The organism is Aquibacillus koreensis, from assembly GCF_025154055.1.
Lineage (GTDB): Bacteria > Bacillota > Bacilli > Bacillales > Amphibacillaceae > Aquibacillus_C > Aquibacillus_C koreensis.
Genome location: NZ_JAOALK010000026.1, coordinates 1 through 57,671, shown reverse-complemented (window position 1 = coordinate 57,671; position 57,671 = coordinate 1). Strand labels below are relative to the sequence as shown.

At 39.9% G+C, this 57,671-nt stretch carries 57 protein-coding genes and 1 riboswitch (1 of these 58 running past the window's edge); of the genes, 17 read left to right on the top strand and 40 right to left on the bottom strand.

Annotated features, from left to right (window positions below; all coding sequences use genetic code 11):
- From NYQ66_RS06335 to NYQ66_RS06275, 13 genes are all read right to left on the bottom strand, one after another.
- Positions 1-1,544: the 5' portion of a diguanylate cyclase gene (locus tag NYQ66_RS06335; protein WP_259868047.1), read on the bottom strand. Its footprint begins 259 nt before the window's first position; the window shows 1,544 of its 1,803 coding nt (coding positions 1-1,544); its start codon is at positions 1,542-1,544; its stop codon lies off the left edge, out of view.
- Positions 1,545-1,723: 179 nt separating this feature from the next.
- Positions 1,724-2,305, bottom strand: coding sequence for a DUF5317 domain-containing protein (locus tag NYQ66_RS06330; RefSeq protein WP_259868045.1), 582 nt, complete (start codon positions 2,303-2,305; stop codon positions 1,724-1,726).
- A 298-nt stretch (positions 2,306-2,603) separates the two neighbouring features.
- Complete coding sequence (locus NYQ66_RS06325; protein ID WP_259868043.1) at positions 2,604-3,245, bottom strand: pyridoxamine 5'-phosphate oxidase family protein; 642 nt, start codon at positions 3,243-3,245, stop codon at positions 2,604-2,606.
- A 116-nt stretch (positions 3,246-3,361) separates the two neighbouring features.
- On the bottom strand, positions 3,362-5,464 hold the full coding sequence (locus NYQ66_RS06320) for a tetratricopeptide repeat protein (RefSeq protein WP_259868041.1): 2,103 nt from the start codon (positions 5,462-5,464) through the stop codon (positions 3,362-3,364).
- Between the two features lie 299 nt (positions 5,465-5,763).
- On the bottom strand, positions 5,764-7,482 hold the full coding sequence (gene cydC, locus NYQ66_RS06315) for a thiol reductant ABC exporter subunit CydC (RefSeq protein WP_259868039.1): 1,719 nt from the start codon (positions 7,480-7,482) through the stop codon (positions 5,764-5,766).
- 2 nt (positions 7,483-7,484) lie between these two features.
- Entirely contained in the window at positions 7,485-9,212 is a 1,728-nt protein-coding gene (gene cydD / locus NYQ66_RS06310) for a thiol reductant ABC exporter subunit CydD (RefSeq protein ID WP_259868038.1), read from the bottom strand.
- Positions 9,213-9,239: 27 nt separating this feature from the next.
- Positions 9,240-10,253, bottom strand: a complete 1,014-nt coding sequence (locus NYQ66_RS06305) for a cytochrome d ubiquinol oxidase subunit II (protein ID WP_259868037.1) — start codon at positions 10,251-10,253, stop codon at positions 9,240-9,242.
- Positions 10,250-11,605: a cytochrome ubiquinol oxidase subunit I gene (locus tag NYQ66_RS06300; protein ID WP_259868036.1), complete on the bottom strand. Its 1,356-nt coding sequence runs from the start codon at positions 11,603-11,605 to the stop codon at positions 10,250-10,252. The genes NYQ66_RS06305 and NYQ66_RS06300 overlap by 4 nt, the downstream gene beginning before the upstream one ends.
- A 234-nt stretch (positions 11,606-11,839) precedes the next feature.
- Complete coding sequence (locus NYQ66_RS06295; RefSeq protein ID WP_259868035.1) at positions 11,840-12,865, bottom strand: ABC transporter substrate-binding protein; 1,026 nt, start codon at positions 12,863-12,865, stop codon at positions 11,840-11,842.
- 86 nt (positions 12,866-12,951) lie between these two features.
- On the bottom strand, positions 12,952-13,827 hold the full coding sequence (locus tag NYQ66_RS06290) for an ABC transporter permease (protein WP_259868034.1): 876 nt from the start codon (positions 13,825-13,827) through the stop codon (positions 12,952-12,954).
- A complete protein-coding gene (locus NYQ66_RS06285; RefSeq protein ID WP_259868033.1) occupies positions 13,827-14,627 on the bottom strand; it encodes an ABC transporter permease in 801 nt (266 codons plus the stop codon). Before NYQ66_RS06285 ends, NYQ66_RS06290 begins: the two co-directional genes overlap by 1 nt.
- Before the next feature lie 3 nt (positions 14,628-14,630).
- Positions 14,631-15,407, bottom strand: a complete 777-nt coding sequence (locus NYQ66_RS06280) for an ABC transporter ATP-binding protein (protein ID WP_259868031.1) — start codon at positions 15,405-15,407, stop codon at positions 14,631-14,633.
- A gap of 373 nt (positions 15,408-15,780) precedes the next feature.
- A complete protein-coding gene (locus NYQ66_RS06275) occupies positions 15,781-16,542 on the bottom strand; it encodes a CPBP family intramembrane glutamic endopeptidase (RefSeq protein ID WP_259868030.1) in 762 nt (253 codons plus the stop codon).
- 183 nt (positions 16,543-16,725) lie between these two features.
- Between NYQ66_RS06275 and NYQ66_RS06270 the strand changes: the two genes are divergently transcribed.
- From NYQ66_RS06270 to NYQ66_RS06255, 5 genes are all read left to right on the top strand, one after another.
- The gene (locus NYQ66_RS06270; RefSeq protein ID WP_259868053.1) at positions 16,726-17,670 is read left to right on the top strand and encodes a phosphotransferase enzyme family protein; all 945 of its coding nucleotides are present in this window, start codon (positions 16,726-16,728) and stop codon (positions 17,668-17,670) included.
- 33 nt (positions 17,671-17,703) lie between these two features.
- A complete protein-coding gene (locus NYQ66_RS06265) occupies positions 17,704-17,952 on the top strand; it encodes a hypothetical protein (protein WP_259868028.1) in 249 nt (82 codons plus the stop codon).
- A gap of 69 nt (positions 17,953-18,021) precedes the next feature.
- Positions 18,022-18,522, top strand: a complete 501-nt coding sequence (locus NYQ66_RS06260) for an AAA family ATPase (protein WP_259868027.1) — start codon at positions 18,022-18,024, stop codon at positions 18,520-18,522.
- Between the two features lie 37 nt (positions 18,523-18,559).
- Positions 18,560-18,862, top strand: a complete 303-nt coding sequence (locus NYQ66_RS21490; protein WP_407652054.1) for a TIGR04104 family putative zinc finger protein — start codon at positions 18,560-18,562, stop codon at positions 18,860-18,862.
- A 41-nt stretch (positions 18,863-18,903) separates the two neighbouring features.
- Complete coding sequence (locus tag NYQ66_RS06255; protein ID WP_259868025.1) at positions 18,904-19,257, top strand: ASCH domain-containing protein; 354 nt, start codon at positions 18,904-18,906, stop codon at positions 19,255-19,257.
- Between the two features lie 88 nt (positions 19,258-19,345).
- Here the strand turns inward: NYQ66_RS06255 and ald are convergent, their stop codons facing one another.
- The 4 genes from ald to NYQ66_RS06235 all read right to left on the bottom strand — a co-directional run bounded on the left by ald (position 19,346) and on the right by NYQ66_RS06235 (position 25,201).
- Positions 19,346-20,470: an alanine dehydrogenase gene (gene ald / locus NYQ66_RS06250; RefSeq protein ID WP_259868052.1), complete on the bottom strand. Its 1,125-nt coding sequence runs from the start codon at positions 20,468-20,470 to the stop codon at positions 19,346-19,348.
- Positions 20,471-20,494: 24 nt separating this feature from the next.
- Positions 20,495-21,844, bottom strand: a complete 1,350-nt coding sequence (locus NYQ66_RS06245; RefSeq protein WP_259868023.1) for an aspartate aminotransferase family protein — start codon at positions 21,842-21,844, stop codon at positions 20,495-20,497.
- Positions 21,845-21,862: 18 nt separating this feature from the next.
- Positions 21,863-23,335, bottom strand: a complete 1,473-nt coding sequence (locus NYQ66_RS06240) for a CoA-acylating methylmalonate-semialdehyde dehydrogenase (protein WP_259868021.1) — start codon at positions 23,333-23,335, stop codon at positions 21,863-21,865.
- Positions 23,336-23,548: 213 nt separating this feature from the next.
- Positions 23,549-25,201, bottom strand: coding sequence for a PucR family transcriptional regulator (locus NYQ66_RS06235; RefSeq protein ID WP_259868019.1), 1,653 nt, complete (start codon positions 25,199-25,201; stop codon positions 23,549-23,551).
- 446 nt (positions 25,202-25,647) lie between these two features.
- Here NYQ66_RS06235 and NYQ66_RS06230 point away from each other — a divergent pair, with 446 nt between their 5' ends.
- On the top strand, positions 25,648-26,196 hold the full coding sequence (locus tag NYQ66_RS06230; RefSeq protein ID WP_259868018.1) for a hypothetical protein: 549 nt from the start codon (positions 25,648-25,650) through the stop codon (positions 26,194-26,196).
- A 164-nt stretch (positions 26,197-26,360) separates the two neighbouring features.
- Here the strand turns inward: NYQ66_RS06230 and NYQ66_RS06225 are convergent, their stop codons facing one another.
- The 3 genes from NYQ66_RS06225 to NYQ66_RS06215 form a co-directional block, all read right to left on the bottom strand.
- Positions 26,361-26,714 carry a hypothetical protein gene (locus NYQ66_RS06225; protein WP_259868017.1) on the bottom strand — a complete coding sequence of 118 codons (354 nt, stop codon included), beginning with the start codon at positions 26,712-26,714 and terminating at the stop codon, positions 26,361-26,363.
- An 11-nt stretch (positions 26,715-26,725) separates the two neighbouring features.
- Complete coding sequence (locus tag NYQ66_RS06220; RefSeq protein ID WP_259868013.1) at positions 26,726-27,502, bottom strand: hypothetical protein; 777 nt, start codon at positions 27,500-27,502, stop codon at positions 26,726-26,728.
- Between the two features lie 165 nt (positions 27,503-27,667).
- On the bottom strand, positions 27,668-27,949 hold the full coding sequence (locus NYQ66_RS06215) for a hypothetical protein (RefSeq protein WP_259868011.1): 282 nt from the start codon (positions 27,947-27,949) through the stop codon (positions 27,668-27,670).
- Between the two features lie 212 nt (positions 27,950-28,161).
- Here NYQ66_RS06215 and NYQ66_RS06210 point away from each other — a divergent pair, with 212 nt between their 5' ends.
- The 3 genes from NYQ66_RS06210 to NYQ66_RS06200 are packed head-to-tail and all read left to right on the top strand — an operon-like array spanning position 28,162 to position 29,076.
- Entirely contained in the window at positions 28,162-28,545 is a 384-nt protein-coding gene (locus NYQ66_RS06210) for a hypothetical protein (protein ID WP_259868009.1), read from the top strand.
- Between the two features lie 42 nt (positions 28,546-28,587).
- A complete protein-coding gene (locus tag NYQ66_RS06205; protein ID WP_259868008.1) occupies positions 28,588-28,878 on the top strand; it encodes a YesK family protein in 291 nt (96 codons plus the stop codon).
- A gap of 3 nt (positions 28,879-28,881) precedes the next feature.
- The gene (locus NYQ66_RS06200; RefSeq protein ID WP_259868006.1) at positions 28,882-29,076 is read left to right on the top strand and encodes a hypothetical protein; all 195 of its coding nucleotides are present in this window, start codon (positions 28,882-28,884) and stop codon (positions 29,074-29,076) included.
- A gap of 120 nt (positions 29,077-29,196) precedes the next feature.
- Here NYQ66_RS06200 and NYQ66_RS06195 read toward each other — a convergent pair whose 3' ends face one another.
- The 5 genes from NYQ66_RS06195 to NYQ66_RS06175 form a co-directional block, all read right to left on the bottom strand.
- On the bottom strand, positions 29,197-29,409 hold the full coding sequence (locus NYQ66_RS06195) for a hypothetical protein (RefSeq protein ID WP_259868004.1): 213 nt from the start codon (positions 29,407-29,409) through the stop codon (positions 29,197-29,199).
- A gap of 22 nt (positions 29,410-29,431) precedes the next feature.
- Positions 29,432-30,850, bottom strand: coding sequence for a dihydropyrimidinase (gene hydA / locus NYQ66_RS06190; protein WP_259868002.1), 1,419 nt, complete (start codon positions 30,848-30,850; stop codon positions 29,432-29,434).
- Positions 30,851-30,871: 21 nt separating this feature from the next.
- Positions 30,872-32,152 carry an NAD-dependent dihydropyrimidine dehydrogenase subunit PreA gene (gene preA, locus NYQ66_RS06185; protein ID WP_259868000.1) on the bottom strand — a complete coding sequence of 427 codons (1,281 nt, stop codon included), beginning with the start codon at positions 32,150-32,152 and terminating at the stop codon, positions 30,872-30,874.
- A 27-nt stretch (positions 32,153-32,179) separates the two neighbouring features.
- Entirely contained in the window at positions 32,180-33,550 is a 1,371-nt protein-coding gene (locus NYQ66_RS06180) for an NAD(P)-dependent oxidoreductase (protein WP_259867997.1), read from the bottom strand.
- A gap of 78 nt (positions 33,551-33,628) precedes the next feature.
- Positions 33,629-34,519: a nitrilase-related carbon-nitrogen hydrolase gene (locus NYQ66_RS06175; protein ID WP_259867996.1), complete on the bottom strand. Its 891-nt coding sequence runs from the start codon at positions 34,517-34,519 to the stop codon at positions 33,629-33,631.
- Positions 34,520-35,066: 547 nt separating this feature from the next.
- Here NYQ66_RS06175 and NYQ66_RS06165 point away from each other — a divergent pair.
- Both NYQ66_RS06165 and NYQ66_RS06160 read left to right on the top strand, forming a co-directional pair.
- The gene (locus tag NYQ66_RS06165; protein ID WP_259867995.1) at positions 35,067-35,555 is read left to right on the top strand and encodes a CBO0543 family protein; all 489 of its coding nucleotides are present in this window, start codon (positions 35,067-35,069) and stop codon (positions 35,553-35,555) included.
- Complete coding sequence (locus NYQ66_RS06160; RefSeq protein ID WP_259867994.1) at positions 35,545-36,012, top strand: CBO0543 family protein; 468 nt, start codon at positions 35,545-35,547, stop codon at positions 36,010-36,012. Before NYQ66_RS06165 ends, NYQ66_RS06160 begins: the two co-directional genes overlap by 11 nt.
- A 119-nt stretch (positions 36,013-36,131) precedes the next feature.
- Here the strand turns inward: NYQ66_RS06160 and NYQ66_RS06155 are convergent, their stop codons facing one another.
- The 5 genes from NYQ66_RS06155 to NYQ66_RS06135 all read right to left on the bottom strand — a co-directional run bounded on the left by NYQ66_RS06155 (position 36,132) and on the right by NYQ66_RS06135 (position 42,612).
- Positions 36,132-36,608, bottom strand: a complete 477-nt coding sequence (locus NYQ66_RS06155) for a Zn-ribbon domain-containing OB-fold protein (RefSeq protein WP_259867992.1) — start codon at positions 36,606-36,608, stop codon at positions 36,132-36,134.
- The gene (locus NYQ66_RS06150; protein ID WP_259867991.1) at positions 36,608-37,777 is read right to left on the bottom strand and encodes a thiolase family protein; all 1,170 of its coding nucleotides are present in this window, start codon (positions 37,775-37,777) and stop codon (positions 36,608-36,610) included. Before NYQ66_RS06150 ends, NYQ66_RS06155 begins: the two co-directional genes overlap by 1 nt.
- Positions 37,777-39,738: an acetoacetate--CoA ligase gene (locus NYQ66_RS06145; RefSeq protein WP_259867989.1), complete on the bottom strand. Its 1,962-nt coding sequence runs from the start codon at positions 39,736-39,738 to the stop codon at positions 37,777-37,779. Before NYQ66_RS06145 ends, NYQ66_RS06150 begins: the two co-directional genes overlap by 1 nt.
- A gap of 63 nt (positions 39,739-39,801) precedes the next feature.
- Positions 39,802-41,304, bottom strand: coding sequence for a sodium:solute symporter family transporter (locus tag NYQ66_RS06140; protein WP_259867988.1), 1,503 nt, complete (start codon positions 41,302-41,304; stop codon positions 39,802-39,804).
- Between the two features lie 141 nt (positions 41,305-41,445).
- A complete protein-coding gene (locus NYQ66_RS06135; protein WP_259867986.1) occupies positions 41,446-42,612 on the bottom strand; it encodes a thiolase family protein in 1,167 nt (388 codons plus the stop codon).
- 104 nt (positions 42,613-42,716) lie between these two features.
- A riboswitch (SAM riboswitch) is annotated at positions 42,717-42,821 on the bottom strand.
- A gap of 346 nt (positions 42,822-43,167) precedes the next feature.
- Here NYQ66_RS06135 and NYQ66_RS06130 point away from each other — a divergent pair.
- From NYQ66_RS06130 to NYQ66_RS06115, 4 genes are all read left to right on the top strand, one after another.
- Positions 43,168-43,854 (top strand): aspartate/glutamate racemase family protein, encoded by a 687-nt coding sequence (locus NYQ66_RS06130; RefSeq protein WP_259867985.1) that lies wholly within the window; start codon positions 43,168-43,170, stop codon positions 43,852-43,854.
- 115 nt (positions 43,855-43,969) lie between these two features.
- Positions 43,970-44,248: an ArsR/SmtB family transcription factor gene (locus tag NYQ66_RS06125; RefSeq protein WP_259867983.1), complete on the top strand. Its 279-nt coding sequence runs from the start codon at positions 43,970-43,972 to the stop codon at positions 44,246-44,248.
- Positions 44,249-44,282: 34 nt separating this feature from the next.
- Positions 44,283-44,666, top strand: coding sequence for a VOC family protein (locus NYQ66_RS06120; RefSeq protein WP_259867981.1), 384 nt, complete (start codon positions 44,283-44,285; stop codon positions 44,664-44,666).
- Positions 44,667-44,748: 82 nt separating this feature from the next.
- Positions 44,749-45,294, top strand: coding sequence for a hypothetical protein (locus tag NYQ66_RS06115; RefSeq protein WP_259867979.1), 546 nt, complete (start codon positions 44,749-44,751; stop codon positions 45,292-45,294).
- 77 nt (positions 45,295-45,371) lie between these two features.
- Here the strand turns inward: NYQ66_RS06115 and NYQ66_RS06110 are convergent, their stop codons facing one another.
- The 4 genes from NYQ66_RS06110 to NYQ66_RS06095 all read right to left on the bottom strand — a co-directional run bounded on the left by NYQ66_RS06110 (position 45,372) and on the right by NYQ66_RS06095 (position 47,311).
- Positions 45,372-45,677 carry a hypothetical protein gene (locus NYQ66_RS06110; RefSeq protein WP_259867978.1) on the bottom strand — a complete coding sequence of 102 codons (306 nt, stop codon included), beginning with the start codon at positions 45,675-45,677 and terminating at the stop codon, positions 45,372-45,374.
- A gap of 70 nt (positions 45,678-45,747) precedes the next feature.
- On the bottom strand, positions 45,748-46,512 hold the full coding sequence (locus NYQ66_RS06105; RefSeq protein ID WP_259867976.1) for an isoprenyl transferase: 765 nt from the start codon (positions 46,510-46,512) through the stop codon (positions 45,748-45,750).
- Positions 46,513-46,592: 80 nt separating this feature from the next.
- On the bottom strand, positions 46,593-46,784 hold the full coding sequence (locus tag NYQ66_RS06100) for a helix-turn-helix domain-containing protein (protein WP_259868051.1): 192 nt from the start codon (positions 46,782-46,784) through the stop codon (positions 46,593-46,595).
- Positions 46,785-46,819: 35 nt separating this feature from the next.
- Positions 46,820-47,311, bottom strand: a complete 492-nt coding sequence (locus tag NYQ66_RS06095) for a DUF2975 domain-containing protein (protein WP_259867974.1) — start codon at positions 47,309-47,311, stop codon at positions 46,820-46,822.
- Between the two features lie 257 nt (positions 47,312-47,568).
- On the opposite strand from NYQ66_RS06095, the gene NYQ66_RS06090 reads away from it, so the two are divergent.
- Both NYQ66_RS06090 and NYQ66_RS06085 read left to right on the top strand, forming a co-directional pair.
- Complete coding sequence (locus NYQ66_RS06090) at positions 47,569-48,975, top strand: PQQ-dependent sugar dehydrogenase (RefSeq protein WP_259867971.1); 1,407 nt, start codon at positions 47,569-47,571, stop codon at positions 48,973-48,975.
- A gap of 282 nt (positions 48,976-49,257) precedes the next feature.
- Positions 49,258-50,262 (top strand): DUF3231 family protein, encoded by a 1,005-nt coding sequence (locus tag NYQ66_RS06085; protein ID WP_259867969.1) that lies wholly within the window; start codon positions 49,258-49,260, stop codon positions 50,260-50,262.
- Between the two features lie 66 nt (positions 50,263-50,328).
- On the opposite strand, the gene NYQ66_RS06080 is transcribed toward NYQ66_RS06085, so the two are convergent.
- The 6 genes from NYQ66_RS06080 to NYQ66_RS06055 all read right to left on the bottom strand — a co-directional run bounded on the left by NYQ66_RS06080 (position 50,329) and on the right by NYQ66_RS06055 (position 57,580).
- Complete coding sequence (locus NYQ66_RS06080; RefSeq protein WP_259867967.1) at positions 50,329-50,634, bottom strand: DUF5316 domain-containing protein; 306 nt, start codon at positions 50,632-50,634, stop codon at positions 50,329-50,331.
- Between the two features lie 134 nt (positions 50,635-50,768).
- Positions 50,769-53,033 (bottom strand): ATP-dependent DNA helicase, encoded by a 2,265-nt coding sequence (locus NYQ66_RS06075; protein ID WP_259867966.1) that lies wholly within the window; start codon positions 53,031-53,033, stop codon positions 50,769-50,771.
- Between the two features lie 120 nt (positions 53,034-53,153).
- Positions 53,154-55,055 carry an ABC transporter permease gene (locus NYQ66_RS06070; protein ID WP_259867965.1) on the bottom strand — a complete coding sequence of 634 codons (1,902 nt, stop codon included), beginning with the start codon at positions 55,053-55,055 and terminating at the stop codon, positions 53,154-53,156.
- A complete protein-coding gene (locus NYQ66_RS06065) occupies positions 55,030-55,794 on the bottom strand; it encodes an ABC transporter ATP-binding protein (RefSeq protein WP_272480048.1) in 765 nt (254 codons plus the stop codon). Before NYQ66_RS06065 ends, NYQ66_RS06070 begins: the two co-directional genes overlap by 26 nt.
- Positions 55,795-55,877: 83 nt before the next feature.
- On the bottom strand, positions 55,878-56,879 hold the full coding sequence (locus NYQ66_RS06060; protein WP_259867962.1) for a sensor histidine kinase: 1,002 nt from the start codon (positions 56,877-56,879) through the stop codon (positions 55,878-55,880).
- On the bottom strand, positions 56,876-57,580 hold the full coding sequence (locus NYQ66_RS06055) for a response regulator transcription factor (RefSeq protein ID WP_259867960.1): 705 nt from the start codon (positions 57,578-57,580) through the stop codon (positions 56,876-56,878). Before NYQ66_RS06055 ends, NYQ66_RS06060 begins: the two co-directional genes overlap by 4 nt.
- Positions 57,581-57,671: the final 91 nt, after the last annotated feature.

Genomic DNA, 57,671 nt, shown 5'->3' with positions numbered 1-57,671 from the left:
TCAATTAAAGGAATTAATTCTTCCAGATCTTTATGCACAGAAATTATTTCCTTTCCCCATGTCACATGCTTTTTCATCATTTCCCATTCATAGGGATCTAACCTACCTGTTTTGTTGATAATATCCCTTGGTATCTCAAGTTTGCCAATATCATGGATCAAAGCCCCCATAATAAGTAGCTTTTTCTCACGTTCACTCAAAGTCAATTTCGCAGCAAAGTGGATAGCATATTTATACACACGCTTACTATGTTTATACGTATCTATATCTTTGAATAAAAAGATACTGAGCTTCTGTTCTAATAGCTCTGTTTCTTTTCGCACGTCTAAAACGTGTTGCATGCTTTCTTCTGAGTTATAAATGTGAACCATGTTTTTCCCTTGGGCTTTTGCGTAATATAACGCTTGATCTGCTTTTGTTAGGAATTCAGAAGTGCTGTAGACAGTTTTTCCTAATTCCATTAAACCACCTGAAAAAGAAATACAGCCCTGAGGCAGAACCTCTACACCAGGGATGTACGTGTCATTCAAGGTTTTCCGCAATTTATCTATAAATAGAAATGCTTCCTCTTTACTAGTATTAGGCATTAAAATAACGAATTCTTCTCCACCATATCTAGCAGCTGTGAATTTATTTTTTTCACAACTATCTTTTAAAATAGTGCCAATCCTTCTTAGCAGGTGGTCGCCTTTCAAATGACCATGATAGTCATTAAATTTTTTAAAATCATCAATGTCTAAAATGCACAAGCTTAGCGGATGCATCGCTTTATCATCAAACTGTTTACCTAGTAACTCCTTAAAATAGCCATGATTAATCAAGCCAGTAAGATCATCCCTATTTGCTTTTTCTTCCAGAATTTCATATAAATGAAAATATTGCTTGAAGACTAATGATATTAAAATGGTAATGATCGAAAAGATAAGCAATCCAAATAACGGATATGCTTCAAATAGAATGCCTAATATTAGAGCTAACACTAATGTAATAAAATAACTAGATAAGGCATCTTTTATCATACCTTGCAACAGTTTTTCATCGGAGCTTAAGATAAAGAACAATCCAATTAATATAACGTTTATGGCGAAATACATAAACATCGTGAAAGCGTAAGAGAACAATTGATCCAAATTAAATGCCCCGACTTCTCCACCAGAAAAAGTGTACACATAAAAGGAGCCTGTTATCATGATGGAATAGATGGAAAAGTTAAATAGATGTTTCCACCAAGCTATTTTTCTATGATAAAGAGCAAAGATGATACTGCTTGCTACTAATACATAAAAAGCTATTTCTAAACCGAACACGAATATAGTAGCTACATAGATTGCCGAATCCATCGATAACGAGTTGCCTTTTGGAGGAAGCCAAATCATATATTCATTCAATAGAATAATGGAGCAAACTAACATACCGAACATGAGCCATTCATTCATGTTAAATGCTTGGAATGAAATACCTTGTAGAACGAACAAAATACATCCAGTCAAAGAGATAATGAGTAAATAGATGTTTGTTGGATTTTTCCATTGTTGTAAAGTCACTTTTACCACCACACTCTTCTATAAAAAAATGAAGAGAAGCGGAAGATGAATTCCACTTCTCTGCTATTGCTTAATGCAGCTTAAAACCTGAAGTTAATGAAATGATGATTGATCCTAAGATCACAATGTTAATGATAACATTTGATAATTTACTACTGAATAGTTTTTTTCTCACCTTACTATTTCCCTCCCCTAACTGCTGTTCCTTCTGTAAGTAATCGATTATGCTTTAACATGAGGTGTTGGATGAAAATAAAAATACCTATATTCATGATTATATCACCAATGCTTATGACCTGATCTCTTGGATAAGGGTTACTAATTGGAATAACATCACCTAGAAAACCAAGTCTAGTAGACTCTGTTATTGCTTGATGCTTTCCGTACAATCCATTGATCAACGCATCTGCATACATAGGATCTAATACTGCAGCAGCATCCAAAGATACTGGCATCCTCCCACCATTTATGACCATTACGATAAAGTTTAATAGAACGCCTATGAAAATAAGAACAAATCCGGGATGGTCTCGATATGCATATAGAAAGTATAAACCAATGATGTAAATTAGAATAAATAAGTAACTACTAATGCTACCTAACCATTCAAATCGTTCCTGATAGCTATATATGAATAACTGGATTACTAACAAAAGCGGAAAAATCCAACCAAACTTGATCTTTAATTCCCCAATGCCTTTGAGTGATCCACGTCTTAAAAAACCAATAATAAATGAGAAAATAATTCCGTCAAATACCATACTCCACCCTCTTACATGATCTCAATCGCAGCGAAGCTTTGATCTTACACGTTCGAATTTCTCTGTACTTACAAGTAGTCAAACGACATAAAACGACATTTATTGCATTATTTATTATATCGCAATTTCACGAAAAATCTATCACCAATTCCAATAATCTAGTAATTCTCAAAAATGGAAACAACACCCGACCTTCGTGAACAGAGGGACAGATCTCGGAAGCAAAGGGACGGTTCTTTCGTTCACGTTTGCTAGCAAAAACGTGAACGAAAGAACCGTCCCCATGTTTCCAATTGCATTAGTAAAGTCTTTTTGTATAACTTTCGTGTAAATCTTTGGCGACTTGGACTGGCGTTTCATTTGGTAATTTAGAGTGAGCTACCAACATTTTAGGAACGGATGGGAGCTCTTCTTTTGATAACCATGAATCCGGATCCCATAACTTGGATCGTAAAAATGCTTTCGCACAGTGCGCATAGCATTCTTTAACTTCGACTAAAATTCCGAATAAAGGCGTCTTTCCATTTACACTGCTCTTTTCAAGAAGTTCAGGGTCACGACAAATGTAGGCTTTGCCATTTATTCTTAAGGTCTCTCCTAATCCAGGCATGAAAAAAAGGAGGCCTATATTAGGATTAGTAATGATGTTATGCATAGAATCCATTCTTTTATTCCCTGGTCGTTCTGGTATAAATAAATGATGTTCGTCAAGCACCGTTACAAAACCAGGAGCATCTCCCCTTGGTGAAACATCACATTCTCCGTCTACATTAGATGTTGCTAAAGATAAAAATGGGGACTTTGCGATAAATTCAACGCAATGTTCGTCGATAAAGGAGATTACTTTATTCGCAGCTCTTGGACTAGGGGTTCCAATTGTGGAACGAAACGCTTCAAATTCTTCTTTTGACGAAATGATATCTTTATACTTGTTTGTCATTTTATCACCCTTCTGTTTAGGTCGGGAAACGGGGGGACGGTTCTCCTGTTCACGTTTTGCCTTTTATACCAGATGTGAACAAGAGAACCGTCCCCATGTTTCCAAGGTCTGTCCCTCTATGATTCTATTGTTAGTTCATCGAGTGCGTGGATTAGTTCGTACTGGACGAGCTGTAGCTTAAACAACGTTAGTGGGTCCTGATACTGTTCTGGATTTTCCCTCATGGAGTTCAGGGCTTGTTTATGCTTTTCTACATCCGTCTGTGTTTCTTCCCGAACATCATGTAGCACATCGAATGGGTTAGCGAAAAACTGTTTCACATCCCACTCTACAGATCCCTCAAATAATTCTAACTGTTGCATGAACGGACGGATGATCTCCTCTGTTACATGACTATAATCTTCATTTTCAACGAAGCCTTTATATTTTGCAACAAGCTTTTCTTTATTTTTTGAAATGGATCCTAATAATCTTCCTGTACTTTTCAAAAATAACTGCGCGGGGTTGTTTCGCAACATTATGTTTAATTGTTCCACCTGCGTCATTCCCCGCGATATCCGGTCCATATCTCGACGCCAATCATCCAACACCTTAAAGTCACAATCTAGCACGAGCTTCTCTTCGCCATACAAGTTATTAAAACTTTCGCTCATTTCATCTAAATAACCCTGGCTTTCTTTAAATTCTCCCTCACAACCGATGATCCATTCTTGCATGCTTCGCTTAAACTCCGGCAAGGCCGTGTTCTCGATATACGCCGCTATACGCTTGTTCATTTCTTCATTAAGGTTCACATGAAGTTTTCCAAAATCACTTTCTTCATTGACCATGTCTGAACAATTTCGAAGGAGCTCCGGAATCTTCTGCAACATATTCTGTCTAAACGCTTCTTTTATATCATGATAAGAACCTTTAATTGCCCTCGCTTCTTCTCCTTGCCGATCATCCAATTGATGCTGCAATCCATTAAGTCTTGCCAGCAACTCTTCGTTCCAGTTAATCTTCTCGATGATATTTTTTTCTGTTTCCACCTGTTTTTCAAGCAAAAACTCTATGGCATGTTGAATTACGTTTCGAACCCTTCGAGGACTTGCCACCTCTATATTTGACTCCTCTAGCAATGGTTCCATATACAGAGATAAATCTTCTAATAGCCCTTCTTTATCGGCCCACTTTTCAATAGATTCATAGAGCATTATTCCAGCTTGTCTACTATCTTGTTTTTCCGAATGCGCTAGTCGGCGTTCCGCTTCACGAACCAAGTCTAGATCAAGCTCGGATGGGAAAACCTCATTCCACGCAAGTACACCAGAAGCACATATTGAATCAGAATCAGAAGCTACTTTCATCCAATTTTGCAAATGACTTGGCATCAATTTTGAAAAATCACGGATTAAAAATTCTCCGCTAATCAATTCGAAATACGTATCTTCAAATAAAATCGGGAGCTTATGCCAAGTATAGGCTTCATCTACTTGGTGTTGTAAAAGCAACTCGTTAATCTCTTCCAACCAATCAAAATAGAAGTCCGTTTCTTTATAGTTGTCCCACAATTCTGTCACGAGGCATTCAAACTGAAAGGTGTCGACTTGTAATAAAGTCACCAAGACGTCGTGCAATTCCTTTGGTTCTTTTGTCGCAGCAAAACCTTGTTCCGCATACTTTTCTAACACTTCAAAGCCTTCCAATGCCTCTGTACGAATCGACTCATTTATGGCTAGTTCCATCGCGTTATCCCAATCCTCGTAATTCTCAAAAAATGTCCGGGCAATCTCCGTTACATTAGAATAATCAGGATTTAAACGCACCGCTTCCTTAATTGCTTCGATCGCTTGTTCACGTCTGTCTTGCCTAACATATAGTGAAAATAGTTGCAGTAGTACTTCCGTTTTTAACGCAACCGAATTTGTTTCAACGATTTTATAAAATTCTTCTGCATTATCAAACAAACCCATTTCAAAATATGCATCTGCTATATTTTTTTGGGCCCATGGAATCAAACGCTCCTCGGATACGTTTTCCCATTTAAAAATCGCCGCCTCATAATCATGATGTAAGAAATACACTTCCCCTTGTGCAAACCGAATCGAGGATAATTCTATGCTTTCTTTCTGCATTTCTTCTATGTATTTCTCACCCAAAACCTCCATTGGATGCCTCTCAGCACTTTTTTCTACCATGGTATGAAAATAGGATTTACTGATAAGTTCGTTTTCCATCGTCACAGTCCCTCACTTCATTTCATTAGAATTGTTTTCTCCGTTACTCCCTATATATGTGCCATCGCACCATGTACAATAACATTCTTAGTTATTGAAAATTTTACCACATAATTAGCTCTATTTTTATAAAATTTACCCTTCCTATACTAATCGTATAAACAGTCCATTTTGTGACGGTGGAAACATGGGGACGGTTCTCCTGTTCACGTTTACCACTTTATGCCATATTTGTGTACAGGAGAACCGTCCCCATGTTCACAAAAAAGAAGCAGAGGTTGGTTCTGCTTCTTTAGAGTTTAGAGTAGGCTTTCTTCGAGCTTTTTCATTTGATAGAAATATCCTTGTTGGTTGATTAGTTCTTCGAAAGTTCCATTTTCGATGATCTCACCATGATCCATGACAATGATTTGATCCATTTTTTCTAAGCCGTTTAATCGATGACTGACAAAGAGTAACGTATCACCTTTTGCACGCTCAAAAAGATGCTTATAAATCACTTGTTCTGTTTGTGCGTCTAAGGAGGAAGTCGGCTCGTCTAATATCCATAAATGGCCTTTTTTCAAAAAGGCTCTTGCGATGGCTAGGCGTTGCTTTTCCCCACCAGAAAGGTTCTCGCCGTGTTCTAATATGGGATCATCCAGCGAAAAATGCCCGAGTTGGACTTCTGCCAAGACAGCGTTCATCTGTTCATCCGTTAGTTCATCATCTGCTAGTAACAAGTTTTCCCGAATCGTGTCATAGAAGAAATGATTATCCTGTAGCACCACTTTCGCCTGCTCCCAAATTGCCTCCCGAGAAACAAATGCGGTATCTTGGTCATTCCAAAAAACGTTCCCTTTCTGCGCCTGTTGTAGCTTTAAGACTAGTTGCAGTAGGGTCGACTTACCCGAACCGCTAGCCCCAACGATCGCTGTTTTCGATCCAGCAGGGATGCTCAATGATAGGTTAGGAATCGTTGTCCGCCAGTCCCCCATGAAACTGAACTGAATTTCACGAAACGCAATCCCCGGTGGTCCAACTGGTAAGTGTTCCACGGTTGGCTTCATCTGCTTGACTTGAATGTCCGGGTCGTCCACGACATCATATAAGCGTGTAGATGCATCACGGCTTTCCTGCATATAAATCGGGAAAACGGCCATCGGTGCAGCAGGCTCGAAGACAGTCATCGAAATCAAGACGAGCATTGCTAAAAAGAGACCTTCTAACGTCCCATTTGTTACCAAATAGGCACCCATCGCTAACACAAACCAACTGACAACAAACGTCATAAAGCTATTAAGCGATTGACTGTACGCTTTGTTGATATTTTCTTGCTTTTGCTCGTTAATATAAGCTTCCGATTGCGTAAGCAGTTGTGCTTGTTTCGTTTGTAGCTGTTGAAATAGTTTTAAATCACGGAATCCATACATCACTTCGGTAATATCACTCGAAAGATCTCCGCGCTCCTGTCTTACTCTGCCATTTATTTTTGCTTGTCTAAATGAAAAAATCGATGGGATTACGATGGTTGTTAATAAGAACCCAAGAAACAAAATCACCGCAATAGCCATGGAATAAAAGCTAGCAAAGAAAATCGTACTCGTAAAAACGAGGAATAACACGATTGGTGGGTACACAACACGCAGAAAGAGATTTTGCAGGCTCTCTACGTCACCAACGACTCTCCCTAACAAATCACCACTTCTATATTTTTGAAACACATGTGGTACAAGTGGCTCTAATTTTTCAAAAAAAGCTACACGCATATTACTTAATATCGTAAACGTTGCCCGGTGCGAATAGATACGCTCTCCATACTTCGCACCAGCTTTAATCAGTCCGAGTAATTTAACCATCGACGTCACAATAATTAACGTGTAAAAAGGAGGAACTAAGGCTGCTTTCGAAATCAGATAGCCACTTGCCGCAAACAAGCCAACACTACTTATACCAGCAATAAAACCACAAATAATCGCTAAAATAATATCTTTTTTCTCGATCAACATTAGCTTCATTACTTTCCGCAGAGCAGTCATGTTTATTTCCCCCCTTGTTGAATCGTCACCATATCTCGGTATGCAGGCACGGTTTCAAGCAATGATGCATGTGTACCTACCGCTTGCAATTGACCTTTTTCCAAAAACAGAATTTGATCAGCTGTTTTAATCGTATGCAGACGGTGCGCCACGGTTATCACTGTTGCCGTTTCATTTAGCTTCTCAATCGATTTTTGCAATATTTTCTCCGTCGCTAAATCAAGTCCACGTGTTGGCTCATCTAATAAAACAATACGCGGCTTTTTCAAAAAGGCACGTGCAATCGAGACACGTTGCTTCTCTCCACCGGAAAGACCTCTGCCTGCTTCGCCTATTTTTGTCTCATACTTATGATCAAGTGATTCAATGAGTGGGGCAATTCCTGCTAACCTAGCAGCCTCATGCACGGACGCCTCATCTACTGCTTCTGTCGTTCCCATCCGTATATTTTCACCGATCGTTCCAGAGAAAATATATGGGTGTTGGGAAATATAAGCGATCTGATCAAGCCAGGATGCTTCGGTATTGTTACGAAGCGCTTGCTCGTTTATTTTTATAGAACCTTGTTCAGGAGCGATCATACCTGCAAGCATATGAAGTAGGGTCGTTTTCCCCGCCCCACTAGCACCAACAATAGCGATTTTTTGTTTTGGTTGAAAAGTTGCTTTGATTGCTCGCAACTGGAAGCCACTATCTGGATAGGTGTAGCCCAGGTTGTCCAACTGAATCGTAGGGGCAACGTCCAGCTGAGGGAATTCTTTTTCGCCCCATAACGCTGTCTCGTCCTTCACCTCAAACTCCTCTAATACTTTCTGTGCAGCTCCCATGCTACTTCTGCCATTATGAAACGTCGTCCCTAGCTCTTTTAATGACGTGTAAAATTCGGGAACTAAAATCAAGATGACAAAAGCTGTATAAAAGGAAATACTTTCATAAATGATTAACTGAATCGCTAATTCAAGCGCCACAATACCAATACTAAGCATCGAAATCAGTTCCAGTGCAAAAGATTGCGTGAAAACAATTCGCAATATTTCCATCGTTGTATCCCGAAAGCCTAAGCTACTTTTTTCTAACGCATCCTTTTGCTGTTTTGTTCTCCCGAATAACTTTAACGTGACAAGGCCTTGTAAGGTGTCTAAAAAAGTACCAGAAAAAGAAGCGAGTTTTTCTAGCTTTTCTTCTGATTTTTTCTGTGTCCGCAAACCAATGATGATCATAAAAATCGGAATAAATGGCGCGGAAACAAGTAAAATAATGCCTGAATTGACATGTTGCGTGAAGATGACAATGAGCGCTAAGATCGGCACGAACATACTCTGCATCACTTGTGGGATAAACTGACTGTAAAAGCTATCCATCTCATCAACACCATCAAGCAGCATGCTTACCTTTTTACCCGTTTGTCCTTTTCCAGCTACCGAAATCGACCGCCCCACATAAGACGTTAATAAATCTCGACGAACATCCCGTTTTACCTCACTCGCAATCGATACACCAATTCGCTTACTCATATAATCCGAACCAGCCCGCACCAATAAAAACAACAATAAGACAAAAAGCGATGGTGTAATCGCAGCGAACGATTGATCTTTGAGAAATACACCATCGACAATGTTTGTCATCGCAAACGCTTGTGCCACAATGGCAAGCCCTAGTACGAAGGTTAATCCCACTAACAGATAGATCCTCTTTTTATGCCTCCACACGGTTTGCTTTAATTTTTGCATGACGAATCCTTCCCTCTAAGAAAGCATTTATTTTTTACCTTTGGCATAATCCGCATCGAATAAAAATAATCGCATCAGTAAGATAAGTGAAGGGATTAACAATAATAATCCGCCAATAAAAGCCGCGATTAACGCAATCGCCATCGATTCATTGGTAACACTTTGTTCAATGTGAATGAATGGGTCTAGTAAATAGGGATACTGGGCCATACCGTAACCGAAAAATGCAAAGAAGAATTGTAGCATAATCGCGATAAATGCCGTCCCGTAATTTCTGCCGATGTATAATAGACCCATGGCAATGATGAAAAAGCCCATCGATAAACTAAAGATCCACCATAAATCCAACATATTTTGATAATGGCGCTCATTGCGTTGACTTAAGGCAATCATTGTTGTCAACGCCATAATAATCGTTGGTGTTGCCCAAAACAGCGCCCACTTTCGCACTACTTGAAGTGCAGGTTTATCATTTGCCCGTGACGCATAGTATGTTAAGAAGCTTGCACTAATGAACAAGATCGCTACCACTGCCAATGCAACGATACTCCAGGCTAATGGACTCGTAAATAATTCGAAATACTTTAGCGATACGACGCCGTTTTCTTCGGTAATAAAACCTCCCTCTGAAATCGTTAACGCAACAGACAAGGAAGCCGGTATAAATAATCCAGTCGCACCATATAGAAACAAATAGACATTACTTTGTTTGGAACCATAATTTTCAAAAGCATAAAACGATCCCCGAATCGCAATCAACACGATCGCGAAGCTTGCTGGTACAAGTAATGCTGATCCGTAATAATAAGCAGCTGATGGAAAGAATCCAACAATACCAACAAAAAAGAATACTAAAAACACATTGGTAACTTCCCAAACAGGTGATAAATACCTGGAGATTAATTTGTTTGTAATGTGGTCTCGTTTGGTCACTTTTGCATAATAAGCAAAAAATCCGGCTCCGAAATCAATCGATGCGACAATCACATAGCCGTATAAAAATAACCATAAAACCGTGATTCCAATTACTTCATAACTCATGATTCATCCCCCTTGTTTAGTTCAGGGTAGTGCTTCTCTAACTCTACTTCGACCGGATTGTCTTTAAATAGTTTTCGTAACGTAATAACAAATAAGGTTCCGAGCACAATATACAACGCTAAAAATAGGAAGAACATGTGGACGATATATGGTGAAGAGGTCGCCGCCTCATCTACCGTCATATATCCTCTAACAATCCAAGGTTGTCTACCTAACTCGGCATAAAGCCAACCAAATTCGATAGCTAACATCGCAAGTGGTCCAGTTAATACAAGCAACCAAAGCATGAATTTATTGTGAACATCCCAGCGTTTTATCTTGCTTACTACTAGATACAGGAATGAAATGCCCGTTAAGAACATGCCAATTGAAACCATCAAGTCAAAGAAATAGTGGACGATTAAAGGTGGCCGCTCGCCTTCTGGTGTTTCTTCTAAACCAATGACTTCAGCGGTAAAATTACCATGTGCCAAAAAGCTCAAGAAACCAGGTAATCGAATTTCGCCAACCACTTCATTGTCTTCATTCAACCAACCAAATAAAACCAAGTCAGCACTTTCTTCCGTCTCGAAATGCCATTCCGCTGCAGCTAATTTTTCCGGTTGATGATTGGCAAGGTATTTCGCAGACAAATCTCCGCCTACTGCAGTTAAAATGGAGAAAATAAACATCGATACGACGGTAATCTTTAATGCTTTTTTGTGATAAGCAGCTGCACCTTTCTTACGTAATAACGCAATGGCTGCAATTGTTGCTAAGATCGCAGCTACCGTCACATAAGAGCCGCCTAATACGTGAAAAATTCGAACTGGCGCAGATGGATTCAACATTGCTTCGATTGGGTTAACAGCGACAAATTCGCCGTTCTCCATTGTAAAACCATCTGGTGAATTCATAAACGAGTTTACTGTTGTAATAAAGACTGCCGAAATACCCGCACCCAAGACTACTGGCAGTGTAAGTAACCAGTGTGTATATTTATTCTTAAATCGATCCCATGTATATAAATAAATGCCCAAGAAAATCGCTTCAAAGAAAAACGCAAACACTTCCATAAATAACGGTAATGCAATCACATTACCGGCCATCTGCATAAAATTTGGCCATACTAAAGAAAGTTGCAGGGCAATAGCTGTACCTGTTACAACGCCGATTGCTACCGTAATGACAAACCCTCTGGCCCATCGTTTGGCTAGTAATTCATAATGCTTGTCTTTCTTTCTAATCCCAATAAACTCTGCAATAGAAATATATAAAGGCACACCAACACCTAATGTAGCAAAAATAATATGAAAAATGAGAGTCATTGCTGTAATCGCCCTACTGACCGTAACCGTATCAAAAAACTCCATGTCTTGCCCTCCCTCTTTAAATCATAACAGTAAGTGAAACACTGAACATACTACCACAATATTAAACTATTTGCTAATCTTATACCCTCTACATTCTATACCAAAACGTTTAGAAAGTGGCGACCATCACATGTCTATTTTGTGACACTTTTATGAAGGCCGTAAACAAGGGGACGGTTCTCCCGTTTCCGATAAAATCGGAAACGGAAGAACCGTCCCTATGTTTCCTTTCTGTTATTCGTTGACCATTTCCATGATTTCGTGGGTGTAGGCTGCATCGAGGTCGGCGGGTTCTTCGATGACGCCGTACTCGTGTGCAATCTCTGCGGTTTGTTTGAACATCGCATCGTCAATTTGACCGATGTTTTCTGGGTCAAAGCCTTCTGGAAGTACTAATTTTGCTACTTCCTCCATCATTTTTAATTGGTGTTCACGAGTACTACTTCCTTCTTCTGCTTCTGCCATTACCGCATCTACTGCAGCTTCTGGGTCGTCAATCGCTGCTTGCCAACCTTTTAAAGATGCTCGAACAAACTTCGCTGCTATTTCCTTATTATCTTCAAGCCATTCTGTATTGGCGAACAAGTTATCCTCTAACATTGCTACGCCTTCCTCGTTCATATCAATAACGTTTAAGTCACTTTCCGCAAAACCTTCTGCCAACACTACTTGGTACTCGTTATACGTCATGGCCGATGCAGCGTCAATTTCATCCGAAAAGAACTGATCCATCGTAAAACCTTGTTTCACAAAGGATAGATCCGCATTTTGATCGAGTCCGTACTTATCAAACAAGGCTAGTACCTCAAATTCGTTTCCACCCATCCAGTTACCAACATTCTTACCTGCTAAGTCTTCCGGTGAGGAGATCCCAGTTTCTTTTTTCGAAACGAGGACTAATCCACTCTTTTGGTAGACTTGTGCAATCTGAACAAGTGGTAACCCTTGTTCTTGGTGAGGTAACAAGCTAGCTACCCAACCAATTCCGATGTCTGCAGCTCCGTTTGCTACTTGTTGCTCGGGTACGATATCCGGCCCACCTGGTACAATCGACACATCCAAGCCTTCCTCTTCATAGTACCCCTCTTCCATCGCCATAAAATAACCTGCAAACTGTGCTTGTGGCACCCATTTCAATTGCAATTTTACCGGAGTAAGATCCCCCTCCGTTTCTCCTGAAGCCGACTCATTTCCGCAAGCTGCTAAAACAAACAAAAGCATGGCAGCAAACAACAAACATATACTGCGTCTTTTCATCATCACGTATCCCCCTCATTATTTTTTGTTATCCAAGCATCTATATGACCAGCCGTATCTATGATAGAAACGGGCAGATGTAACTTTGGTTAGGCACGATGGGAAACGTGCCATTTCAGCATCCTTCTTTCCAGCCACTCCACAAGCAAGTAAAAAACAACCCCTGCAATTGCTGCTACAACAATACACGACCACCCAAGTGGCATTTTAGCTACTTTAATGGAATTAGAGAGCAGATAGCCTAGCCCTTTTGATGAAAAGAAAAACTCGCCTACAATCGCGCCAATCATACTTGCCGTCGTGTTTATTTTTAACGCGGTAAACACATAAGGTAAGCTATTCATAATCCGTAAATACCGAAAGACTTCTGTTTTCTTTGCCGCATATGCATGCATTAAATCTAAAGCTAACGGGTCGACCATCTTCATGCCTTTATGCGCATTGATCGCCATCGCAGCTAACGTGATTACCGTAACAATGGCGATTCGAGAGCCAATTCCAGATCCAAACCATAAATTCATAATTGGCGCTAACGCTACAATTGGTACGGCATTCAACGAGGCAATGACCAGTAAACCGCCTCTCCCCCATCTTGGCCAAGCCGTAGCCATTAAAGCTACAACAAATCCTAAGGAAGATCCTATTAACATTCCTAAAACAGCCTCCGTCATCGTATAACCGGTATAAGAAAGTAACAGCGGTGCATTTTCAACTAAAGCTTCCACAATCGTAGAGGGAATCGGTAGTTGGTACGTTTGCAAACCAAATATTTGATGTAGCACTTGCCACTCCCATAACAGCAACATCACAATACCGGCAGCAAGCGGTAGGCCAATTTGTTGAAGCTTCATCCGACTTTTCACTCTTTTTTTGACAGGTGCAGGACTTGGATCGTCTTGTTTGTTTACTTTTACAACACCTTCTTCAGACCACGAATATACGTCGTCAACGGATTTTTCTTCCATTACTTGTCACCTCCACTCGGCCTGAATTCAGGTTGCCATGGAGCTACCATTCTTTCTATAAGACTAATAATCAAATAGCTTAGTAATCCGAGTAAGGCACCGACGATCACGGTTGACCAAAACATATAATTGTGCGAAGGGCCATAATAGAGATTTCGGAGCATGATGACGCCAATCCCATTTTGTGCACCCATGAGCTCTACCAAAATTGCACCCGTAACAGCGAGTGGCGCTGCAATTTTTAACCCACTGAAAAGTCCAGGTAATGAAGCAGGAAGCCTAAGTTTCCAATACACCATCCATGGTTTTGCCGCATAGGAATACATTAACTCGACGGCAGATAGATCAACACTCCGAAGTCCTCGTAACATGTTCAACGCGACTGGGAAAAACGTTATATAACCCGCAATTAAGACCCGGGCAATTTGTTCGTCACGCATAATCCCGTAGACAATTGGCGCAAGTCCAAGAATCGGAATCATTTGGGAAGCAACTGCATAAGGAAACGTTAACTGCTCCATCCATTTGGAGAGACTCATAAGCACCGCTAACACTGCTCCTAAAATAGCCCCTAATAAAAACCCTAAAGCCGCGTTAGAAAAAGTAGCACTACCTTCCGTAAACAACGTCCCACCATAGGTGATAAATGTGCGAATCAGTTCGTGGATATACGGGATTTTTGATTGGGCCATCGATGCTTCCACTACATGTAAAAGCACCCATGAGCTAGCCTGCCATAACAGAAGTAAACCAACGATCCAAACTAGGCTTGGTAGCCACCGACTGCGGAAACTAACCATGACCTACACTCCCTCAAAGCAATCGCGAATATCAGAAATTAACTGATAGAATGCAGGGCTATGTCTCATATCTGGTGTACGTGGTCTAGGAAGAGGAATATCTACAACAGCTGATAACCTGCCGGGATGCGGTGATAATACAAATACGCGATCGGATAGAAATATAGATTCCGGGATACTGTGCGTGACAAAAACGACAGTGCTCCCTACCTTACTCCAAATTGAAAGGAGCTCTTCATTTAAATGCTCTCTCGTAAACTCATCTAATGCGGAGAACGGCTCATCCATCAATAAAATCTCCGGTTCCATCGCCAGTGCTCTAGCAATCGCCACGCGCTGTTGCATGCCACCACTTAACTGCCATGGATATTTATTCTTAAAGTCTTGTAATCCCACTAACTCTAATAAGTAATCCACCCGTTCTTCTCGCTCTGCTTTTTTAATACCCATCATCTCTAATGGGAGATTTATATTTTGTTTGACTCTTCTCCAGTCATAGAGAACCGGACTTTGAAATACGATTCCATACTTCTGTGCTAACCTTGCTGCTCGAGCTGACTCTCCTGCTACTTTTATTTCGCCATTGGTCGGTTGAATCAAGTCTGCCATAATGCGAAGCAAAGTCGTTTTTCCACAACCAGAAGGTCCTAACAACGAGACAAACTCACCTTTTTTGATATCCACGGTAACATCTTGTAATGCCAACACCTCGGTGGAGTTTGTCTGATATCGCATGCTAATCTGGTCTAACTGAATCTCCGGTGTACTCGAAGCCGTCATAAAAATTCCCTCCCCCTTTTGTATCTTCATTTCGCCTCTAGTACAGAAGGCTATTGTTGTTAGTGTTTCTAACACTTCCAATCACGCATGTAATGTTTCTTTACATTCTATCGCTTACGTTGCTCTATAACATTAGACAAAGTGTCAAAAGCATGGGCGAAATGGTTTCACTTTATCAAACCGTGATTTAATTTGGATCAACAATAGGAAGAATATGTTTTTCTGTAAAGATTGGTAGGAATCAAACGAGGCAATTTTTCGGAAGAGATGTCTTGTTAGCTCATAAAAAACCTATCCTCTTTAAAACTTCAATAGAGGATAGGTATGTTTACTTTTAATATAAGAAAAGGATGGCACAGTTCTAGTACTTTCATTAAAAGATTCCCGGTATAATAAATGCAAAAAATAACCCATTACCGATTCCATGAATAATAGCAGGGATCCACGTATTTTGATACCTTTGTGCCATGTATGGGAGTATGAAACAAATAGGAATCAGGACAATATAGTTCCATTTTAAGAATGCATGAAACACGAGCAGTAACAATGCTCCGTGAACGAGCCACGCCTTTTTCCCAAAAGCTAATTCCTGCCGCGGTAAAATATAACCTCGCCACCAGAACTCTTCACCTAGAATGTTACATGCGAGGCAAAGAAGCCATACAAGTAGGATCCACCAATTCCCCTCTAACGAGACACCCATGAACGCTGTTAATGGGAATGATAACGTTTGGTTTGGATCGATAAACTCAGGCAAAATGTCGGGTGGTGCAAAGACGGACATTTTTGCCAGTATTCCGCTTGTGAATTTAAGTAGTTCTTCCATGATCATGACGACTATAAATGTACCAATGGATATGAAGCCCATCTTTTTATTTAACTTTGTCAGTCGAAAACGCTTGGTTAAACCTGCCAGCGTACTTGGATTCCCCTCTAATTTATAAGCAATTAAAGAAGCAATAAACAAAAGAAATAATAGTCCATATAACGCTAAAGGAAAACTAATAATTAAAGGTACTCCAAGAGAATCAAGATATGGCACTCCATAATAAATATTACAATATAGAATAATTCCAGGAATACCAAACAAGAGTAAAGACTCTCCAAAATACATAGGCTTTAAATCTTCTTTCACGTACCTATCCCCTTTTATAATCAAATAAGAACAGGATTATTTTACCATACCACTAGAAATATTTATCTGTTTTTTAAAAATAAAGGATAATTTTGGAATGGTATTGAATGAATGTATATACAGCTTACATATTTATGAGGTACATAATGGAAGTTGCAAGTTGTTAGAATAACGAAAGGAGAAATAATTGTGACACAAAAGATACTTGAACTACTTAATACTACATATCCAGTTGACATAACTAATGTTGAAGCAGTAACCAATGAGATGTTCCGATGCACTGCTAAGGAAGGTTCTTACTTTGCAAGGATTACAAACTATAAAAGTTTTGATGAACAGGTAGAAGAAGTAAATTATACGAATTTCTTATTTAAAGAAGGTTTCGGCGTATCACCAACTATATCTTCTTTACATGGTAATGTAGTAGAAAAAATAACGCTTGATAACAAGGAAATCTTAACTGTTCTGTATAAAGCTGCTCCTGGTGTACACCTACCAAAAACGGAATGGAACGCAAAGATCTTAAGAAAATTAGGGCAGCAAATCGGGATATTACATCGTCTATCCAAGAAGTATGAAGAAATGTATTCAGTTAGATTTATCAATGATTGGTATGATAATGAAGAGTATAACTTTCTTAAATATATTCCGAAAGAGGAAAGTATTATTAGAGGCATTGCCGAAGAAGTTTTATCCACTATTAAAAAAATACCACATGATCACAATTATGGATTGTTACACGGGGACTTATGGTTAGAAAACACATTGGTTGATGAAAACTCGAATCTGACAATGGTTGATTTTCAAGATTGTGAGAAACATTTTTATATTTTTGATTTAGCAGTTCCAATCTATAGTGCAATAGAGTATTCGTTTGTTGGTGGAGGTAACATCGTTGACCATGGACAACGTATTACAAAAGCAATTATAGAAGGGTACCAAGAAGAAAATGAGTTATCCGCGGAAATGTTAGATAAACTTCCTCTATTCATAAAACTGAAAGAGGTATTTGAATACAGTTTAATGCACATGTACTGGGATAAAGAGAAGTTAACGGAAGAACAAATTAGAATAATGAATCACTTTCGAATGAGGCTTGAGCTTAATCAGTCTATGCTTAGGATTTAGCGTCTTATTAAACAAAAGGAGGTAACCTATGCAATGGAAACTTTAATCAAAAGGGGAAAACTTTTTTCATCCATTAAGATTATTATTGCAATAATTACGCTTGTTTTAATAATTGCAGGAACTATTAACAATAATTTTAATATCAAGATCCTATTCCTCTTAGTTTCTTCTATCTTTTTTATAACTACGATTGAATCCTACTTTTCGAACAAGAAAGATATGAATTTTATTGTTGACTTGATGCTTATGGTTGGATTTTTATTAGTATTTTTCTTCATCTGACTTTCAAATAATGCAAACGGATCGTCGGGCAACAACCAATAACCAATAAAATAAGTAGGGGGCAAAAATATGAACCAAGTGGGGACGCTTTACTTTTTCTGTGGAAAAATGGGTGCTGGAAAATCGACTAAATCAAAACAATGGGCGATTGATAAGCATGCGGTACTGTTGTCTGAGGATGAATGGATTTCATCTCTATATCCCAATCAGATTGAATCATTTGAGGACTATATTAAATTCTCTGCGTTGCTTAAGCCGTTGGTGAAAAAGCATGTCCAAAACATATTAAGTGTTGGTACAGATGTCGTAATGGATTTTCCAGCTAACACGCAAAAACTGCGAAAATGGTTTTTGGATATAGCGTCAGAGGTCAATGCAAGCCATCAACTTATTTTCCTTAATCTAAGCAACGACCAATGCTTAAGCCAAATTGCGAAAAGGCGTAACGAACAACCTGAAAGAGCAGCCTTTGACACGGAAGCGATGTTTAATCATGTTACTAAATTTTTTGAAACACCAGAGGCGTCCGAGGGGTTAAATATTATAGAGTTTAGCGGAAAAGAATCATAACAATCCATGCCGTACAATATTTATGACTCACTAATTAATGAGGTGGTTTAACTTGCAGAAATGTGATAAATGTAATACTCCATTCAGTTGGAGTAAAATCTATAAATCTTTCATATGGACATATAAACCAATTGCGTGCAGTACCTGTGGAACGGAACACAGAATAAGCCTTTTGGGCAGGTTTACTTTTGTTTTTTGTACAATCTTGCCTTCCATGATTTTTATGAATTTCCTAACCCCTTTCGAAAGCTTCACTCTAACACTCGTAATAGGGATAATCATACTCTTGGTAGGTTCGTTGTTAACACCATTTTTTGTAACATATAAAATGGAATCTTAGTCAGAAATTACTTTAATATTTATTCCAGAGGAGAAAACAAAATGAAAGGTTTAGTTATTAGATCACCGTGGATTGAGCTTATCTTAGAAGGAAAAAAGAGTTGGGAAATCAGGGGATCCAATACAAAAATCAGAGGTCCAGTTGTTTTAATAAAGAGTGGTTCTGGCAAGGTGTTCGGTGAAGTGAATATCGTTGATAGTAAAGCGTTGAGCTTGGAAGATTATCAAACAAATAAAAAATATCACTGCATCGAGAGTGAAGATGCTGTCCAATTACCATATAAAAAGACTTATGCTTGGGTGATAGATGATCCAAAAATTTATAAGGAACCAATTCCATACAAGCATCCGATGGGGGCCATTATTTGGGTCAACCTTCCTGAATCGATTTTTTAACAAAATAAATGAATGAGCCTAAATTACAGCTCATTCTTTTTCATGCAATAAAAAAACGGATACCAAACAAAAAGCTAGACTAGAAACCCTACGTCAACTCCAACATCAGACTAGCTGCCGGATAATACTTCAATCCATGCACTTCTGCAATTGCCTGATTTGTCACATAGCCTCCCATCGTATTAATCCCTCTTGCTACAGGGCCATTTTCCAACACTAGTTTTTCCACTCCTCTGTCCGCAATGATTCGAGCATAAGATAGCGTCACGTTAGTTAATCCGAGCGTGGCAGTTCGTGGGACTGCACCAGGCATGTTTGCTACGGCATAGTGGACAACGCCATATTTTATATAGGTGGGATGATCATGATTCGTAACCCGGTCAATCGTCTCTACAATTCCTCCCTGATCGATGGCTACATCCACAATAACAGCGCCCTCTTTCATCGACTTGACCATGTCGTCCGTTATCAAAATCGGCGCACGATATCCTGGTAAAAGGACTGCACCAATAACCAAATCAGACGTTGCTACTGCGCTCGCAATCGTGAGAGGATTGGACATGACAGTATGAATCGCATGACCAAACAAATCATCAAGCTCCCGTAACCGCTCTGGACTAACGTCTAGTATTGTCACATCTGCACCCAATCCAATTGCGATTTTAGCCGCATTTGTCCCGACTACACCGCCTCCAATAATCGTCACTTTCCCTCTACTTACTCCAGGGATGCCAGATAATAGAATGCCTTGTCCACCTTTTGTTTTTTCTAGCAACTGTGCACCGATCTGGGTAGCCATTCTTCCCGCTACTTCACTCATCGGTGTAAGTAGCGGCAAGGAGCCATCGGATAGCTCAATAGATTCATAGGCAATACTCGTTACTTTCTTTGCAACTAAAGCTTCGGTTAAATCGGGTTCATTCGCTAAATGCAAATACGTGAACAAAATTAGATTTTCTGTAAAAAAAGCGTATTCTTCCGGAAGTGGTTCTTTTACTTTCATCACCATCTCCTGAGTCCAAGCTTCTTCCGCTGTATTTACAAGTTTTGCCCCATTCTCTTCGTATGCAGCATCCGAAAATCCTGATCCAATACCTGCTCCTACTTGAACAAAAACTTCATGACCAGATTCAACCAGATCACTGACACCCGATGGAACAATCGCCACTCTATTCTCATTATTTTTTATTTCTTTCGGTATGCCAATACGAATCGTAATCGCCTCCCCGTTAACAAATCAAAACTGTATCGCCCAAATACTTGCTTTTAACGTGCTAACCATAAATGCAAAATCCTCATCCGTCATACTGAGCGGTGGACTTAACGTAAGAATATTATTATAGCCAGCAACGGTATCTCCATTTTTCCCAATAATCAAGCCACGCTCTTTACAATTGCCAATGACTTTCTGCACGATGTCTACATGAATCGGGGTTCTAGACGCCTTACTTTCCACCAACTCAATCCCTACCAATAGCCCTTTGATTCGGATATCGCCAACATTCGGATGACTGTGTAGTTCAGCCAATTCGACGGTAAGTCTATCTCCTAATTCGGCCGCACGTTCTATTAGATTTTCTTCTTCTAAAATTTCTAAGTTTTTCAATGCAACGGCACAGGCCGCAGGATTTCCACCAAACGTATTAATATGGCGAAAATGATCATAGTCTTCTGTTCCTTTAAACGCTTCATATATATCTTTTCGAACGGCCGTAGCGGATAACGGCAAATAAGCACTCGTTAATCCTTTTGCCATCGTAATCATATCTGGTTTGATGCCATAATGCATAAATCCAAATGGCTTTCCAGTTCGCCCAAAGCCGTTAATCACTTCATCAATAATTAACAACGCCCCATGATCATCACAAATTTTTCGGACATCTTTCAAGTAATGGTCATGTGGAACGAGTACACCGCCACCTGTGATGATCGGTTCCATGATCACACCCGCGATCGTTTCATCAAGCTCCCATGTCATGACGCGCTCGATATCCTTGGCGCTTTCTGTGCAGCATGTGCCATCATTCCGATGTGAGCTGCGATAGCAATCTGGTGGAGCTACATGTAAAAAGCCTTGCCCTAGTGGTTCATACCGATATTTTCTCATCGCCTGACCAGTAGCACCCAAAGCCCCCATCGAGTTTCCATGATAGGCACGGTAGCGCGAGATGAATTTCCATCGGTCTGGTTGATTATTTTGCCGATGATACTGCCGAGTAATTTTAAATGCTACTTCATTTGCCTCTGAACCACTATTGGAAAAGAAAAATACATAGTCATCATCTAGCCACTTATTTAGCTTCTCTGCTAATTTAATCGCAGGTATATGACTTTGAGTTAAAGGAAAATAAGGTAGTTCAATCATTTGATCGTAAGCCGCTTTCGCTAGTTCCTTACGCCCGTACCCAACATTGACGCACCAAAGTCCACTCATAGCGTCCATATATTTGTTCCCATCTACATCCGTAATCCAGGAGCCTTGTGCATCCTTAACGATCATCGTGGATGCAGGATTGTATTTTTTCATCGAATGCCAAATGGTTTCTGCATCCTTTTGCAAAAAATCCTCTGTAGGACGAACGACCATCTCCATCCCCCCTTTTGATTAAAATCTGGACGTGATCATTTTCTTTCGAGTAAAAAATGCAACACCATCTTTTCCATTCACATGTAAATCGCCGAAAAATGAATTTTTCCAACCCGAAAACGGAAAGAATGCCATCGGTGCCGGTACACCAACGTTTACCCCTAGCATGCCAGGTTCGGCTTCTTCACGGAATTGCCGAACTGCTTTGGCGCTATCCGTATATAAAGTTGCTGAATTACCGAATCGTGATTGGTTCACAATCTCGAGCGCTTCGTCTAAATTAGCCGCTCGAATAATACTTAAGATTGGTGCAAATAGCTCATCTCTTGCAATCGACATGTCAGGTGAAACATGATCAAAAATCGTTGGTCCTAAAAAGTTCCCTTCCGAAAAGGAGTCCATCTCCTTTCGACCGTCGCGAATTAACGTTGCACCTTCTGCGATACCTTTTTCAATATAACCTAGTGCTCGTTTCAGATTATCTTGTCTTATGACTGGTGTGAGCGTGACATCTTCGTCCATACCATTACCGATTTTGACTTGATCGCTTGCCTGTTTAAATGCTTCGATAAAATCATCCGCCACATCCCCTACCGCAACGACCGCACTACATGCCATACACCTTTGACCTGCACTTCCAAAAGTGGAATTAATAATCTGTTGGATCGCTGTTTCTCTGTTCGCATCAGGCATAACAATATGATGGTTTTTGGCACCGGCAAGTGCTTGGACCCGTTTGCCTTTGGCTGCAGCACTTTTGTACACATATTGCGCAACAGGTTCTGAACCGACAAAAGAGATCGCTTTGACATCGGCATGATCAATTACTCCATTCACCACATCATGCGCCCCGTGAACGATATTCATGACACCATCTGGGAGACCTGCTTGCTGCAGTAATTCCGCTAAACGATTGGCCAGAATTGGCGTCCGTTCTGATGGCTTTAAAATAAACGTATTGCCACAAGCAATCGCTAATGGAAACATCCAACACGGAACCATCATCGGAAAATTAAAGGGAGAGATTCCCGCCACGACTCCAATTGGATAACGGAAAAACTGCGAATCGATATCCGTTGCAATCGTCGATAAATTGTCCCCCATCATTAAGGAAGGCGCACCAGTTGCGAACTCGACACACTCAATCCCTCTCAGCACTTCTCCATACGCCTCTTTGTAACTCTTACCATTTTCCTTGGTTACGAGTTTTGCTAACTCTTCGTGATGTTCCGTTAACAGTTGATGATATGCAAACAAAATCCGAGCCCGCTTCGGAACGGGAACTTTTTTCCATGATTGAAATGCTTCTTTGGCCACCGCTACTGCTTGTGCCACGTCCTCTTTTGTTGAGATTGGCACTTCCGCAATGATCGCTCCGGTTGCCGGATCAAGCACCTTTTCGTATTGACTCGTAGCAGTGTCGATCCACTTTCCACCGACGAAGTTTTTTATTGTCGTAACGGTTGTTTCGTTGTTTTGAACAATCGACATGTGTACATCCTCCTTGCGATGGTCCTAATGTATTAATGATTAACTCCATTATAGGTATGGCAAGGTATCTGAATCATTAGACAAAGAGTCAAACAAATAGCGAATCAATTTCACATTCACTTGTTTATATAAGGAACGCACCTTCCCCTACCGCACAAAAATGCCTGACACGATGGCCAGGCAATACTTCCATTATGAATATGTGACTTCCATTCACCCTCTCGCATCCGTTACTTCTGCCGCTGGTACCTCCACTGATGGGTTGTGGTAACGGTATGCATGTAACAACAATTCAATCGTGACTCGTTTTTCAGGCATCATGAAATCTTCCCCGAGCAGTTCTTTTAATTTATCGAGGCGATGATATAAGGTTTGCCGTACAACAAATAAACGTTTGGCCGCCTCGTTTTTTGACCCGTTTGATTCAAGAAAAATTTGTAACGTATAGAGAAGTTCACTGTTGTGGGCTTGATCATACGTAACAACTGCACCTAAATATTCGTTCATGTAGTCATCAAGATTCACCGTGTTATTCAGACTAGAAACCAAGCGATACACATGAAGGTCCTCATAAAAGATTTTATCTTTTATCTTCGCTTGATTTTGGATATGTAGTGCTTCTTTTGCAGCATCATAACTCGCCGTGATTGCTTCCATGTCTTCCGTTATTTTACCAACACCAAACAACGCATGCTTGCTAGCTATTGTTTCATACATATCCATGCGATTGATATGGTCTATTGCCTTCTGTAATCTCATTTTCCAGTCGGTGAGCGAACGTTGGTTAATAAAAATAAATACAAATTGTTTTTGATCGTAAAAAGAAATGAGGTAGTACCCGTAACTCTGCAGTACATTTCGAAAAACGGCTATAAAGTAGGAGTGATTGGAGCGGTCAATTACTTGATTAAAGCGGCATAAACAAACAACCGCACCTTGAGGTTTGAGTTGAGCATCTAAGGAGGATAAATATTGGTGGATTTCATCTTTACTGCATTCACCCTTTAGCCATTCCTGTACCCATTGTTGTTCTTGTTGCTTTTTTTGTTCTTCTAAGTAAAAAATTCGAACTAAATCCTGCGAGATTGCATTCGCACAACGATCGAGCACCAATAGTTCATATTCGGTTACATTTTTGTACTTCGGAAAAATGATTAAATCGGCAAATTTATGGTCCAAAGCTTGCACGGGTTGTCCAACATACAGTCCATTCGGAGCGATGTATTGCTTGTTGCTATTGATTAACCGTTTCTCTTTATGCTTCTCCACGGTAGCTAGCAACTTCTTTTGTTCCATTTCATGTTGGAGTGGGACAAAGATCGTTTCCTCTTTCGTCTTCGAAAGATAAATGACCTGCACACCTAAATACTGATGGATCAGTTTCAGTACGCGATGAAAGGCGTTCGGCAACAGCATCGTATGATTTAGCTTTCTCGAAAAATCTTCAAGATCGGCTAAAATTTTATATTGGTTATTCATCAACTGATTATTAATTGATTGAGTAATATCAATAAAACGAACTTCTTTATAAAAAACGATGATTGGCAAATCGTGTTTGTTTGCTAGGTTTATCATTTCTTCCGGTATCTCATTGGCGTATTTCACAAGCTCAATACAAAGGGCGGCAACCCGAGCTTTAATCAATTGTTTCAGGTAGGCGACACTCGTTGTTTGAAAATCACGCCAACCAACGCCTGTAGAAAGGATTAATTCCGACCCGTTGAGGAGCTTGTCAACATGGGTAACCTCCATAATATGAACCCATCGGACTGCATGATCCAATCCCTTTTCACCTGCAATCACCTTTGCTCCTTCAAAACACTTGTTTTGCAAAACCTCTCTAACCGTTAATGGAAGTGATGCCAATCGCGTTCCCCCCTTTTGAACTCTTTTCTATTACTTAAAGGATAGCATGGGCAAGTGAATATAGCTTTTGTTCTGTTAAGAGATCTTACTAAGAAAATGTTGAAAATCCTTCTTGGTGGAATGGCGCATTAATTGGCTTGATGGGCGCATTTATTTCAGATTTGGGCGCAAATAGCAGTGCATAATTCTTTTCCCACTTTTAAAGATCTTTTTTTAACTATGCTTTAAACTATCTCCATCTAAAGACTGAGATAAATTCGGACTACTACCGTATGTAAAACTTTCCAATTTCCGATAACATAAGAGTTGTTGATTCGAGCTTACAAGTGAATTGCGATTGGAGGGAAACATGATTCATTAAACGTATAGGATTCATCCCAAAAGGAAGACATCCATACGCATCGTTTACTACATTTTATTTAAGAGATAAACAGGAGGAATATACAATGAAAAAATTATTTATGCTTTTAGCACTTATGCTTGTTCTTGTAACAGCTGCATGCGGAAATAATGAAGCAGATGCAGACAATGGTAACAAAGAAAAAACAAACGGAGCGGACAACGGAAATGCCGTAGAAGAAATGGACGAAGATGAATTAAAAGCTAGTACATTAGAAAACTACTTAAACATGGTTAAATCAGTCCGCATTGATCAAAAACAAATCAATGCTTATCTTGGAGAGCTGGCTAACGAAGAAGCTGACCCAACTGCACTTGAAACATTAAAAGCAGACGCTATTGCAGCTGCAGAGAACGCAGCTACGACACTGGAAGGTTTCACTCTTGAGAATCTTGATGAAGAAACTACAACAACATTTGAAACAACATTAGCAGATTTGAAAGCAGCTTACGATGCGTATGTGACTGCATTTAATGCTGATGAGGTTGACGTAACAGCAGCAGAAGAAAAAATTACTGCAGCAAACGATCACCTAGTACCAGTTTTTGAAAACGTAGGCTTAGCAACTCCGAACATAGCTGCTGAGATTAACTAATAGGCAAAAGAGACATAGGGACTGTTACGTCTCTATGTCTCTTCTTATATTTTTTTCATAAGCTTGTAGGGAATTTATGAAATTACGCCCATGAAAAAGATGAAGCTATTAAGTTGAGGCACATGGTTCAACATAAAAAAGGTGTAATTAACTACCGTTTTTCATTAATGAACTTCGACTTTCCCCCTTATGATTGTAAATATTAAGGCACCAATACTAAATATACATCCCGGCAAAATATAAACAAAAACATCTGTACCTGATGTTGTACCATCGAATATGATAGATATCGCTAATCCATAGAGAAAGCCTATGAATACTACAACTAATTTGTTATCATTTGTTTTCAAATAACTTTCTAAAATTCCACTAAGTAAAAGAACCATAGGAGTAACATATATGAGCTGATATACGATCATTGCAATAATTTCCTTCATACCATGTTGAATTATTAATAGAAGTGAAAAAAGAAAAATGTAATAAAACAAACTAACAAAATAAGCCTTAAGAAATTTCATTTTTATCATCCTTATTTATCCTCTAAAAACTCTAGTACCTCTTCCTCAAGCTCTTCATAGTGAACAGCCTTTACTTCTCCCGTTTTCGCATGCATGTTGATAATAATCCGGTTAGCTTTATCTTGATCGATCGCATGGAAAGCTACTGTCCACATTCCTTCACTTAATATGCCATCCTCCGTTTCGATGGAGATACCTTTTGTTTCTTGTTCGTTAAACCATGTTTCCACTTCTTCATTCTGTTTTGCTTTCTCTATTACTTGTTCCCTTGTCAATATTTCAGGTTCTTCATCACTCGTTAGCTTTATAGGTAATGATGACACAAAATCCCCATTTTCATGCGTTCCAAAAGAAAAGGACACCTCATAAACGCCAATTAATGCAGTCGTTGTACTGTTATTCGTTAGTTCAACTTCACGCTTAAAAGTTACTTCTTTTTCAAACGTTTCGTTCGATTCCATTTCCGTTAAATCATCGGGAGTAAATGTAGGAAAGCAACTTTCTTCCTCTCCGTTAAGATTTATGAGATGAGAATGAGCATCCTCTTTTTTTATAACAATGCCAAAAGGTATGCCGCAACCATCATTATAAGTAATCGTTTCTCCACTTGTATTTGTGATGGAAGCGTCTATGATAATATCTTTGCCTATGTTAATCGTAGCTTCTAATGTTAGCCCCTTTTGTTCGTCATGATGGGTGAGTGTCTCTAAATCACTAGATGTCGTTTGTTGATCCGTACCACAAGCACTAATAAATAGGAGCAATAGTATCCATATCCATTTTCTCATCGCTCATCCCCCCTGTTTGCCTTAGAAGTATTTTCTAAAAAAAGATATAAAAGCGTAAATGATAAATCCAATACAACCAATAACTAAAATATAAAGCAATAAGAACCATCCCAATTCTCTAATTGTCTCCATTTACTTCCTCCTATTTTTTCAGATATGTACTTGTTAGCTTAATAAGTTTCCAAAAAAGATTATGAAAGTTAAAAATACCGACAATCCCAATGTGAGAATTATAGTAGTTATGCTCCTTGCCAGGCCTTTCCAATCTTGCATACCTGCAAAACCTAATACGCCTAAAACTAATGTGAGCAAAGTAACAGCTAATACTAGATTAAAAGGGTGAACACCCATAATGGAATAATCAATTGGACCAAAAAAAGAAACGATTACAAACAACAAGATGCAAAAGATGGACGATATAAAGGAGCCGATATTCACTTTTTTCATTCCAAAACCTCCATTTGCTTCAAGTGCACGCACAACATATCTGTTGTTATTGGGCTAAATTATGGAAATCCTATACTTAGTTTAACATAAAATCCCAAATCCGTTTTGTTGTGTTTGACTCTAAAATACATTCACAAATGGAAATTTGTGTTAAAATAATAACAGAGCATAAGATCATGGAAGAAGCTATTCCTTGCGTTAGAAAAGGTTAGATGCGAATCCTATTCAGGGGTGTTTTTATCAAACAACTTATATTAATTTTAATTGCTTTATCTCTTTCCTTAACAGTCGGTTGTGTGGAAAAGGAAGAATCTGATCAAGGATATCCGACATTAATTCGGTTGAATGGAGAACTATATTACATTCCTAAGACTGTCGAGGAATCGGTGTACAATCGGAAAGAATTGCTTGGAACGGTTACGGATCCGAGTTCGAAGGTAGATGAAATTCCAGAGGAGGACTTTACTTCTAATAGTTTGGATGATGTAGAGGTTTACTCTGTGGAAGAAAGTAATGATATCTTTGTCATTCCATATGAGACGAAGGAATATGGTAGTCGCTATCATGTTTTGGAGAAATATGATGGTGATCAATAAATAAGCCATGCCTAGTTTCATAGAACTTGAGGAGGGATATTTATGGATGCACTCTATTTGGAAGGTTGGTTGCCAATTATTTTAGTTTGTATTTTCTTTGCCAGTGTCATTTGTATAATGGCAAAGTTTATCAAACAATTTATCATATATACTGTTTCCGCTATTTTGTTTCTACTATTCGTTGGCATCTTTATATACAGTATTTTTGGAATTGGACAATGGGATGGAATGGCAATTGGTTTCTATTCGGCCTCAGCTCTAATTGGAATAGCCAGTGGAACTGCTATTAGCCCCTTTATTAAGAAAACGAAATATAGTAACGTGAGGGATTAAATAATGATATTTATCACTATACTTCTGTGTATGGTATTCGGCTATTATTTTGTAACTTACTTAATCAAAGCACTACATAATGACAACGATCCTTCACATGGCGTATTAGCGGGTGTTTTCTTCGCGCTGTGGTCAGTGGCGATGCTAGAAGTGATCGGAAATATGAATGGCGGTAGTTTAATAGATATTTTCTTGTAACAAGGATGAACTCACACATTGAAAAAGGACCAGATATAATCTGACCCTTGTGTTAACGGTAAAACCCGTATGGAATTTAGCGTCCTCTCAATACAATATTAACTAGAGGAGGCACTGCCCCTATGCTCCAGGCCTCCCCGAAAAAATAATATTAGACACATATTTCCTCGTATCTGCTTTAATCACTTGCAGTTGCTCCAACTCTTTCCCCTTTTTCTCAAAATAAATCATCGCACCATCTAAGTTATCTTGCATCCCTTTAATTTGGTACCCCGCTCGTAACAAAGCATCGATCGCTTTTCTTTCTTTTGCATACAGATCATACTCAGACATTGCACATGCTCCTTTCTGAAAATTACACCGTTACGATATCACTATCATTCTGAAGCGTTTTGCCATAACGGGCACGCTTTATATAGTTGCCTGCTCCAAGTGTCCCAACAAATTGCTTCTCCTTGATCACATATTCTCCACGTGATAGGACAGTGATTGGTTCACCAGTGACTTTCATGCCTTCAAATGCATTGTAATCGACTGCCATATGATGCGTTTCAGCAGAAATGGTTCGTTCCACATTCGGATCAAACAGGACAATGTCGGCATCTGCACCTACGGAGATTGTTCCCTTTTTCGGATATAAACCAAATAATTTCGCACTTCTTGTGGAAGTAATATCGACAAACTGATTAAGCGTAATCCGTCCTTTTTTCACACCTTCAGAAAATAAAATGCTAAAGCGATCTTCAATCATTGGTCCACCGTTAGGGATTTTGGTGAAATCACCTTTGCCTAGATCCTTTTGCCCAACAAAATCAAACGAGCATTGATCGGAGCCGATCGTTTGTAAGTAACCATTTTTCAACGCATTCCACAGCTTTTCCTGGTTCCATTTTTCCCGTAATGGCGGGGACCAGACATATTTAGCTCCTTCAAAGTTCGGCTTTTCTAAGTCTGTTTGATCAAGCACCAAATATTGCGGACAAGTTTCACCCCAGACGTCATAGCCTTTTTCGCGTGCCGCTTTTATTTTTAACATCGCATCTTCACAAGAAACGTGCACAACATAGAGCTGTGATTCGGCTAAACCGGTTAAAGTTGCGGCTCGTTCGGTTGCCTCTCCTTCCGCTTCAGGCGGACGTGTTAACGCATGATAAATAGGATCTGTATATCCTAAAGCCAATGCTTCGTTCACCAAGTGATCAATTACGTCCCCATTTTCTGCGTGGACCATCACGAGCGCACCTAAGTCTTTCGCTGTTTTTAACGTCTGAAACAAGGTGCCATCATCGGCCTGGAATACATTTTTATACGCCATAAATACTTTAAAAGAAGTTATTCCCTCATCAGATAAAATCGATGGTAGTTCGCTCATCACATCCTCATTCATCTCGCCAATCATTAAATGGAAGCTATAATCGATCACCGCTTTATCCTTTGACTTGGCATGCCACTCCGCGATCGGATTCCTTAGTGTTTCCCCTTTTCTCGTAATACAAAAATCGATCACTGTCGTTGTGCCACCAAAGGCTGCTGCCATCGTTCCCGTTTCAAAATCATCCTTACTCACCGTTCCACCAAACGGCATCTCCAAATGTGTATGTGGATCAATTCCACCTGGAAATACATATAGACCGGACGCATCAACCACCTCTGCACCGTCAATCGCTATGTTTTTCCCGATCATCGCAATGATTTCATCTTCAATTAATACATCCGCTTGATACGTGTCCGACGCCGTCACAATCGTTCCATTCTTAATGATTTTCTTTCCCATGGTTAGCCTCCTTAGAAAAACTTATTTCACCAAATCCACACCACTTGTCATCGAAGTTGCTGCTTGTCGTTGATTCCATGACATCGGCGGAAACTCAGTTTCCACTTCGACCATGTCAATCGCACCATCAACCGGACAAACAATCGAACATAAATTACAGCCTACACAGTCCTCTTCTCTCACTTGCAAAATCGATTTTCCATTTTCATCTTTTAACATATCAATACATTGATGCGACGTATCCTCGCATGCGATATGGCACTTGTTACAATTAATGCAAATGTCATTATCAATCTGGGCAACGACTTTGTAGTTTAGATCTAAATCTCCCCAATCGGAATACTTTGGAACTGTCTTTCCGACAATGTCCATGACCGATGCAATGCCTTTGTCATCTAAATAGTTATTTAAACCGTCGATCATGTCCTCGACAATCCGGAAGCCATGATGCATCGCCGCTGTACAAACTTGCACACTCGTCGAACCCATAAGCATAAACTCAACAGCATCCTGCCAATTCGATATGCCACCGATACCGGAGATTGGAATAGTAATTTTCTCGTTTCTCGCACATTCCCCGACCATATTTAATGCAATTGGCTTCACTGCAGGTCCACAATAACCACCATGCGCCCCTTTATTTCCTACATGCGGGATCGTGTTCCACGTATGAATGTCAACACCAGCCAAGCTATTAATCGTATTAATCATACTAATAGCGTCCGCACCACCACGAGTGGCGGCTTCGGCGGTAACAGTAATGTCGGTTATGTTCGGGGTTAGTTTTACAATCACTGGTTTGGAGGCAGCTTCCTTGGCCCAATACGTTTGTTTTTCGACAAGCTCCGGAACTTGTCCGGATGCAGAACCCATGCCACGTTCTGCCATGCCATGTGGACAACCAAAGTTAAGCTCATAGCCATCAACACCAACATCTTCTACACGTTTGACAATTTCATGCCATTTTTCCCGCTCGGGTTCTACCATTAACGATGCAATAATCGCATGGTCCGGATATTTTTTCTTCGTTTCATAGATTTCTTTTAAATTTTCTTCTAAAGAACGATCGGTAATCAGTTCAATATTATTAAAGCCCGCCACGCGTTGGCCGTTAAAATGAACCGCTGCAAACCGTGATGACGTATTAATAACCGGATCACCTAATGTCTTCCAAACCGCTCCGCCCCATCCAGCTTCAAACGCCCGTTGAACTTGGTATCCAGAATTTGTTGGGGGTGCTGATGCCAACCAAAAGGGATTCGGAGATTTTATACCAGCCATGTTTATCGATAAATCTGCCATATGTTTGGCCTCCTTTTTAATAGTGGTTTACGATGCAGATTCTGCTACCGGGAACAATTGCTTGTGCAATGCATAAGCGACTTGCTTTCCTTGTTCTGCCGCAGTAACAACCATCGCGTCCCCTTGCCCTTTTCCAAAAATCACATCCCCACACGCAAACACCTTTGGATTGGAGGTTTGAAGTGTATTTCCATCAACGGATACAACGCCACCGTTGTGCGCCAGTGAAAAGCTTTCAATTAATTCGATATAACGAGACTGCCCAATCGCTTTGATGACTGCATCTACTTCTAACGTAAACGCCGATCCTTCCACCGGAACCGGTCGTCTCCTGCCATCCGCATCCGGTTGACCTAGTTCCATTTGCACGCATTCCAAGCCAGTAACTTTTCCATTCTCATCACCAATCACTTTTGTTGGTTGTGTTAACCAGCGGAACTCCACACCGTCTTGTTTGGCAAATTCGTATTCAAAATCGTAAGCCGTCATTTCCTCGACTGTTCTTCTGTACAAAATTTTGACGTTACCTGCACCTAAGCGAACCGAACACGTCGCCGCATCAATTGCTGTATTACCGGCACCAATTACGGCTACTTGTTTTCCTACTAAACTATCTGTTATTGGTTTTGTTTTTGTTTCTTTAACAAACTGAATCGCATCTAGCACCCCGTCTAGCTCTTCCCCTTCAATTCCGAGACTCGGAACATTCGCCATTCCAACAGCGATCACAACCCGGTCGAAATTCTCAAGCAATTCACTTGGCATGATATCTTGACCAATTCGGGTATTGGTTTTGATCTCCACATCCAAGCTTTTCACCTGGTCTACTTCCCAAAATGATACGGCTTGTGGCAGTCGGAAAGATACAATCCCATACGTATCCAATCCACCTGCCTGTTCTTCTGCTTCAAAAATAGTAACCTCATAACCTAGCAAAGCTAGCTCTCTTGCAGCAGACAGTCCTGCCGGGCCACTTCCTACAATCGCAACGGACTTGCCGTTTTTCTTCCCGGCTTTAAATAACACCTGTTCATTTTTCATCGCCCAATCCGTTGCATAGCGTTGCAAATCACCAATCATAATTGGATTCGTCGAGTCATTTAACACACAAGCACCCTCACATAGCTCTTCGGTTGGACAAACCCTAGAGCAGCTTGCACCGACTGGATTAGCCATCATAATCGTCTTTGCAGATCCCTTCAAGTTTCCACTCGCTATTTTTTTAATAAAAGAAGGGATATCAATACCCGTCGGACAAGCGATCGTGCATGGTGCATCATAGCAATACAAGCATCGATTCGATTCCTCGATAGCTTCCTGATTCGTCAATCCCGGTTTTACTTCACGAAAATTTGCGATTAAATCCTCTGGTGAGACATGCATGATGTTACTGCTCATCTTGTTACCCCCTTCAATAACCTGGCTGTTTGTGTATAAAAAGGTGAGCAGGCATACGCCCGGTCACCTCCTCCTTTTTTATGGTAGTAAAGCAGTCATTTCCTGATATGTTTCTGGTCTACGATCTCGGTAAAACTGCCACGTATCGCGTACTTCTCTAATAAACTTTTTATCTACCTCTCCAACAATCACTTCATCTTTATCACGGCTAGCCGTTACAACGAAATTACCTCTCGGGTCGACTAAATAACTTTGCCCATAAAATTCACCCATATCCCATGGCGCTTCATACCCAACACGATTAATCGCAGCTAAATAATAGCCATTTGCGACCGCATGTGCAGGTTGTTCAAGCTTCCATAAATACTCAGACAATCCCGCCACCGTTGCAGATGGATTAAAGACAATCTCAGCACCTTTTAATCCTAGTAATCGAGCACCTTCTGGGAAATGGCGATCATAACAAATGTACACACCTATTTTTCCAAAAGCTGTATCAAATACCGGATAACCTAGATTTCCAGGCTTGAAATAGTATTTTTCCCAGAAGCCGCATCCTTCTTTTGCAACGCCAACATGTGGAATATGTTGTTTTCGGTACTTGCCTAGATAACTCCCATCGGCATCAATCACCGCTGCCGTATTATAATAAGTTGATATGCCAACCCGCTCATAAATCGGAAGAACGATGACGATCCCGAGCTCTTTGGCGAGATCCTGAAATAGTGTGGTTGTTGGGCCATTCGGGATTTCTTCGGCTGCGTCGTACCATTTTGGATTTTGTTCGGTACAAAAATAAGGTCCATAAAATATCTCTTGTAAACAGACAATTTGTGCACCTTTATCTTTTGCTTCTTTTACTAGCTTGATATGTTTTTCAATTGCAACCTTTTTATGCATCGCAACAGGCTCGTTACCATCTACATCATTTTTCGCCTGAATTAATCCAACCATTACCTTATCTGCCATAACCAATTCCTCCTTTAACATTTCAGTAGTCACTAATCTGAAAATTCAGATATCTGATGATAGAAAGGTACGTCAAAGACCCTTTTCATCTGCTTTAGGAACTATAAATAAATTATACAAAAGAAAAGCACCCCTGCATTTATACAACATGTCAAACCAATTAACACCTCACTACCCAAAATGTAAAAAGACCTGATGAATTCGACATCGAATAAGATATATAGGGAGATTGGCTACGAAAGAATTGCAGATTCTGTTCATCTTGGTTTTGATAAAGGGGAATGATTCTTCTTGTTTCCAAATGAAATTATGAAACGGGATGGAGCCTTTGTTACCAAAAATTAATCACTTAATTTTAAACATCCTTCCATATTAGAAGTGTGTTACCTTTATAACGGAACAACTTTTTACATCAATAATGGAAACAAGGGGACGGTTCTCCTGTTTCCAAATTTCATTTGGAAACGGGAGAACCGTCCCTGCGTTTACACTTGAATAAATTTACCATTATATTCTCAAACTATATGGAAGGGGGATCAATCTCAAAATGGACTATATCGTTTTATTTTTATTATGGATTATTTTTCTATATACACTAAGGATAGCAGTTCCTCGTGATCGATTACGTGAAGCAATTGCAGCTTTTCTTTTTTTCCATATGTTGACTTGGATTTTTGGGATTGGTTTGACATATGCGGGTTTACTGGATGCACCTATTCGATTATTTAAAGAAGCAACCCAAATAAGTTTTACGATGGAGTATCTTGTATTTCCTACCTTTGCTGTTCTATTTCAGTTAAGATTTCCAGTCCAAGTCGGTTTTATTAGACGAATGATGCATTACTTATTTTGGGTCGGAAGTATTCTTGCCTTTATGATTATAATTGACATTTTTTCAAGCATCATGACGGTTACATGGGATAACTTAGTACGAAGTTTCTTTAATTTCACGATTGAGTTATGGTTATGCCGTCAATATGTCCTATGGCTTTTTCATTCTCCTGACATAAAAAGGTTGGATACGTATGAATCTTGAACACATGATTCTATACAGTGTGTATGCATGTACGTTTATATCATTTGCATTTATTCCCAAAAACAAGATAAGAGAAGCTTCGGTCATCTACTTATTCCAACTATTTGTTTCCTGGTTTCTTGGTTTACTTGTTGTGGAACTAGACTTAATAGAATATCCTATTCGAGAACTCGCCAGGGTCAATGGCACGAGTTTTCTTTTTGAATTTCTCGTTTATCCAATCATTACGGTTTACTATAGCATCTATTATCCTCGAATAGCTTCAAAGTGGAAAGGTATTTTATATACTGGTTTATTCGCTACTGGGATAACGATACCGGAAATCATCGTTGAAAGATACACAGATATTATTCGTTATTTGCATTGGCACTGGTCGATCTCGTGGTTATCGATTTACCTTACCTTATCTTTATCGTGGCTGTTTTATAAGTGGTATTTTAAGATTGATGGGGGGTAAAAATGAAGCAGCTGCATGCATCTAGATATGCATGCGATTTTGTGAACACAAGAACCGTCCCCATGTTTCCACCAAATGATATTTGGAAACAGGAGAACCGTCCCTGCGTTTACTATTCATCATACAATTGCAAAAAAAGGGAGTACATGGTCTCCGCACTGCACATATTGGATTTGCAGTGCTATTCCTGCTTGTAATTGGTCTTTATTCCTTTGATCGATCAAAAGTTGCGTCATCATCGTTGGACCTTCTTCTAATTGCACAACCGCGACAACGTATGGAGCTATTTCCTGCCAAGCTGGGTGTCCAGGTTTATGGACAGTCGACCATGTCTGGAGCGTGGCAAGACCAGAGGCCTCCTTCCAATTTAGTTGATCACTCCAGCAGTGTTGACAATGGGTTCGTGGATAAAATACCCATTTCTTACAAGCAGTACACCATTGCAACAAAAATTCACCACGTGCAACACCATCCCAAAAAGGCTTCGTTACAGTGGTAACAGTTGGTCCAGGTACTGACAACTGTCTTAAACTTTCCAAACTAGCACCATTCGGGGAATTATGTATCATTTGTTCACGAAAGATATCACCATCCATCAAGCTTCGCCTCCTAACACTAAAGCAGTTGCTTCACTAAGGGTCGCACCATTACCGGTCACTAGTGCGTATTGTGCATCCTTAATCTGTCGACCATGTGCTTCTAAACGCAACTGACGCACGGCTTCTATGACGTGCGACATGCCACCAGCTAAATCAGCTTGTCCAAAGCCAAGCTGTCCACCATGTGTATTAAGTGGCCAATCCCCATCATGGCCCAGTGTGTGTTCGCTTACCCATTTTCCAAACTGACCTGGTGCACATAGTCCTGCGTTCTCAATGGTTGTTGCTACGACACTTGTATAACAATCATATAAAGATAATAAATCCATATCATTTATACCTACCCTAGCTTGCGCTAATGCATGCGGAATCGCATAGCTCAGTGGCGCATGTTCCAAATCCGGTGCCTGACTAACAGCACGATGCGTGACTTTTTCTCCTGCCCCTAACAAATAGACTGGCGCATGGCCACATCCATGAATCAGACGCTTATTAGAAGTGATCACAACAGCCGCACCACCGGCTACCGGCATCACAATTTCAAACAAATGTAACGGGTCTACGATAACTGGTGATGCCATCACATCTTCAACCGACGCGGGTTGTCCGTAAAAAATAGCATCTGGATTCAACTGTGCATTTTTACGTGCCCAGTGTGCAAGCAGGGCAAAATCCTCCTGCTTTGAACCATACTGCTCCATATGCCTGCGCTTTAATAGTGCATACGAAGTGTTCGCCCCTGACGCCCCAAAAGGAACGTCAAACTCTCGAATTGGATTTCGGTTCGGGGAACGTAACGCTTTTCCTTTTTCATTGATATTCCCAAGCACACATACAACCGTCTCACACATGCCAGCATCAATGGCTGCCTGTGCCCGCCATAGCATTCCTGGACCTGTAGCACCGCCTAAATCCACGACATTAGACATTTTTGGTTCAAGCCCCAAGTATTCACTAACCGTAGCAGGAACGTGTTGCGGCGTTTCACCAACTTGAGGACCAACCAATAGCCCATCGATTGCTTCTTTTTCCAAACCAGCGTCCTGAACGGCCAAACACACCGATTCTGCAATCATACCTAAAGTTGTTTTTCCTTCTGTATATCGACTCGGCTTCAGTTCTCCAATTCCGATAATCGCAGCACTCGATTTAGCGCGACCTCCCATTACTGATAACTCCTTTCACCTAACAAGGTATATTCTTCTAAGCATTCCGGATTTGCTAACGAATCCTTATTCTTAACGACCTCTCCTCGAACTGCCGCACGGACGGCTCCCTCGACTTTTTTATTATTAATCGTATATGGCACATCTTTTACAACAAAAATTCTACGTGGCACGTGACGAGGAGATGCTTTTTTTCTCACATCGTTACGAATTCTATCCGCAATCTCATCACGAAGGTAACCATCCTCCGTTACTACGCACAACACAATTTCCTCATCATTTTCAACTGGAAAACCAAACACAATCGAATCTTTAATCTCTTCCACCTGTTCCACAACACGGTAAATTTCTGCTGTACCGATTCGCACACCACCAGGATTTAACGTTGTATCTGTTCTTCCGTAAATCACAATCGAGCCATCGATCGTTTGCTTCGCCAAGTCCCCATGCGTCCATATGTCAGAACGTGCAGCAAAATAAGCGTTGAAATAGCGCTCATCCCCGCCTTCCCCCCAGAACGTAATGGGCATACTCGGGAATGGCTTCGTACAGACGAGGTCACCTTTTTCACCGACAACAGAATCATCGTTTTCATCCAAAATGTCTACAGCCATTCCAAGTGCTTTACACGCAATCTCACCACGAATGACAGGATGTATTGGCGATCCCATTACGAAACAACCGATGATTTCTGTTCCACCAGAGATCGACGCCAACAAAATATCATCCTTAATCTGTTCGTAAATCCAATCGTACTGTTCCTCAACAAGCGGTGCGCCACATGACAACACACTACGTAGTGCGGATAAGTCATGATTTGCCCCAACTTGATACCCACATTTTTGTAAGGCTGCTAAATACTTTGGACTTGTGCCAAAATGTGTGACACCAACTTCATCGGCAATATCCCATAAGACTCCAATACGATCTTTTCGTACTGGTGACCCATCATAAAGCAAAATCCCCGCATCACTTGCAAGCCCCGAAACTAACCAAGGGTACATCATCCAAGCCGTGTTGGTGTACCAGAATAGCACATCCCCAGCCTTCAAATCACAATGCAATTGATGCTCCTTTACGTGTTGAAGCAACGTTCCACCAACCGAGTGCACAATCGCTTTTGGAAGCCCTGTTGTTCCTGATGTATATAAAATATAAAGAGGAGAATCAAACGGAACGCGTGTAAATATTGGCTCTTCTACAGCATGGTCCGTGAGCGCTTGCCAGGAAAGTAGATTAGTAGTTCCATCCACAGCATAACCAGTAGCATCCCCCAGCGTAACAACAGCCTTTACAGTATCAAGCTCATCGCAAACTGCCGTTATATTTTCACGAATGTCAAAAAATTTCCTATTATAATAGTAATCGAGTGAAGCGATTAATACCTTTGGCTGCACCTGACCAATCCGATCAATAATTCCTTTTGCACCAAAATCCGGTGAACAAGAACTCCAAACCGCACCAAGCGAAGCCGTCGCTAAAAGGGCAACAAGGCTCTCCACACTATTGGTTGTCACACCAGCTACACGATCGCCTGCTTGGACACCAAGCTCCTGCAAACCTTTTTGCGCCTTTGCTACTAGCGCACGTAGCTCGCCCTTCGTCACGCTCCTGGAAACTCCTTCTTCATTTGCTTCGTATACAACGGTCTGCTCTTCGTTCCCGCTTAACAGGTTTTCTGCTAGATTCAACCGTGCATCTGGAAACCAGCTTGCGCCCAACATACCACCGTCTTCTGCGGGTACAAAAACTGTTTTTCCTTTCTCACCAATAATTCCCGCGAAATCCCAAACACCTGACCAGAATGCTGCAGGGTTTTTGACTGACCATTGGTGAAGCTGTTCATATGGATAAAGAGACACACCAACCTGTTCTGCAAATCGCTTTAAATTAGATGAAGCTACCCACTCTTTAGAAGGTTCCCACAATACATTCGCGTCTATTACTCTCTGTTGTTCCATTATTGTTCCTCCTCTTATCAGAAACCAAATCTAGGAGACTACGAATAGCCTCCTACATAAGTATTATTTACCGATTGTTACCGCTCCTTGGTGACTAACGGTGCCTTTATACGTTAATAGACTAATGACATACATAACAGCAAATGCGGCTACTGAGCTAAAGAACATTGCAATGTATATATTTGCGATCAGATTCTGACTTGTGAAAAGTACATACAATGCTGTCCCTGTAATGAGTGCTGCAATCGAGCCATAACCGTTGGCCTTCTTCCAAAAGTAGCCCAATGTTACAGGCGCGATAATTCCACTAATAATTGCTGAGAAGCTAAACTGAATTAAGATAGATAATGACTCTGGTCTATCCAGTGATATATATAACGTCGCAAGCCCAACAAATAGTAAGGAACCTTTTGCCACTCGCACAGCATTTCGATCTAAAATAGCCTCTGATACCTGTTTTTTCGAGAAAATTGGTGCCAATACTTTATAAAAGTCATTTCCAATACTGGATGTTACCCCAAGATACAAGCTATCGGTACTAGATAAAATTGCTGAGATAATCCCAACAATCATGATTGCTGCTACGATTGGCGGGAACGCATCTAAGATATATACAGGGATCGCTGCATCCGCACTATCGAGTGAAGGTGCAAGTACTCTCGCCGCCAATCCGCCAAGTACCATCAATGTTGAGATAAGGAATAACACAACTCCTGCGGATAATGTGAATGGCTTCAAGTCCTCTTCTGTTTCAATCGATAGTACTTTGTTTAATAGGTGTGGCATTAGCACAAAGCTAAATAGTAAAAACTGTACCGCCGCAATAGCTACCCAGCTATCATATGGGCCACCGTTCGATAACGGAGAAATTAAGTTCGGATCAATTGCCTCAAGCTTACTAGATAATTGACCGAATACATTAAACCCTCCACCAATCGTCCAAAATAACGATAGGAGCAAAAGCACCGAGGTAACAGCCATCAATACACCTTGAATCCCATCTGTTACAATCTGTGCGAATGCACCACCTAGACCGATGTAAAGAATCGTTATTGTAACACCGATAATAATCCCCCAGAGGTATGGAATATTTAGTACTGTTTCAAAAATGGTAGCCAATCCTACATTTTGACCAACAATATAATAAACATTAAATAAAATTAAGATACTAACCAAAACCTGTAATGCTTTACTGTTGTACCTTTTACCAAGCCATTCCGGCAACGTAGATACCCCACCAAATTTTTTACCGTATCGCCAAAAAGTTTTTGCGAATAGTAGTAAACCAAGCCAAGAAAGACCAAAGCATCCGATCGTGTACCATAATACGGAAGTCCCATATTGGTAAGCGAGTCCTGGAACACCGATAAACAAGTTTGCACTCGCATAAGAAGCAGCAAAGCTTGCACCAACAAGCCAAGGTTTTACCTTCCCTCTCGCTGTCGCAAATCCAACCATAGAATTACTGAATTTGCTCCCCTTACTACCAACCCAAATCACGACGGCAAAATAAACCACTAAAATAATAATAATAGTCCAAAATAAAGCACCTGATACTGCTGGCATTATTTGTCGCCCCCCTTATTTCCTGCATATGAAACCTTCCAAATAATAAGACCGATTGTCCATAAAGAAGCTAATACTAAAAAATAAGTTAAAAACATGAACCCATTCCCCCTAGTTTTTTCTATATATATCAACCTAAATTCACCAATGCTTTGGCACTTCAATTAACACGGCCATACCCTGGCCACCACCGCCACATAAGGAGGCAATTCCTTTTCCACCACCTCGACGTTGTAATTCTTTTGCTAACGTAAGGATAAGTCGAAAGCCAGTGCCACCTAGTGGATGACCTATGGCAATTGCGCCACCATTGACGTTGACTCGTTCATAGCCAATCCCAAGTTCACGACAACTAGCAATCACGACACTCGCAAAGGCTTCATTGATCTCAAACAAATCAATGTCATCAAGTGTTAGACGTTGTTTTTCTAGTAATCTCTGAATTGCATGTGCAGGCTTAGTATGTAGACTTGTATCTGGACCAGCAACATCCGCCCATCCCAGAATTTTCGCTAGCGGCTGCTTCCCTAACTGCTCAGCTTTTTGTTCCGTTGAAATAATTCCAACACTTGCACCATCTGTCATTTGCGATGCATTTCCTGCTGTAATCGTCCCATCTTTAGCAAACGCTGGCTTTAAGGTAGCGAGTTTTTCAATCGAAGAGTTATGTCTTACACCCTCGTCTTCTGTAAGGGCGTTACCGTTCAGGTCTATTGGTACAATTTCTTCCTGTAACCATCCATAGCGTTGTGCATTGGAAGCTCTTTCCTGTGAAAGCTGTGCAAATGTATCCTGCTCATCACGCGTGATCAAGAAGTCGTTATTTTTTCTATCTGTTGAAAGACCCATCGATTCATCCGATAATGCACACCATAACCCATCGTGTAATAGCGTATCTGTTAGTTCCAGCGGCCCAATCGATTGTTCTTTTCTTACGGATGCAGTGTACGGTGCATTTGTCATTGAGTCGAATCCGCCTGTTATGTATAAGTTACCTTCACCAAAATGAATCCGACGAACCGCATCAGCTACAGTTGCCAAACCAGCCAAACATACATTATTTAAGGTAATTGCTGGCGTTAGTCGGGAAATCCCTGCATCTACCGCTACTTTTCTTGCTGGGTTTTGCCCCTGTCCCGCTTGCAGTACTTGTGCGAGCAATACACCGTCTGCTTCAGCTACTTCGGGTACCCGGTTGACTAGTTCCCGAACAGCATACGTGCCAATTTCCTTTGCTTCTATATTTGATAGCATACCTTTCCATTTTCCAAACGGTGTTCGAACACCTTCTAAGATGACAGGGTTCATCCCCCCACTCCTTCCAAAACACACTAAATTTTCTAGCTATAAAAATGCAAAAAACCTCTTTCCAATAAGAAAGAGGTTGAAGTTATACACATAGTAGCTCCGCCCTCTTATCTTTCAGACATACGTCTGTTGGAAGTAGCACCATTCCCATTTCTGGGCGGTTGCCGGGCGTCAAAGGGCCAAATCCCTCAGCCAACTCGTGATAAGAGTAGTAGTATTTAATTATTGTTTAACTGTTCGTAATTATCTAGCAATTCAAACTATAACAGAAGCATAATTTAGTTGTCAACGTTTTTTTAAGAGACGTGAAATGGAAAAATGGGAGAAAAGCCCGTCCATTAGCAACACTCGTATGATTTTCATGAAAATTAGGGTCATCTCTTTCACATAGAGCAACGGTCTATGAAAAGTGTTCTGACTTAAGGGCATGTTGTAGTAATATAGAAAGGAAAAAAGTAATATTTGTAGAAGCTAGATTTTTTCGTTAATTTAATAGCCACTCAAAAATTGATGCATTGTACTGCGATTGTAATTTACTGAACGGGGGGAAATGTGATGAAGACTATTGGACTTATCGGTGGAATGAGTTGGGAATCCTCATTAGAGTATTACAGGATAATGAACGAAGAGGTAAAAAGAAAATTAGGCGGGTTACATTCAGCGAAGTGTCTGTTATATAGTGTTGATTTTGACGAGATTGAACGCTACCAAGCTAATGGGGATTGGGAAAGTGCGGGTAAAGCATTAGGAGAGGTTGCATCATCTTTAGAAAAAGCTGGTGCAGCATTCATTGTCATTTGTACAAATACCATGCATAAAGTAATTGATTATATTGAGGCTAAAATAAATATTCCTGTGTTACATATTGCTGATGCAACAGCGAAGCAAATCCAACGATCCAATATGAAAACAGTTGGCTTACTAGGAACGAAATATACGATGGAGCAAGACTTTTATACATCTCGAATTGATTCGAATGGGATTAAAGTGTTAGTCCCAAATAAAGAAGAACGAAACAATGTGAATAAAATTATTTATGAAGAGCTGTGTTTAGGACATCTGAACCATTCATCAAAAGACTACTATAAAACGGTCATCCAACATTTAGTGGATGCAGGAGCTGAGGGCATCATTTTGGGGTGTACTGAAATCGGATTATTAGTTAAACCTGAAGATTCAGAAGTTCCATTATTTGATACTACAGTTATTCATGCAATCGAAGCAGTAAAAAATGCGCTTTAGAAAGTTACCTTTACTTGTTTGAACTCTGGTATCTGCACCGTCATTGCTACTTCACAAGCAACTTATGGGTTGCTTGTGTTTGACATGCAACTAATTGGTTGCATATACTTGATATATGAATTGGGACAAAGATGCGATATTCAAAGCACTTAGCGACTCTAATCGTAGGCTTATATTAGACGAGCTATCTGAACGGAACGAACTAACGTTGTACGAACTTACTGCACGCCTCATTATGAAACATGGCCTTTCCATCTCGCGACAAGCGATCTCTAAACACATTTCTGCATTGGAAGATGCGGGGCTTGTCCAATCAAAACGAAAGGGGAAATATCGGGTACTTATGTTTAACAAAGAACCATTAACAGACTTATTGAAAGGCTGGGTAGAATAATTTTATATCTGAAAGAAACAAAGGAGGAAAAACGATGAAAATTATCGTTACAAGCATATTTGTAGAAGACCAAGACAAGGCTTTAGCATTTTATTCAGAAACGTTGGGATTTGTTAAAAAGCATGACGTTCCTACAGGAGAACACAGATGGATCACGCTTGTTTCTCCAGATGAACAAGACGGGACTGAGCTATTGCTAGAACCGAATGAACATCCAGCAGCAAAAGAGTATCAAAAGAAGTTATTTGAAGAGGGCATACCAGTTACCATGTTTGGGGTTGCAGATATTCAAAAAGATTATGAACGATTAGTGGAAAAAGGTGTGCAATTCACGATGGCACCAACAGAAATGGGCGGAATCACAATAGCAGTCTTCGACGATACTTGTGGCAACCTTATTCAAATAATACAACAGTAGCAGACTGCAATCTTAAATTGAAATAAAACTTCAGATAGCGGTATTATTTTAAGAATCTTTAAGGAAATTAGGTGATGCAAAAATGGACACTCAAATGAAATTGGAATTTAAAAAATCAAAAACAGGTGATAAAGATGAGCGATATGAAGCGTATCAAAAAATCTTAGAGGTGACGGATCAAAAAGTAGATTGGGCCTATGAAGTATGGGATCAACTATTAGAGGACTTAACGCACAAAGATAATCATCAACGCTCTCGTGCAGCACAATATTTAGCGAATCTAGCTAAAAATGATCCAGAGATGAGAATGCTTAAAGATTTTCCTAAGCTTTGGGAGGTTACAAAAGATGAAAAGTTTGTAACAGCTAGACATAGCCTTCAATCTATATGGAAGGTTGGAATTGCTGGTACCCCGCAAAAAGAACTGGTTATGGAATATATGGTTGACCGTTTTAAAAATGGAACAGATGAAAAGAATTTCACTTTAATCCGAAATGACATCCTTCAAAACATGAGGAATTTATATAATCATCTCCATGATGAGGCGATCAAACAAACGGCTTTAGATTTAATTGAGACGGTTGATGATCAAAAATACAAAAAGAAGTATGAGGGTATTTGGAAGTAGTTCCATGATCTGACGTTTGTAAAAGCAAAGAGCCTTCTTTATTAGGAAGAAAGCTCTTTGCTTTTACCTTTATAGATTCAATAATAATTCCCGATCGACACTTGTTCAAAAACCTTCCAATGTCCGTTCATTACGGAAGAATGATAGTTCATTACGATGAAATTTCTAGTCTCGTTCTCATCCTTCGCCTCAATAAAATACGTATCTGAACCACGATAGTCGATCTCTACTACTTCAAGTCGGTTGAAAGTGTTATCCTCTGATATAAACTGTTTGAGGGTTTTTGTCTCGTTAAATTCATGATAAAGATTGTAAGGTCCATAAACAGAGCTAAGCAGAACAAGCAACAAAAAGCATCCAAATAGTACGTAGAATTTTTTCATCTTCTCCTCCTTACATAGACACTCCGCACAATACGCCGTCACGACCAGCTAGACGCACGTTTGTAGTCTATCACCCTATCCCGCCAAACCTTCTCTTTCGCAACTGATATTCTTCCATCGCACCCATAAATTCTTTTTCGGTAAAATCTGGCCAGAGCACATCGCTAAAACAGAATTCCGTATAAGCCATTTGCCATAGCAGGAAATTGCTCAGCCGCTTTTCTCCACCTGTTCGGATAAGTAAGTCTGGATTTGGCATACCGGCTGTATCGAGATACGTTGAGAATTGCTGTTCATCTACTTCATCAAGCGAAATTTTCTCATCGATTAGATCGGCGAACATGTCCTTCATCGCATGAATCATCTCATGTTTACTTCCATAGTTGAGGGCAAGATTTAGTTGAAGACCGTCGTTTTCTTTCGTAGAGTCTATCGCATATTGCAACGCTTCTTGCGTAGATACAGGAAGTTCTTCCATATTACCGATAACCTCAATTCGTACATTATTGGCTTTAATCTCTGGCAGATACACATGTAAAAATTCTTTTGGAAGCTTCAATATAAATTCGACCTCAGGCTTTGGACGCTTCCAGTTTTCTGTAGAGAAGGTGTACAACGTCAGTACTTTTACCTTGCATTTTGCCGCTGCTTTCACGACTTTTACAACAGCAGATAATCCTTCCTTATGACCCGCAAACCTCGGCAATCCACGTTTCTGTGCCCAACGTCCGTTTCCGTCCATAATGATCGCTATATGGTCAGGTGTATGACCTTCTTTATAATAAACGTTAACTTTCTCATCTTTTTTTGTTAAAAAAGGAATGTTCATATGCATTTTCAAAACTCCTTAACCTATCGTTGTTTTATTCTAAGGCTTTCCTACTCCGTACTAGACAGACGTCGTCTTAAGCTTTCCTATTCAGTCTCATCGTCACTTCTGTATTCTAAAATATCTCCCGGTTGACAATCGAGCGCTTTACAAATCCCCTCTAACGTAGATAATCGGATCGCTTTTGCCTTCCCATTTTTTAAAATAGATAGGTTAGCCATCGTTATCCCTACTCTCTCCGAAAGCTCTGTTACACTCATCTTCCTTTTCGCCAGCATCACATCAATATTGATTATAATCACTTGTTATCACCTCAGACTGTTAGATCATTTTCAGATTTTATGTGAATTGCTTGCTGCAGGAGTCTTTGGAGAACAGCAACAAATACCGCGACAATCAAGGAAGAGCCAGCGATAACCATCCCAATCAATACGAGACCAGGTGCATCGTCCCACTCCGCAATGACAAAAATGAATGGTAAAGCGACTACGTACATACCAAAGATAAGTTTTGCGCTGTTTTTGATCTTCCTTAGTGCGTTCACGGATAAGGAAGAGAAAGCCTGGTTCTTGTCAATATAACTTAAAAGCAATAACCCTTGATACAACGCAATGTAAAACGGTATTGCTGATCCATACATAATAATTAAAATGCCAAATACAACATAAGCTAACCCAGCACCTTTTTGCGCTTGTTCGAAAGCTTCCATTGCGATCTGCGGCAATAAAAAGAGACACAAACCAAGCACGGGGATTCCAATCACAAAAATAGATATCTTCAAGAAGAGTGTTGATCCTCGATTCATCACATACACCTCACCAATTTATTTTCTATCTGCATCTTATCAATTTATTTATCGTTTTGCAATAAAATATTATTAAATTTCATGTTATTTTTGTTGATTTTTTGTAAACATTAGGGACAGATCTTGAAGCAAGGGGACGGTTCTTGTGTTTCCAATTTGGAAACACAAGAACCGTCCCCTTGCCTACACTTTGTACTAATAAATGTCTAAAAATCATAGGTTTAAATTAGATGATCAAACGAATGGAGTGAAGGGTATTGGAAGAAGTTTCGGTCAATTTACAACCGGTCGTTCATAATCTCAATTTGCCTACGGTTATTAAATCTACTATCCTCCCTGGTGACACGGTAGAAAGTCTGTTTATTGCAACACAAATAGGAGAGATTTTTTACATAAGAAATGGAGAAATAAAGACGTTTTTAGATATTCGCTCGCACATCATTGAGCTAGATGGGTATGATGAGCGCGGATTATTAGGACTGGCATTTCATCCTGGATTTTATTATAACGGGTTATTTTATATCCACTATTCAGTAGCTGGCACGGATGGTCCTGGTGCCCTGTCTGATTCTTTTGAGCCTGATCCTTGTGATCCTAGTACACTAAACTTAGAGTGGACGAACCGAGAAACGCAATATAGTCATATCAATACGATTGAAGAATGGGGATTGCAACCGGATGGACGACCACAAAAACGGCGCACATTACTACGAATCAGAAGACCGTTTACAAATCATAATGGGGTGAATAACTTAAACTTTTCACCGGAGACTGGAAAACTCGTTTTTACGGATGGAGATGGTGGATCCGGCTACGATCCGTTCAATTTAAGTCAGAATAATTTGGAGATCGCAGGTAAAATCATTGAAATCGATGTTACGATCCAAACCGATACCGCCCCTCCTGTGGTAACCCGATTTAATGAGCTTCCCGAACCTATCCAAGCAACGCTTTCAGTCATGGCAAAAGGAGTACGTAACATACCTGGGATTTCTTATCAAAGATTTTATAATCAGTATATAAAGTATGTAGGGAATGTAGGGCAAGATTTGGTGGAGTCTATTTTTTCCTTCGTCCACTATAATCCGATCCCGGTCACGCAGCTTGTCCAAGTTGCATCAACTGAATCTTCACTAAACGAAGCAGGTATGATCAACTTTGGTTGGCGAGCGTGGGAAGGTACATTTCCGACATCGATTTTAAGGGACTGCGCAGGTGATGGTTCCTTAGATGAAAAAGTAATGGCTTATTATAAGGAAGCTGTAAAGATTTCCACAAACCGGTTGTCACCTCTGACTGAATACTTTCACCAAGATCCTCGTACAGATAAGTTTGAAGCAACAGCACTTACGGGCGTTCAAGCATATATGGGAACTCGCATTCCTGCATTGACAGGCACTGTTGTATTTTCTGAGCTATCGAAGAAAGGCAACCCTGATGCTCCAACAAGAGGAACGCTAGCTTATACGCGGTATCGACCAGATGGAAAGCTAAATGATTTTAGTGAGATTAAGACCAACGATCCCTTCAAATCAGACGCCGCATACTATGTTAGTCTTGGTACAAATATGGACCAATCTAAAATATATGTCGGTGTGTATGGTTCTATGAAAGTGACGGATTATAATCAGGGTACTGTATTTGAAGTTGTTGCGAGTGGATAGATTTCATGTTGTATCAGACGCTTAAAAATTATGTGAAAAGCACTGCATGATTCTAACGGGTTCCGTTAGCTTTCGTAAAATCCTACTTTGCATTCAAAAAACAAGGGAATATGGATATGAAATTGCACTGTCGATTTTTTTGCAGTGCTTTTTGTTTACTAAAAAACCCTGTTCAACATGAACAGAGTCTTAACTTATTTGTATTACCTTTTCAACGAACACACCAGTTACATTAAGTATAAAGTCAAAACAATGCGGGAAACTATTAGAAGAGGTGATTTCATGTATAAAGAAGATATAAAGCTCACATCTTCCGAGATAGGCACGCTATGGGGACAATATGTAAACGGAACAGCCGTTGATATTGTAAACAAATATATGGTATCTATCATTGAAGATGAAAAAATAAAAGCTCTTTTTGAAGAAGCAATACATATATTTGATGAACAAAAGCATCAAATAGCATCCTTTCTTGAAAAAGATGGATTTCCAATCCCAATAGGATTTACTGATTCGGATTTAAATAAAGGGGCAAAACGTTTATTTTCAGATATATTTTGTTTACACTATTTGCACATTATAACGTTACACGGTTTATTAGGTCACGTAACCTCACTTAGTTCCTCTGTTAGAAAAGATTTGCGAGATTTCTATGATACTTGTGATAACGATGGGAAAAAAATGTATCACAAAACAACTGATTTATTATTAGAAAAGGGGCATTTGCAAAGAGACCCTTACTTTTTTCCAGAGGCAAATCCTGAGTTTATTGAAGGCCAACAATTTATCGATGGATTTTTTGGTGAAAAACGTCCTTTAGCAGCTACTGAAATCATCGCTCTATCATTAAACATGAAAAAGAAAATACTAGGAAAAGCTCTTTCCATGGGGTTTAGCCAAGTGACACAATCAAAAGAAGTAAGGAAATTTTTGAAATCTGCACAAAAAACCTCTGACGAACAAATTCAATCATTGGGTAAAATACTATACCAAGACAATTTACCTATACCAATGTCTTGGGAAACAGAAGTTACGACTTCTCAAGATTCTCCTTTTTCAGATAAGTTAATGTTGTATCATATTGGGTTCTTATTGCAAGCGGCACAATCATATCACGGGGCAGGCCTAGCATCAGCAATGCGAGCAGACCTTGTGATAGCTTATGAAAAAATTATATTAAAGAATCTAACAGTCACAAAAAACTGGTTTAACTTGATGACTAAAAATAAGTGGTTAGAGCAACCTCCACTTGCTCCAAATCGAAAAGAAATAGCAAAAGATAAATAAAAAGAAAAGCCTCTTTGTTCTAAGGCTTTTCTTTGTGATTTAAACTCCTTTTCTTAAGTGGAATTATCACAAACTTGCTAACAAACCGCTCCCAATCAATGCTATGAAAATAACTACATTCGGGATACTAATTAATAATAATCTACCCACCCATTTGTTTCTTTGTTGCCTGTCTTCTTTCGTTTCTGTATGATAATTTGCTCTAGCGCGATCACCATTTACGAAAGCCCCTGTAGCTAGACCGGAAAGCAACAAAGGAACAAGTGCTGCTCCCCCGATTATTTTTACAACTAAATTCCATTCCCCTGTAACAAAACCGATAACTACCGCAACAAGGGTGATCAATAAACCGATACCTAGATATCTCAACAAAAATGATTCCCCCTTATTTTAATAGCTTATATACGAACTAACATAATGATTTGTTTCAAAGTTAATGATGTGAACACAGGGACGGTTCTTCCGTTTCCATTTTTAATTTGGAAACACAAGAACCGTCCCCATGTTCACACACCGCCAACTCTATAATGTTGCCACTCATAAGGTATGAGTGCTTGGTACTTCTTCTGTAAAAATCGATCATCGATAAGTGCGATTACACCAGTATCAGAATCAGATCGAATAAGACGTCCGCCAGCTTGCAGTACTTTATTCATCCCAGGATATACATAAGCATAATCAAAGCCATTCTTCCCAACCGATTGGAAATAGTCCTTAATAATATCTCTTTCAAAACCAATCTGTGGCATGCCAACCCCAACTACGATCACACCTTGCAACCGGTCACCTTTTAAATCTACACCTTCTGAAAAAATACCTCCGAGTACCGCAAAACCTACCAATCTCTCGGCACGTTCGGAATTAAACTGCGCGAGAAAATCTTCTCTTTCTGCTTCTGTCATTCCCACATCTTGCATAATGGTAGACACACTTGGATAATAGTCGGTAAATTGCTCATACGCAGTTCTCATATATTGATAGGACGGGAAGAAGATTAAAAAGTTTCCATTCTTTTTATCGATAACATCCTTCATAAAATGTACCATTGGCTCAATCGTCTTTTCTCTATCCCGATATCTCGTCGATAAGGGTTGAATCATAACCTCAGTGTTTTCTCTGGCAAAAGGCGATGGAATAGAAATAACATAGTCATCAGACTGTCCGCCAAGCAAATCTTTATAGTAATCTCCAGGTATTAACGTTGCTGAAAAGAACACCCTTGCCCCAAATCCTTTTCCCATTTTGAGAATTTGCTCAGACGGGTCAAGGCAAAATAACTTCATCATCACTTCACTTTTATGAACTTCCACATACGTAATAAATTGCTCATTGTACAATTTTGCAATTTTCACAAAGGTTTGGGCGGCAAAATACGTATCCAGCAACAATGCATGTTCCGTTCTTACCAACTCTCCCTCTGCCTCTATGATAAATGTTTCAAGTAATTCTACTAGATCTTCATCTAAGTCCTTCCGTAAATACTCCTCAGATTTCTTCACTTGTAGTAAATAGTCATTGATCGCTTTTGCTTGTGTAGCAAGACGACTATTGTTAAATTCCCTTTTTAACTGTAAAAAGTTAGATTTATGAATCACAGCAGAATACATTTCCCTCGCACGGTCCACTAGGTTATGCGCCTCGTCTACTAGTATTGTGGTTTTCTTTTTCTGATCTTCCAACAACCGCTTCAACGATACTCTCGGATCAAAAATATAGTTATAATCACAAATGACAGCATCCACTGCATAGGCAAGTTCAATGGAATATTCAAAAGGGCAAAGCCTATGTTTTCTAGCGTAACGTTCAATAACAGTTCGATCGATCATTTTCTCCTGTTCCAGAATATCAATAACCGCCCCGTTTATACGGTCATAAAAACCATCTGCAAATGGGCAATCTTTACTCGTGCAAATGGTTTCCTCTTGAAAACAAATTTTATCCTTGGCCGTTATGGTTAGAACTTTGATATCTAGACCATGATCAATCAATTGTTGAAATGCTTCTTCTGCAGTTGTTCTTGTGATGGTTTTTGCAGTCAGATAAAACAACTTCTCTAGTTTTCCTTCACCTATTGCTTTAACCGCAGGAAAAATAGTAGAAATGGTCTTACCTATCCCAGTAGAAGCACTTGCAAATAATGTTTTCTTGTCATCAATCGTTTTATAGACAGCACCTGCGAGTTTACGTTGACCTTCACGATAAGATTCAAACGGAAACTGGAGTGTTTTACTTGTTTTATTTCTCTTTTCTTTATGCTCTAACTTCACACTTAAAAAAGGACCGTATTGCTCTATGACATCATAAACGAAGGATTTCATTTCCTCATATGTCATCACACGACGAAACTTTTTCTGTTCCATCGTTTTCACCTGTACATACGTAAGCTGAATCGTCACTTCCGATAAATCATGGTCTCCGGCATAGATATAGCCGTAAAAAATTGCCTGTGCCCAGTGGACGGGATATGTATCTTCCTGAACATCATCCAATGCATGTACCGTGGACTTAATTTCATCAATGGTCACTGATTCCTCACCTTTTAGCAATCCATCACAACGTCCATCAACTCGTACAACAAAATCTTGATAAGGAATATCTGCTTCTACAAACACTTCCTTTTCATCATGTTCCTGGTAACCCTTTTGGATTAACTGATGAATTCTAGTTCCTTCTGTCATCGCACGAGACGTACGGAATCCAGACTCAATACTACCACTACGATACACGTATTCTACTAAATTTCTAACTGAAATTTTCACTATTATCGCCATATATATCACCTAAAATAATTATCATCGGGAATGGAGACCTAGTCAAATGTGAACATGGGGACGGTTCTCCTGTTTCCAAATGAAATTTGGAAACGGAAGAACCGTCCCTATGTTTCCAATCTAGCGTAGGACTGTTTTTACTTGTTTTACGTAGATGTATCGGACTATGACGAAATAGAGTAGTTGAATGAAGGCGAAACTTCCTAAGACAAGGGAAGATTCTACTGTTAGATTGTAATTAAACAATCGGGATAAAGCGGTAAGCGCAATAGCGCCGTGCACTAATGCTACAATAATTGGTGAGAAAAATAGAATAGCGACTTGTTGGTTTACTACTTTCTCAAGCTCAGATTGTGTTAATCCAATTTTAGCAATAGCTTGGAATTTGCGTTTTTCTTCGTCCAAGTCTGTAAATAAACGAAAATAGAGAAAGCTACCTGCTGAAACGAAGAAGACAATGCCGATAAACAGGCCAATAAAAAGAATAGGTCCATATGCTTTGTTAATTTCATAAATCGTATAATCAACGATAAACGTCTTATACTGTAAATCGCCTTCCAAGTTGTTTATCTTTCTGCCTGCCTCAATTATTTGATCCTTTTGCCCTTCTTCCAGTTTCCACGCGACACTATGATCCTTTCTTTCAGGTGGTCCAAGTCGCTCGAAATCCTTGTCATTAACCACATAATACCCATCCGATGTTGTTGGTAATACGGATGATGCAACTATTCTTTTAGGTTGAAGTTCTTGCCCGTCTTCTAGTTGGACATTCGCTTCCATTAACCATTCACTAGCTTTTGGGCCATCTTCCACGATCCCACCAGCTTCACCACTCTGTTCTACTACAACGGCCTCATTTTCTTCCGGATGTAGTTCTTTGTCAACAATAAGTGAGGCAAAGCGATTGTAATCAGAAGCGCTTATGATTAATGCATTTTCTTCAGCTATCTCATAATAGTTCAGCTCCAACGATTCCATCTCTGCATCGATGTTTTCCTCCTGCAAGATAGCATTAATTTTGTTTGTATCTTCCTCGATTATCGCTTTACTGTCATTAAGAAACGGGCTATACGTAATCGAATAGGGATCCTTTGTTCCGTTAATTATCGATTGAAATCCGTACAACGATCCAATCGCACTAAAAGCAACCGTTGAAATAATCGCCACCATAAAAAATGTCCTTGCGTTGTCTTTCAATCGAAAGGATAGATCTGAGAACAAAAGCATATTTGTTTTTCGCCAAAAGATCGATGTATTATTTTTCAACAGACGAATGAGAAACACACTTAATTGCGTGAATAAGAGATAAGTTCCAAGTGTCACAACGATAACAACTGGAATCATCGCATATACAACATAAACACCCTCAACCGAAATAGCAGTACCATATCCTCCGATAAGCAGCAGTGCTGCAAGTACGGATAGGATAATCGATGCTTTCGGTTCACCTTTAGATTTTTTATCCCCTTTGATTAAATCAACCAACTTATTCGTACGCAGAATAAACGAAACAAATATAGATATACAAAAGAATAGAAAGATAAAGCTAACAAACGTCACCACAATGGCTAGTGTTGGAATATAAAAATCCAGTGTTTCGCTTATGATTAATACATTTTCAGCAACTAAAAGAATCGCTTTTGCAAAGACCAAGCCAGTTAGAATTCCACCAACCGTTGCAAAAAAGCCGATTAAAATATTTTCTAAAAATACCATCAGACGAATTTGTTTATTGGATGCTCCAAGCATAATCAACAAACCAAACTCTTTTTTTCTCGACTGTAAAAAAGAACTCATCGAGTACAAGACAAAAAAGAATGAAAATACATAAATGATCCCACCAGCAACACTCATCCCTAGTAATACGTTTTGATTAATTGTTCCTTCTGAAAACGCTGGGTGAAATGCAAATATAGCAAAAGTGAAAACCACCATAACCGTAAACATGCTACTGAGGAAGTAGGCAATATACAGTCGTTTGTTGCGCAATACGTTATTAAACGCGAACTGACGAAAAGTCATTGCCGTCGCCTCCCATCAAGGAAAGCATGTCAATTATTTTCTGGAAAAATGCTTGTCTACTCTCCCCACGGTGAATTTCCGAATGCAGCTTTCCATCTCGGATAAAGACAACACGGTCGGAATAGCTTGCCGCTTGGGGGTCATGTGTTACCATCAACAAGCTCGTATTTTCCTGTTTATTAATGGCTTCGAGCATAGCCATAACATCTTTGGATGCTTTTGAATCCAGATTTCCGGTTGGCTCATCGGCCAATAGTAGCTTTGGTTGATGAATCATTGCCCGTGCAATCGCTACCCGTTGCGCCTGACCGCCGGATATTTCATACGTACGTTTTTTCATGATCGCAGCAATCCCAAGACTCTCGGCAATTTGATGCGCTTTTTCCTTCATCTCTTTTACACGGGTACCATCTAATGTTAGTGGTAATACGATATTTTCTTCCACTGTTAAGGTATGCAGTAAATTGAAATCCTGAAAAATAAATCCGAGTTCGGTTCGACGGAACTTAGCTAACGCATTTTTCTTCAACTGATGTGGAGCTTTTCCTTCTATTTCGACTTGTCCCGTAGTAGGTGCATCATTTGTAGAAATGATATTTAAAAGTGTTGTTTTTCCACTACCAGACGGACCCATGATCGCAACAAATTCACCTGTTTCTATGTCTAAACTAATATCTGTAAGGGCACGGTAGGCCACTTTTCCTTCGTAAATCTTACTTACGTTTGTAAGTGTGAGCATAATCATTCTCCTCTGCTAAAGTATCTAAAACTAGTATAGCCGACGCATGGAGCCATAAACTATCGATTATGCTTTCACGAACCTTACATCGATGTAAGGTTTTGTGTGGGTGAAAAAATGATTCGAATCGTTGTGCCTTCACCCACTTCTGATTCCAATTCAATTCGGTGCTCTAATTTTCCAGCGACTTCCTTTACCAAATAAAGCCCCATCCCTGTGGATTCACGATAATTCCGCCCATTTTCACCGGTGAAAAATTTATTGAAAACACGCTTTTTATCCACAGTTGGAATTCCAATCCCAAAGTCCCTCACTTCAAGGACCGCCTCCCCTTCTCTTTCATACACAGATAGGTGAAGGTGCTTTGCTTTTCCACTTGAGTATTTGACAGCGTTATGGACGAGTTGTGTGACTAGGAAGAAAAGCCACTTCTCATCCGTCTCTACTGTAATACCTGGGCGTTGTTCCTTTAATTGAGGATACACTTCATTCCGAATGTAAAAACGCTTGTTTTCTTGATTTACTTCATGAATTAGTTTGGAAAGGAGGACTGGCTTAATCTGAAAATCTTCTACAATTGTGCGAAGTCTTGCCATATAGAGAACCGTATTCAGCCCATTTCGCATCCGATCCGTTTCCTCGCGCATGCTAGACGACTCTGGTTCATCCAACGTTTGTGCCGTTAGCTCAATCACAGACAGTGGCGTCTTCATTTGATGCACCCAGCGATCGATAAATAACAAATGCTCATCCTGCCTGTCTTCGGCTTTTTGAAGTTCTACCTGGTACAAACGATACTGTTTCATAAGCATTTGATCGAGCGCTTCTGCTATTGGCGTTCGTTCCGTTGTCTCGAGTGATTCTTCCATTGTTTCAATTGGATGTTGTAACCGTTCGTAAAACCTTTTTCTACTTATGTACCGATAGACAAGAAATGCTGTTAACAATACGAGGGATAAAAATGGTGCGTAAATCATTACACCTATCCCACGATAGCCATCCAGCCAGAATAGCGCAGGAATCATCATGCATTGCATGAGTTGAAGTACAATGAAAAGGATATGATCACGCAGAAAAAGTCTCATGATTTCTCTTCTTTCCATGTCATATGTAGACGATAACCCGCACCTCTTACCGTCTCCACAGCATCTTTTATCCCTAATGCTTGAAACTTGTTACGAACCCGAGTGATATTCACATTCAACGTATTTTCATCGACGTAGGCTTGGTCATCCCAAAGCTTCTCCAACAAATCCTGCCTGCCGGCAACACGTGGATAACGCTCCAACAACGTTTCAATGATATCCGTTTCTTTTTTTGTTAAGGGCGCTACTTCTTCTTTAAATCGAAGCTCTAATCGTTCCGGGTAAAAACGCAATTCCCCTTGAATAAGCACCCGTTCTTCATGCTTGTTTGCATATTCGCCGTACGCACGGCGCATCTGGCTTCGGATTTTTGCCATTACAATATCGGGATGAAAAGGCTTCGTAATAAAATCATCCCCGCCATTTTCCAAAGCCATGACTTGGTCCATCTCCCCTGTTCGGGCCGATATGAAGATGACCGGACAAATCGATTCCTTCCTTATTTGCCTACACCAATAATACCCATCATAACGAGGTAGATTGATATCCAGTAACAAAAGATTAGGCTGCACCTCACGAAACGTTTCCATGATTCGCTCAAAATCTTCGGCAACCGTAACCTCATATCCATACTTCTTTATATAAGAAGATAGAAAATCCGCAATTTTCATATCATCTTCCACAATCATGATCTTTTCCATATTTGAATTCTCCTAGCTCATTAATTGATTTAAATTAAATGTACCATAAATGTGAACATGGGGTGTGAACATGGGGACGGTTCTTGTGTTT

Bases quoted from the DNA above. Each gene is read 5' to 3' on its own strand.
- NYQ66_RS06330 (WP_259868045.1), bottom strand. From the start codon at position 2,305: ATGGTATTTGACGGAATTATTTTCTCATTTATTATTGGTTTTTTAAGA.
- NYQ66_RS06325 (WP_259868043.1), bottom strand. From the start codon at position 3,245: ATGACAAACAAGTATAAAGATATCATTTCGTCAAAAGAAGAATTTGAA.
- NYQ66_RS06320 (WP_259868041.1), bottom strand. From the start codon at position 5,464: ATGGAAAACGAACTTATCAGTAAATCCTATTTTCATACCATGGTAGAA.
- cydC (WP_259868039.1), bottom strand. From the start codon at position 7,482: ATGACTGCTCTGCGGAAAGTAATGAAGCTAATGTTGATCGAGAAAAAA.
- cydD (WP_259868038.1), bottom strand. From the start codon at position 9,212: ATGCAAAAATTAAAGCAAACCGTGTGGAGGCATAAAAAGAGGATCTAT.
- NYQ66_RS06305 (WP_259868037.1), bottom strand. From the start codon at position 10,253: ATGAGTTATGAAGTAATTGGAATCACGGTTTTATGGTTATTTTTATAC.
- NYQ66_RS06300 (WP_259868036.1), bottom strand. From the start codon at position 11,605: ATGGAGTTTTTTGATACGGTTACGGTCAGTAGGGCGATTACAGCAATG.
- NYQ66_RS06295 (WP_259868035.1), bottom strand. From the start codon at position 12,865: ATGATGAAAAGACGCAGTATATGTTTGTTGTTTGCTGCCATGCTTTTG.
- NYQ66_RS06290 (WP_259868034.1), bottom strand. From the start codon at position 13,827: ATGGAAGAAAAATCCGTTGACGACGTATATTCGTGGTCTGAAGAAGGT.
- NYQ66_RS06285 (WP_259868033.1), bottom strand. From the start codon at position 14,627: ATGGTTAGTTTCCGCAGTCGGTGGCTACCAAGCCTAGTTTGGATCGTT.
- NYQ66_RS06280 (WP_259868031.1), bottom strand. From the start codon at position 15,407: ATGACGGCTTCGAGTACACCGGAGATTCAGTTAGACCAGATTAGCATG.
- NYQ66_RS06265 (WP_259868028.1), top strand. From the start codon at position 17,704: ATGGAAACTTTAATCAAAAGGGGAAAACTTTTTTCATCCATTAAGATT.
- NYQ66_RS06260 (WP_259868027.1), top strand. From the start codon at position 18,022: ATGAACCAAGTGGGGACGCTTTACTTTTTCTGTGGAAAAATGGGTGCT.
- NYQ66_RS21490 (WP_407652054.1), top strand. From the start codon at position 18,560: ATGAGGTGGTTTAACTTGCAGAAATGTGATAAATGTAATACTCCATTC.
- NYQ66_RS06255 (WP_259868025.1), top strand. From the start codon at position 18,904: ATGAAAGGTTTAGTTATTAGATCACCGTGGATTGAGCTTATCTTAGAA.
- NYQ66_RS06245 (WP_259868023.1), bottom strand. From the start codon at position 21,844: ATGGTCGTTCGTCCTACAGAGGATTTTTTGCAAAAGGATGCAGAAACC.
- NYQ66_RS06240 (WP_259868021.1), bottom strand. From the start codon at position 23,335: ATGTCGATTGTTCAAAACAACGAAACAACCGTTACGACAATAAAAAAC.
- NYQ66_RS06230 (WP_259868018.1), top strand. From the start codon at position 25,648: ATGAAAAAATTATTTATGCTTTTAGCACTTATGCTTGTTCTTGTAACA.
- NYQ66_RS06225 (WP_259868017.1), bottom strand. From the start codon at position 26,714: ATGAAATTTCTTAAGGCTTATTTTGTTAGTTTGTTTTATTACATTTTT.
- NYQ66_RS06220 (WP_259868013.1), bottom strand. From the start codon at position 27,502: ATGAGAAAATGGATATGGATACTATTGCTCCTATTTATTAGTGCTTGT.
- NYQ66_RS06215 (WP_259868011.1), bottom strand. From the start codon at position 27,949: ATGAAAAAAGTGAATATCGGCTCCTTTATATCGTCCATCTTTTGCATC.
- NYQ66_RS06210 (WP_259868009.1), top strand. From the start codon at position 28,162: ATGCGAATCCTATTCAGGGGTGTTTTTATCAAACAACTTATATTAATT.
- NYQ66_RS06205 (WP_259868008.1), top strand. From the start codon at position 28,588: ATGGATGCACTCTATTTGGAAGGTTGGTTGCCAATTATTTTAGTTTGT.
- NYQ66_RS06200 (WP_259868006.1), top strand. From the start codon at position 28,882: ATGATATTTATCACTATACTTCTGTGTATGGTATTCGGCTATTATTTT.
- NYQ66_RS06195 (WP_259868004.1), bottom strand. From the start codon at position 29,409: ATGTCTGAGTATGATCTGTATGCAAAAGAAAGAAAAGCGATCGATGCT.
- hydA (WP_259868002.1), bottom strand. From the start codon at position 30,850: ATGGGAAAGAAAATCATTAAGAATGGAACGATTGTGACGGCGTCGGAC.
- preA (WP_259868000.1), bottom strand. From the start codon at position 32,152: ATGGCAGATTTATCGATAAACATGGCTGGTATAAAATCTCCGAATCCC.
- NYQ66_RS06180 (WP_259867997.1), bottom strand. From the start codon at position 33,550: ATGAGCAGTAACATCATGCATGTCTCACCAGAGGATTTAATCGCAAAT.
- NYQ66_RS06175 (WP_259867996.1), bottom strand. From the start codon at position 34,519: ATGGCAGATAAGGTAATGGTTGGATTAATTCAGGCGAAAAATGATGTA.
- NYQ66_RS06165 (WP_259867995.1), top strand. From the start codon at position 35,067: ATGGACTATATCGTTTTATTTTTATTATGGATTATTTTTCTATATACA.
- NYQ66_RS06160 (WP_259867994.1), top strand. From the start codon at position 35,545: ATGAATCTTGAACACATGATTCTATACAGTGTGTATGCATGTACGTTT.
- NYQ66_RS06155 (WP_259867992.1), bottom strand. From the start codon at position 36,608: ATGGATGGTGATATCTTTCGTGAACAAATGATACATAATTCCCCGAAT.
- NYQ66_RS06150 (WP_259867991.1), bottom strand. From the start codon at position 37,777: ATGGGAGGTCGCGCTAAATCGAGTGCTGCGATTATCGGAATTGGAGAA.
- NYQ66_RS06145 (WP_259867989.1), bottom strand. From the start codon at position 39,738: ATGGAACAACAGAGAGTAATAGACGCGAATGTATTGTGGGAACCTTCT.
- NYQ66_RS06140 (WP_259867988.1), bottom strand. From the start codon at position 41,304: ATGCCAGCAGTATCAGGTGCTTTATTTTGGACTATTATTATTATTTTA.
- NYQ66_RS06135 (WP_259867986.1), bottom strand. From the start codon at position 42,612: ATGAACCCTGTCATCTTAGAAGGTGTTCGAACACCGTTTGGAAAATGG.
- NYQ66_RS06130 (WP_259867985.1), top strand. From the start codon at position 43,168: ATGAAGACTATTGGACTTATCGGTGGAATGAGTTGGGAATCCTCATTA.
- NYQ66_RS06125 (WP_259867983.1), top strand. From the start codon at position 43,970: ATGAATTGGGACAAAGATGCGATATTCAAAGCACTTAGCGACTCTAAT.
- NYQ66_RS06120 (WP_259867981.1), top strand. From the start codon at position 44,283: ATGAAAATTATCGTTACAAGCATATTTGTAGAAGACCAAGACAAGGCT.
- NYQ66_RS06115 (WP_259867979.1), top strand. From the start codon at position 44,749: ATGGACACTCAAATGAAATTGGAATTTAAAAAATCAAAAACAGGTGAT.
- NYQ66_RS06110 (WP_259867978.1), bottom strand. From the start codon at position 45,677: ATGAAAAAATTCTACGTACTATTTGGATGCTTTTTGTTGCTTGTTCTG.
- NYQ66_RS06105 (WP_259867976.1), bottom strand. From the start codon at position 46,512: ATGCATATGAACATTCCTTTTTTAACAAAAAAAGATGAGAAAGTTAAC.
- NYQ66_RS06100 (WP_259868051.1), bottom strand. From the start codon at position 46,784: ATGCTGGCGAAAAGGAAGATGAGTGTAACAGAGCTTTCGGAGAGAGTA.
- NYQ66_RS06095 (WP_259867974.1), bottom strand. From the start codon at position 47,311: ATGAATCGAGGATCAACACTCTTCTTGAAGATATCTATTTTTGTGATT.
- NYQ66_RS06085 (WP_259867969.1), top strand. From the start codon at position 49,258: ATGTATAAAGAAGATATAAAGCTCACATCTTCCGAGATAGGCACGCTA.
- NYQ66_RS06075 (WP_259867966.1), bottom strand. From the start codon at position 53,033: ATGGCGATAATAGTGAAAATTTCAGTTAGAAATTTAGTAGAATACGTG.
- NYQ66_RS06070 (WP_259867965.1), bottom strand. From the start codon at position 55,055: ATGACTTTTCGTCAGTTCGCGTTTAATAACGTATTGCGCAACAAACGA.
- NYQ66_RS06065 (WP_272480048.1), bottom strand. From the start codon at position 55,794: ATGCTCACACTTACAAACGTAAGTAAGATTTACGAAGGAAAAGTGGCC.
- NYQ66_RS06060 (WP_259867962.1), bottom strand. From the start codon at position 56,879: ATGAGACTTTTTCTGCGTGATCATATCCTTTTCATTGTACTTCAACTC.
- NYQ66_RS06055 (WP_259867960.1), bottom strand. From the start codon at position 57,580: ATGGAAAAGATCATGATTGTGGAAGATGATATGAAAATTGCGGATTTT.